The following is a 57,671-nucleotide window of genomic DNA, read 5'->3' on the forward strand; positions in this document are numbered from 1 at the left end:
TGTCTTCGCGTGTCATGATATCGCTCCGATAGTGAAGGAGCCATATCAATATCAGGTCATCGTGGTTATCTGAATGTGGGGAGAAATGGCCGCTTACGATATAAATGTGATAGAGGCGGTAGGAGTGGGTATGAACATCAATAACACCATGAAATTAGTATTTTTTATTATTGGTGCAGGCATTGTGGTGAGTTTTTTTACGATCATTCAGCTTAATGGCTTGATGAATAAAGTCGATGAAATGGCCCAGATCCGATACGAGTCTTATCAAACGGCCGATGAATTAAGACAAAGCTCTGATGACTTAACGCGTCTGGGCAGAACTTACACAGTTACCGGCAATGAAAAGTATGAAAAAATGTATAACGATATTCTAGCCATTCGTAACGGTGAGAAACCTCGGCCTGTTAACTATCATACGATCTACTGGGACTTAGTGTTAGAACATGGTCAAAAACCTAAACCAGATGGCCAAGCTATTTCGTTAAATCAACGGATGAGAGATTTAGGCTTTACCGAGAAAGAGTTTGATTTACTCAAAAAGGCTCAGGCCAATTCTGATGGGCTGGTGAATATGGAAGTCAAAGCCATGAACGCGGTTAAAGGACTATATCCGGACAGCAGCGGTAATTATACTGTTCGAGGAGAGCCCGACAAACAAATGGCGATTGAGCTATTGCATAGCTCGCAGTATCACCAAGAAAAAGCAAAAATCATGAAACCCATCGAAAGCTTTTTTATTGCGTTGGAACAGCGAACGGATGCACAGTTCAACGAGGCAGCATCTAGTGTCAAAAAAACGGTGCTCATCGGCAATATCTCGTTAGCAGTGGTGATCGTAATTGCGATTTTGGGATACATCATCACGAAACGAACGGTTGTTAATCCAATAGATAGGATGGCATCCACGCTAAAAAAAGTAGATGATAATTCAGATCTTACGTTGCGAGTCGACGATAGTAAAAAGAATGAAATTGGAACCATTGGTAATACTGTTAATAAAGTTATCGGAAGTTACTCATCGACGATTAATAAAATTAATGACGTTAATCATATGATCGCTCAGATTACGGATAGTTTGGTCGATATTACCAGTAAAAATGCCAAAATATCTAACCAGCAAAACCAAGAGCTCGAGATGGGTGCCACGGCCATGGAAGAAATGACCTCCGCCCTTGCCACGGTGGCGGAGAACACCTCCATGGCAGAAAAGTACGCAGGTAGTACTGAGAAAGAAACCACCACTAGTAAAGATGTGTTCGATAAAACCATGGTCGAGTTTGGCAGTTTAGAAACTGAATTCAAAAAGACATCAGAGGTGATCCAAGAGCTTGCCGATGAATCCACTAATGTGGGTAATGTGCTTGATGTGATTAAAGGCATTGCAGAGCAAACTAACCTCTTAGCGCTAAACGCAGCCATCGAAGCGGCGCGAGCAGGCGATCAAGGTCGTGGCTTTGCGGTTGTGGCCGACGAGGTGAGATCTTTAGCGCAACGGACACAAAAATCTGCTGGAGAGATTGAAGAAATGATCGGTGGTTTGCAAGGTAAGGCGGAACAATCAACACAGACTATTCGTGTTAACGCAGATAAGATTGCATCGACACGTGACAATATGACCACCGCAAACGAATCGCTTGGCACGATCAAAGAATCTGCGATAGAAATCCATCGACTGAATTCATCGATTGCATCGGCCACGGAAGAACAGCTTTCTGTCAGTGATGAAATCTCGAGCAATTTATCAAACATAAAAACCTTATCAAGCGATATGCATGAAGCGATTGATCAACTGGGCCCGATTGTGTCTGATTTAAAAGATAACGTTAACGCATTGAACGGTGCTATTCAGGATATTCGTACCTAGTTGACAGGCGATGACTGTTAACCGGATTGCTCGAGTGAGCAATCCGGTTTTGTCCAAACGCTCATACGTTCTCTCATTGCAACGAGATCTACCGACAAACACTGACACACTCGTACATTCTCACGACAGCCTTTTTTCTACTTGGTGATTATAGTCAGCCTTCTTTAACGCGTTTTTGCCTGATCAGCAAACCAAAACTGGCCTCAAATGAGGCCAGTTTTGCTCGTATTAAACCTTTGAATGTGCGAGTGTTATACGATACGTCGCCGAAAGATGCGATGGCCAACTGCATTGAATAATGCGCCTGCCACAATTAACCCACCACCGAGATAGGTCCAAATTGAGGGCACTTCATTAAAGATCCATACCCCAAGCAAGGTTGAGAACACAATTTGTATATAGGCATAAGCAGACGCTTCACCGGCTTGTTGGGTTTGCATGGCTTTGGTGAGTCCATACTGGCCAACCTGGGTAAATACACCGACTAAAACCAATAGCAATGTGAGCGATAAACTTGGCATCACGAACTGTGGCCACATCAGCACGGTCGCGACGGGTAGGGCAACCATGGGAAAGTACAAAATAATTACCGAGCTGTCTTCGGTGCGGCTGAGTTTACGCACAATCACATAAGCCATTGAGCTGCCTAATGCCCCCAGAAGCGCAATAATCACGCTAAACGTGGGCAAGGCCTCCGCAATATTACCGTTAAGGTTAGGTTGCACCATCACGTAAAGCCCGATTAAACAAAGCGCAATACACACCAACGTGGCGCCTTGTAATCGCTCTTTGAGTAACACCAACCCAAGTACAGCAGTAAACACCGGGTGAGTGTATTGCAAAACAGTGGCTTCGGCTAAGGGTAAAGTCGTGACCGCATAATACACACACATCAGCGCGGCTGTACCGAGTACACCACGCAGCAACAGGAGTTGCTTATTGTTACCCCATACCGACAGGCCTTTACGTTTCACATCGGTGTAGCTGATGATGAGCGACACCAGTGCTCGGGCGGCGACAATCTCAAATACCGGGATACCATTGACAGCCACGTATTTCACACAGGCGGACATCAAGGCAAAGCCAAGCGCAGACAGAAGCATAAAGCGGATCCCAACTGGAATCGCAGAGAAAGAGAAGGCAGGCATAATCATATAAACTTAAACAACAGGGCGACTATGATAACGCGTCTCGGTGCGCTTTGCTTGATGATTCGATAAATAAACGCGCGTCAGCGGTTGCCGCGCGTTGTCGTTGTTTAAACTGCCGAGGCATGCGGCGACGGAGTAATTTAATCGGTGTTTAAGTAACGTCGCGCTATGGCCAAAGTTGGGTTAGCGAGCTTAGCAATCCATCGCTCGCACCTTGTTGGCCCAAATAGTCGAGCACAACCGGCACAAACTGCTTTAACGTGGCCGCGTCGATACCAAGTTTTTCTGCTGCACGATACACATCACCCATTGAACCGATGCCACCCGCACTCGCATTGTCTCCGAGTAATGACGAAAGCGACGATAAATCAGGGCGTAAACTTGCAAGCTCTTGTTGATCGCTGCCGGTGAGGCCATTCGCTGCCATGGCGAGTAAGGCCCCGGCGCCACCTGTTGCTTGAGCTGGGCTCACATCCACTTGTTCAGTGATCGATTTAACGAGCGGAGATTGGCTCACCTCATCACCGGCAAATTGGGTTGCCATTTGCGTCATCACATCAGTGGTTTTATCGCCCTGGCCGAAAAGGGCATAGCTCGGAGTGGTAAGAAGAAGACTGGAAAGCGTTAACAGTGTGGCCGTGTATTTCATGATCCCTCGCTCGTTATAAAGAATAAGCACGTTACTCTAGGTATAGCGGGACTTGCCGCTGAATGGAAGCCAATCAGCGGCAAATTCAGGCTCAGTCTTATGATCAAGCCACCGCACGCACTTTTTCTAAGTGGGCGAGGTACTCATCGTAACTGCCGTTAAAGTGGATCAATTGTTGGTCTTTGATCTCAATAATGTCAGTGGCCAGTGACGACACAAATTCACGGTCGTGGCTGACAAAAATCAAAGTGCCAGGGAATTGCTCTAGGCCTTTATTGAGTGATTCGATGGCTTCCATATCCATGTGGTTGGTGGGTTCATCCATCACAATCACATTGATATCTTGCATCATCAGCTTGCCGAACATCAGACGGTTTTTCTCGCCCCCTGAGCAGCTTTTGGCTTTTTTGTTCACATCATCTGCTGAGAACAACAAGCGACCCAAAATGCCACGAACAATCAAATCATCATGCTTGGCCGTACGCCATTGCGACATCCACTCAAACACGGTGAGATCGTTATCAAACTCGGCACTGTTATCTTGCGCACAGTAACCAATGGATGCGTTTTCTGACCATTTAATTGTGCCTTCGCTTTGCGCAAGCTCGCCCACTAAACAACGCAACAGGGTGGTTTTACCCACACCATTTTCGCCAATAATCGCCAGGCGCGATCCTGCTTCAAGTAAAAAGTGACCGTTTTTAAATAAAGGTGTCTCGTCAAAGGTATGACCAACCTCGCGTAATTCGACCGCTTGACGGTGGAGCTTTTTGCTTTCGGTAAATTGAATGTAAGGGTGCACGCGACTGGACGCTTTGACTTCATCAAGCTGGATCTTTTCCATGCGTTTGGCGCGTGAACTGGCTTGCTTAGCTTTAGAGGCATTAGCACCAAAGCGATTTACGAAGTCTTGCAGCTCACTGAGCTCCGCTTCTTTTTTCGCGTTGCTCGACAACAGTTGCTCGCGTGCTAAGCTAGATGCGGCGACAAAGTCATCGTAGTTGCCTGGATATACACGTAGCTCGCCAAAGTCGATATCGGCCATGTGGGTGCACGTGGCGTTCAAGAAGTGACGATCGTGAGAAATGATAATCATGGTGCACTGGCGCTGTTGCAGCTCACCGGCCAACCAGTTGATGGTATGAATATCCAAGTTGTTGGTCGGTTCATCCAACAGCAAAATATCAGGATTCGCAAACAAAGCCTGGGCAAGCAGCACCCGTAATTTCCAACCCGGTGCCACTTGCGACATCAGGCCAAAGTGCAGCTCTTCTTCAATCCCCGCTTGCAGCAGAATATCGCCAGCACGGCTCTCGGCGGTATAACCGTCCATTTCCGCGAACTGGCTTTCTAGTTCTGCGACGGCCATGCCATCTTCTTCGCTCATTTCCGGCAAAGAATAAATACGCTCACGCTCTTGTTTGATTTCCCACAGCTTGCGATCGCCCATCATCACCGCATCAATCACTGAGTATTGCTCATAGGCAAATTGATCTTGGCTAAGCTCGCCCAAGGTTTGTCCTGGCGTGATGGACACATTGCCTGCGGTAGGCGTGAGCGCGCCACTCATGATTTTCATCAAGGTGGATTTGCCACAGCCGTTGGCTCCGATCAATCCGTAGCGGTTACCGTTACCAAATTTGGCAGAGATGTTTTCGAATAGCGGCTCGGCACCAAACTGCATGGTGATATTGGCGATTGAAATCAAAAGACGTTCCTAGCGAATGTGCTCAACCAGGGCGTGTAGTCATGCCAACAAAGCATCTGACTCACGGCCAAGCGAGGAGGGTGTAAAGATAAAGATGACTGAGCGCGCATTGTACAGAAATGTGATGGGATTAACAGATTAACCTGAAAAAACCAAGGCCAATATCGCTGGCCTTGGGGGCACGGATTACAAATACCGCCCTTGAATATACTCGCGGAAGTGGGCGGGGTTGAGGGTTTCGCCGGTGGCATCCTTGAGTATGTTGTCGGTTGAGGTGGTGCTGGCGCGTTGCCAGATATGTTGAGACAACCAATCAAAAATCGGTGAGACATTGCCGCTGGCGATAATGCCATCCACATCCATTTGCTGGCGCATTGCTTGCATCAATTGCGCGGCATACAGGGCACCCAAGGTATAGGTGGGGAAGTAGCCAAAGCTGCCATCGGTCCAGTGAATGTCTTGCATGCAGCCGTTTTTATAGTTGCCGGCGGTGCTGAGGCCAAGGTATTGCTGCATGGCGTTGTCCCAACGCTCAGGAATATGATCAACTTCCATGTTGCCACTGATCAGATCGCGCTCGATGTCATAGCGCAGCATGATGTGTGCCGGATAGGTGACCTCGTCGGCATCGACACGAATATAACCGGGCGCGACTTGAGTTAACACGCGGTGGAAATTCTCGACATGAAAGGCGGGATCGTTTTGGCGGTTAAAGGCAGATTTAGCACGCTGACAAATCAAGGTGGCAAATGCTTCACTGCGGGCCAGCTGCATTTCAAAAAACAGGCTTTGGCTTTCGTGCACGCCCATCGAGCGCGCTTGGCCCACTGGTAAGCCTGCCAGGTCCTTAGGCAACCCTTGTTCATAGCGCGCATGGCCGGTTTCGTGGATCACGCCCATTAATGCCGAGGTAAAATCTTGCTCGTCGTAGCGGGTGGTAATGCGCACATCAGTGGGCACGCCGCCACAAAATGGGTGGGTGCTGACATCCAGACGACCCTGTGCAAAGTTAAAGCCCAACTGCTGCATCACCTGCTCACCCAAGGCTTTTTGTTGCGCTTGGGTAAATGGCCCTTTGGGCATAAGGGGTGGCTGTTGCGCTTGCTTGTCGACTACCGCCTGGATGGTCTCCGGTAGCCATGCTTTAAGCGCACCAAATACCTCATCGACACGATCAGCGGTCATTCCTGGCTCGTAGAGATCGAGCAGGGCATCGTAAGGCGCACAACCTTTTTGGTCCGCACGAATATGGGCTTCTTCGCGCGCCAAGGCCACCACTTCTTTTAAATTTTTGGCAAAGCCTGCCCAATCGTTATCTTGACGTTGTTGGCGCCAAGCATGCTCGCATTTGGCACCCGCTAAAGATTTGGCTTTGACCAGGGTGTCAGGCAATACGCTGGCCTGCTGCCACTCGCGCTTCATCTCTGCCACGCTCGCTTTTTGCGTCGGTGTCAGTTGCTCCAATTTATCGTCCAGCTCTGCTAACCAGTCACTAAGCTCAGGTTGGGTGCTTTGTTGATGGCAATAAAGCGCGAGCTCTGCCATCGCGTCGGCACGGGCTTGATTCCCACCATCTGGCATCATGGTGGCTTGATCCCAACCGCAGATTGCGGCAAGGTGCTGAAAATGCGACAGCCGTTTGAAATGGGCTTCGAGCTTATTGAGTGGTTCCATGATGACTTCCTTGTTAACAACATTGCCGGATATTCTGGCAATTTGTATGAAAAAAGCAAGGCAGCCACTACCGTTCTGTCAGGTTATGCAATAAAGGAGTTTGCAACGTCATGTATCTATTTGGATACGGGAGTTTAATGAATCCGGCGTCACGGGCGCTGACCGGTGAATCTGGATGGACGTGCCCGGTTACCGTGACCGGGCTAAGTCGTCATTGGAGCAATGTCAGTGAGGCGTTTATTTCACCTTTGGTGGTGTTACAAGGTGAAGGTCAATGTAATGGGGTGCTGGTCAGCATCGATCCACAGTCATTGCCCGACTTTGATCGCCGAGAGGCAGGCTATCAGCGGTTACAGTTAGCTGAATCAAACATCACTCTGCCCGAAGAGGTGACGCTTGATGGCCCCGTGTACGTGTATGTTGCCGATACGCAGCGTGCCCCAGACGTAGATAAGCCGATTGCCCAATCCTATGTCGATACGGTCATGGCAGGCTGTTTACGCTACTCAACGGATTTTGCCCGCGCGTTTTTAACTACCACTCAGGGGTGGGAAGGCGCTTATCATAACGATCGCGCCGAGCCAAGGTATCCACGGGTGGCAGGAGTGAGCGATCAAGATAGAGTAGACATCGATCGGTTGATGCAGGCGCACTTGACCGCTTTTACAGCGCGCGGTTAATCAGTCATTGATTGTTCATGACAAGAAAAGGCCACCGACAATGCGGTGGCCTTTGCGTATTTATATTTGCATATTTATATGATGCGATCGTCGATGTGATTAATTCACTTCCACATAAACGAACTCTGGCGAAGTGACTTCCACGCGGCGGTTTTTCGCACGACCGTCGGCAGTCTCGTTACTGGCGGTTGGCGCTGACTCGCCTTTGCCCATCACGGTTAAGCGCTCAGCCGCAATGCCCGCGTCTAAGAAGACATCCGCAACGACTTGTGCACGCTCTTCAGAGAGTGTTTGGTTATAAGCGGCAGGCCCTTGGCTGTCGGTATGACCCACAATCGTCGCTGTGGCTTCTTCATGCTTAAGCAAGCGGTCAACTAATGGCTGCAAGGAGGCGACCGCTTGCTCAGATAACGTTGCTTTATCAAAGCCGAACATTTCGGTTTCGCCGGCCTCTGAGAGCACAATTGATTGCGGCTCGGCAACCGGCTCTGGCTCTTGAACGGGCTCTGGCTCTGCCATAACTGGCTCTTCAACCATTGCTTCAGTCATTGGCTCACTGGCGGTGCGGCCAAAGTGATAGGTCATCCCGACGGTGACGAGGTTATTATCAACGCTTGAGAAATAGCCATCATCCATATCATTGATGTGTTGGTATTCTAGGCGAAGGTTGAGTTTATCGGTGGCTTGGTGATCAACACCGATCGCGCCCATCAACGACACATCGTCGCGATCACCGGCATTGCTGTTAAAGTTCCACATCGCGCCGCCCACTTTCCCGTACAGTGCGGTATCGGGCTTAACGTGATACGACAATTTGGGGGCAAGTGTCAGCGCGGTGAGATCGCCCGATGCTTTACCAAAGGTATCGAATTCAGTGTCAAAGCGACCTAAATAATCATAGGTGCCTTCAAGCGCAAACCAGTCATTGAAATCATAACCAGTAATGATACCCGCCCCGAGCTCTTGATCACCACAGTCGGTGTCAGACACACAGCTATCTTCTAAAAACGACGGCCCAATACGACCCCCCATGTAAAGACCACTGTCTTGCTGTGCATAAGCTGCGGGTGCGACGGCCAGTAAGAGGCCGAGACCTGTCACGACTTTTTTCATGCCACTCTCCTAATTAAGGATATGAAGTATCTTATTTTACGCATTGTGAATGCTTGTTATTGAGTCACCTTAGACCATGCGATCGCAACTGCCAGCGAGTTGGGCAGACGGAACATAGATAATGTGACATGGATCCTAGGCTAGACCTGAGAAGCGTGTAACACAATAGGCGACAAGCGATTTGACCATGATTTGACGTGTTTAACACAAGTGTCTTATTGGTGGGAAAATGCTGACAGAGGCCGGACAAATCGCCGGCCGTTTTCACGTGATGAGAGAGTATTAAAGGGGCGTTGGTTATTACAGAATTGTGGTTATGATTTTGTGTTACCTGTTAGGCGCTTTTGTGGGCCTTGACCGCTTACAGGGCGACTAACTGAAATTTCGCGGCCCTTTTTCATGCCACGTTCGTAGTCATCGGTCATTGCCGCCATGGCGTCTTTGAGTTGCTGCTTAAATGTCTCTCGGTCAATGTTGGCGAACTCTTTATCAATATAGCTTTTGATCTTATCGTCGCTGTCTCGGGCATCAAGCTGTGGCAATTTGTCGAGTGCTCCCTCAAGCCAGCCCGTCGTGAAAGACTGAACACGGCGGGTGACTTGTTGGGTGCTGGTGCCTGAGCCTGCGAAGCTGTTACGAAACTGGCCAATATGTTCATTCATATCGCGATACACCACATCAAATGCAAACGCCGCGAAAATAGCCCGGTCGGCATCACCGATAAATTCAGCCTGCTTGAGCCCTTTGTGGTTGACCAATACGCACTCGACGCCAAAACGACTATTGATTCCGCGGATAATTTTTAAGATCGATTGGTTAATAGACGCTGGCAACAGCTTCTCAGAGCGCGTTTTACCCATACTGATGAAGTCAATGTCGTCCTGATCGAGACCATGCTTCCGCATCAGCCGCTCGGCCATTTTAATCGCTTGCGCCGCCTCGTTGACATTGGCGGAATTGCTGAGCTCTAGACATTTAGCAATTTTTTTGAGCGCTTTGCTTTTCGGATCTGACATTCATACTTCCCGATAACGAACAAACGCGCATTGTATCGCGTCCGCAAGCGACAACAAAGGCGAGATTATAATGGGCGTCTCGGCGGAGCACGTTGTTTGGCTGTCATGTGTGTAAAAAGAGGGCCAAAACTGTTTATCTATACAGTAATTAGCCACGTTTGTTACACTGTCCTTATCATTCACACGATCCATATCGATAACGCCTGTGACTTCATCGACTGCGCCCTATATGCAGCAAGGGTTTGTGATCACGCGCCAGCAGCGTGATTGGGGCCATACCTCAACCATTGTTTTATGGCTTTCCACGCCAGAAGGCCCGATCAAACTCTGTATTGACGATCAGCACAGTGTGTTTTTTGTGCCGTTGGAAGAAAAAGCGCGGGTGGAGGCGCTATTACCTGCTATCGATCCCAATGCCTATTGCAAACCGGTACCGCTAACAACTTTCCAACATACGCCTGTTGCAGCCTGTTATTTCACCAGTGTTAAACGTGCCCGAGAAGGCCAGAAGGTGATAACGGGAGCCGCTATTGCGCTTTATGAAGGGGATTTACGCTTGGCCGATCGTTATCTGATGGAGCGCTATATTTGTGGCAGCTTGTTGTTTACCGGTCAGGCCCGTCAACGTCAGGGCTACCTAGAAGTAACGCAAGGCAAAGCGAAGCAAGCAGACTATACGCCCACGCTTCATCATGTCTCGTTGGATATCGAGTGTTCACAAAAAGGTCAGCTTTATTCGGTGGGGTTAGACAGTGAAAAAGACAGTCGCGTGATCATGGTCGGTGCGCCTCAGAACGATGCCCCGGCGTGGATAGAGTGGGTGGATAACGAAGAGGCTTTATTGGTCGCCCTGGAGCGTTGGTTCGCACAATACGATCCAGACGTAGTGGTGGGCTGGAATGTGATTGATTTTGACTTTCGCCTATTGGTTAAACGCGCGCAACGCTACCAGCGTGATTTACGCCTTGGTCGCGGCGGGGAACGCGCTTTTTGGCGTGATGGTGGTAGCAATAAGCCGGGCTTTATCAGTTTAGCCGGGCGGGTGGTGATTGATGGGATTGATGCGCTAAAAACCGCGACGTATGGGTTCCGATCTTGGGCGCTAGAGGCGGTTGCACAAACGTTATTGGGCGAGGGGAAAGCGATTGATGATCCGCATGATCGTATGGCCTCGATTAATCGCATGTTTCATCAGGATAAAATCGCGCTTGCGACTTATAATTTACAAGATTGCCGTTTGGTAAACCGAATCTTTGATCACACTCACTTACTCGACTTTTTAATCGAGCGCTCGCGCTTAACCGGGGTAGAGCTCGATCGCGTGGGCGGCTCGGTAGCGGCATTCACTAACTTATTTTTACCGCGTTTGCATCGTTCCGGTTATGTCGCGCCTAATCTAGCCAGCGAAGGGTGGATCGCGAGCCCTGGTGGTTATGTGATGGACTCCAAACCCGGCTTATATCACTCAGTGCTGGTGTTGGATTTTAAATCGCTGTATCCCTCGATTATTCGTACCTTTCTTATTGATCCGCTTGGACTCATAGAGGGGTTAAAAGCACAAGAGGCCGGTCAGGAAGCCGACACGGTCCCTGGGTTTCGAGGCGGTGTTTTTCATCGAGAAAAGCACTACTTACCGGCATTGATTGATGAGTTGTGGCAAGCGCGTGATCGGGCGAAAAAAGCCGGTGAAAAAGCGTTTTCGCAGGCAATTAAAATTATCATGAATTCCTTCTATGGCGTGTTGGGCTCATCGGGGTGCCGTTTTTTTGATCATCGCTTGGCATCATCGATTACCATGCGCGGCCATGAGATTATGAAGACCACTCGTGAGTTGATTGAAGCACACGGCTTTGAGGTGATCTACGGTGACACAGACTCTACCTTTGTGTCATTGGGGGGAGAAAAAGCAAGCGAGGACGCCGATGCCATCGGGCGAAAGCTTGTTAGCCATGTGAATCAGTGGTGGTCTCAACACTTGCAGGAAACCTATGGTCTCGAATCCTTGCTGGAAATTGAATACGAAACCCATTATCAACGCTTTTTAATGCCCACCATTCGTGGGCAAGAAACCGGGAGTAAAAAGCGTTATGCAGGACGGATCGTCAATCCTGATACCGGCGAGTCTCATTTGGTCTTTAAAGGGTTGGAAACGGTAAGAACGGATTGGACACCATTGGCGCAACAGTTCCAGCAACAGCTTTATCAACGTGTGTTTGATGGTGATGATGTCGATGCTTTTATTCGCGATGTGGTCGCCTGTACGCAACAAGGGGAGCGTGATGCCGAGCTAGTGTATCGTAAACGGTTACGACGCCCGATTGCGGAGTATCAGAAAAATGTGCCACCGCACGTGCGTGCCGCGCGGCTGGCTGACAGTGAAAATCAAAAACGTGGCCGCCCTGAACAGTACCAACGGGGGGGATGGATTGAGTATGTGATCACGGTTAATGGGCCTGAGCCGTGTATGTATCGGCGTAGCCCGATGGATTATCAACATTATATTGATAAACAGCTTAAACCGATTGCGGATGGCATCCTGCCGTTTATTGGTAAAGAGTTCGACACCTTGGCGCTACCGCAATTGGGGTTGTTCTAAGCACGTTTGATCGTTTGTCTTGTTCGGGCAGTTTTTAACGCGCGACTTGCAATTGTGTCTGCCACCCGCTTGAATGAAAGAATCAGCAGAGGGGATGACGTGGAACAGCTCGATTTCTTCGAGGTGCCGAGTCCGTGCAAAGGCATCTGTCAGGTCAATAACAAAGGTTACTGCAAAGGGTGCTTTCGCAGTCGCGATGAGCGCTTTTATTGGTATGACTTTACCAACGAGCAAAAGCGCAATGTGGTTCGCTTATGCCACCAGCGTTATTTGCGCATTATGCGTGCCAAACGCCAACAGACACAGGAAACCGCCTTAGAGCCGGAAACTCTTCCACATCAGCCTTCGCTGTTTGATGACAGCTAACATCCCAGCGAATACTTCGGCCAGAGTGCTTGGTACGCAAAGCGTGCTACTTATAATGTTTAAACACAAAAAAGGCGCCCCTGAGGACGCCTGATCTCATTCCATCTTTATCGACACAGCGATTAGATGCGGATGAAGTCCATGTGTTCAACTTTTGGCTTGAACGGGTGACGTTGGATGTCTTGTGGCTTCACTTTTACTTCTTGGCCATCAATAACCAGGATGATGCCTTCGTAGAATTCAGGCTTATCCATTTGGTTAACCACAACAGGGTGGTTCAGTGCGATAGATACAGGCTCTTGGTTGCCACCGTAAACAATCGCAGGGAATTTTTTCTGATGACGTAGGCGGCGGCTCGCACCTTTACCCTTTTCTGTACGTACTTCAGCTTCGAATTTAAACATAATTAATAACTCTCTTTAGAGTGAAAAAATAGCACTGAGCGTAGCGACCTAACTCAGTACCCAAAAACGAGCGCGGATAGTAGCACTGGTTGCGCACGAAAACAAGCGTCATCGGTGCGCAGAAGGCCTGCTTGCGCGTGTTAGTCGGCTTCTGCAAAGGCTTGCCCACGACTTTGTGCCAACATCGCCTGCAATCTGTCTTGGCTAATAAAACTATCGACATCAAAGATCTTCTGGCGCAGATGCCAAAAACGGCCTTGTTTGCGTGCAATGACAAAATCAGGCGGACGAAATCGATGTTGTGACGCTGTCACTTTAGTGGGCGCGGTATCGGTGAAGGGACGATGGCGATCGACTAAATGTGGGCGAACAAACCGCGCTAAAAAGTCGTGTTTCTGTTTCTTGGTCGCAAGTGGCCAGACTTCGTGTAAATCGTTGCCATCGTTGGTGTGATAGGTCACTTTTAACTGCGGTTTTTGGTAGCGATTTTTGCCCGCTGTGAGGGTCATATCGGCACACGCCACCACAAGCGCATCTTTGAGTTTGAGTGCCTCACGCAGTTTTTTATCTGGATCGATTAACGGCGCGTCGCATTGGTGGCAGCGGCGGGCGGCAATATCGTTATCGGTGCCGCATTCATCGCAAAATTTAGCGCGAAACCGATAGCCGCAGATTTCACGCTCCCCGGTCTCGTCTTCAAAATACCCTTGGCATTGGCGACCGTAATGCTCAAGCAAAAAGCCGTTGTCATCCAGTTTGCCCCAAAAGCTATTGTTAAACCCGCACGCAGGGCAAGGAATGGTGACTAACTCGCTGTCGCTATCGGGTTTAGGCATACCAATTTCGGGCTGATACAGGTCGTAAACATTGCCGGCATAATCAAGGATAAGACAGTCTTTTTTTCCGGGCGCTAATCGCAATCCACGACCGGCTATTTGCTGATAAAGGCTCACTGATTCCGTGGGACGTAATATTGCAATCAAGTCCACATGAGGGGCATCAAAGCCGGTGGTCAACACCGATACGTTCACTAAGTACTTCAGTGCTTTTTGTTTAAACGCCTCTATAAGACGATCTCGTTCAAGACCAGGGGTGTCGCCGATGATCAGCGCGGCGCTGTCTTTAGGAAGATAGGTGATGATTTCTTTGGCATGGTTGACAGTCGCAGCGAAAATCATCACCCCTTGGCGCGGGCGCGCATACTCAAGGATTTGTTCGACAATTTGCGGGGTGGCACGCGGGGCATTGGCGACGACCTTATCGAGATCCGCGTCACGGTAGTAGCCGCTGGCAGTGCGTGAGACTTGTGAAAAATCATAGCTAAGAAGCGGTGCATCCAGAACATGGGCCGGGGTTAAAAACCCTTCATCCAAAAGATGGCTTATGGGCAGTTCGAAAACGCAATCGCGAAAAAAACGGGTGTCAGTGGTGCGGACTTTACCACTGGTGTGGTACTGATAAATCCAACCTTGCCCCAACCGATATGGCGTAGCGGTTAACCCGAGTACTTTTAGGCCGGGATTGACATGTTGTAGGTGCTGAATAACACGACGATAACTGCTGTCTTCGTTGTCAGGAACGCGGTGGCACTCGTCGATCACCAGTAGCGAGAATTGGTCGGCAAAGGCGTCGAGGTTGCGCACGACCGATTGTACCGAGGCGAACACGACCTTTTCATTTGATTCCTTACGTCCTAAACCAGCGGAGAAAATACCGCCGGTGAGCCCATAGCCTTCATACTTGGCGTGGTTCTGCTCGACAAGCTCTTTAACATGCGCTAAGACCAGAACTCGGCCTTTGGCAATACGCGCTAATTCAGCGATTACCAAACTTTTCCCGGCGCCCGTGGGTAGCACGGCAACGGCAGGCGATGTATGACGGCGAAAATAGTGCAGGACGGCTTTAACAGCGTCAGACTGGTACGGACGTAAGGTATACATAATCAAAAAACGGCCTAAGTGAGGCCGTTTAGTTTACTGACTTGTTCGCTCAGGTACAGACTATTTATACCCAACCGATAAATTTATACCTAACCGATAAATCACGGTCCATTATAGCCGTTTCGTGAAAATACAATGCTGACGGCGTGGTTGGTAATCAAACTGCTCGTAAAACAGGCGAGCGCCTTTGTTACCAATGTTCATTTCTAAAATCACGGCCACACATTGCCTTGTTTTGGCTTGCTTTTCTACCTCAGGGATCACTTGCGAACCCACGCCTTGACGGCGCCAGGTTTGTTGAATGAAAAACTGATCGATCACACCGACGCTGCCGCCATTTTCGACACTAAAACTATAGGCTAAGACGATAAACCCGATCGTATCCGTTCTTCCTTCGTGCTCAACATCAATCAGAAATACATCGCCACGCTCGGGTTGTGACAATAGTGTGTTAAAGGTAGAAACCACCGGCTCGCGATCAAACGGCAAGGCCTCATGCTCATGTTGTTCGCGCGAGAGTGTGAATAAGGTTTCCAGGGTATCGACGTCGGGGCGGCGAAGAGAGACAATCATGGTGTTTCCTTTTTATCACTGATTGGTCAAGACGACCGTATCATACTCGCCAAGCCGGTAGGCTCAATCTCGGTGCGTTTTTCGATTAGCACGATGTGACAGACTCGGCGTCTCAACAAAAAGCGTTTGGTAGTGCTTGCATTATGACTAATGCATGTCACCGACAATGAGAGTGAGTGTATCTTATTGCTTTCAGTTTTGCCGCCAAATCTAGTAAAACTTGATCTGTGTCTTCGTGGCGATGTGACGTATAATCGCCGCAAACATAGGTGTAATGAATGGTAATATGCGGATAGATAAATTTTTATGTGAAACCCTAGGGGTAACACGAAAGCAAGCTGGCCGAGTGCTGAAAAGTGAAAGCGTCACCATCGATGGTGAGATCGTAAAATCTGGCGCCATCAAAGTCGGTAAAACCGCGGATGTGCAATTTGAGGGACGATCGTTAACCTTGTCTGGCCCACGCTACTTTATGATGCATAAACCTGCGGGCGTGGTGTGTTCACACGAAGATGCCTTTAATCCCACGATATTTGTTTTGCTCGATGAAGTGAACGCAGAAAAGCTGCATATAGCGGGTCGCCTGGATGCAGACACAACAGGCTTATTGTTACTGACCGACGACGGCCAATGGTCTCACCGTATCACGTCACCCAAGCATCAGTGTACAAAAACGTACCGGGTGTGGTTAGCCGATCCGATCAGTGCAGATACGGCGAGTCAGTTTGAGCAGGGTGTGATGTTACGCAGTGAGCAGCAAGCGACATTGCCCGCTAAGCTCGAGCAGGTGGGTGAGTATGAAGCCTTATTGACGATTCAAGAGGGTAAATATCATCAAGTGAAACGTATGTTTGCCGCAGTCGGTAACAAAGTAGACGCTTTGCATCGCGAATCTGTGGGTGCGCTTGAGCTCGATGACACGCTCGAGCCTGGCGAATATCGCCCTCTCACCGATGAAGAAATTGCCTTGTTGGCATAATCTTGTTGGCATAATTAAGTATGACACCTTAGATCCCACCTAGGGCAACGATCGACCCGAAAGCACAGTTCTCGCTGTGCTTTTTCAATGTGAGCGAGGTAATTTTTTAAGCGGGTTTTGAACATTGATTTTAAAGACTGGTGTTAAAGATTGGTGATGAAAAGAAAGACATTCTTTCCCACTACGCAATAATAAATTGTTACACTTTGACCAATCTCACGTTATTTCCCTTTTTCCTGTCTTTTACGTTAAGGAGTGTTATGTCGCAATCATCGGCTGTTACGTCGTCCCCAGCACAGTTAAGTTGGCTGTTAATCCTGGTGCTTGGGGCCATTGCTGCATTGACCCCATTGGCGATCGATATGTATTTGCCCGCCATGCCGGCCATTGCCGCGGATTTAAACGCGCCCAGTAGCGCGGTAAAGTCGACGCTGGTGGCCTATACCGCTGGCTTTGCGATTGGACAGCTTTTCCACGGCCCAATTTCGGACAGTTATGGTCGTAAACCTGTGATGCTTGGTGGCGTTGCGCTCTTTTTTATCTGTGCTGTGGTCAGTGCGATGGCCCAAGATATTGATGTATTAATGATTGCGCGTACCACACAAGGCTTTGCCGGTGCAGCGGCGGCGGTGATCATTCAAGCCTTGGTGCGCGATATGTTCGAGCGCGAAGAGTTTGCGCGTACCATGTCGTTTATTACGTTGGTGATGACGATTGCACCTTTGGCAGCGCCAATGATTGGCGGTTATCTGCTGACTTGGTTTGACTGGCGTGCGATTTTTTGGGTCCTGGCAGGATGGGCCTGCTTTGTGACCTTGTGCATTATTTTTCGGATCCCCGAAACGTTACCGCGAGAAAACCGTCCGCCCATGCGGATTGGTGCCTCGTTGCGTAACTATGCCCGTATGCTAAAAACCCCCTTTGCGGTAGGAATGATCTTTTGTTCTGGGTTCTCGTTTGCTGGGATGTTCTCGTTTTTAACCGCGGGCTCGTTCGTCTATATCGACTACTATGGCGTCAGCGCCCAGATGTTTGGCTATCTTTTTGCGCTTAATATCGTTTGCTTGATTGTGATGACGTTTATCAATGGGCGCTTGGTCCGCAAAATGGGATCACATTGGATGCTGCGGCTCGGGTTGGGTATCCAGCTGGTGGCGGGCATTGCCATTGCTGTTTTTCAATGGTTAGACATGGGGCTTTGGGGCACGGTGATCCCGGTGATGACGTATGTCGGTGTGATTTCAACCATCGGCAGTAATAGTATGGCGTGCTTGCTGGCGTGCTATCCACAAATGGCAGGTACTGCATCATCATTGGCGGGTACCATGCGTTTTGGTATTGGATCTCTAGTCGGTGCAGGCGTTGCCGTGGTCTCTGATGGAACACCTTGGGGGATGATTGGCGCCATCGCGATTTGTGCGATACTCTCTGCCGTTTTCTACTGGACGCTAGCACGTAAAGAACCATGAGTTATGTCATCACCATCCAAACCGTTATGGCTGCAGCCTTCGATGAGTTAGCTGCCGCCATCGATGCTAAAAAAGTGGCTGATGCGCCAGCCGCTCGCGAGGTGTTTTTAGGTCGTTGGGTGGCGCAAGCGGTTAAGAAACAGCGTTTTCACCACAGCGTAAAAGCGGATTTGCAACGTTGGACGCAGCGTGCCCGTAGTGCCGGCACTCAAGCCGGATTAGAGGCCGAATTTCGACACATTCAGCAACTCTATACGCAGTGGTTTCCGGTCGATGAGCCGGCAAGCCCGGTCCAGCACGCCCAATTACAACAGATGATTGATAGTGCCCGCGAGGCGGGTTGGATGCTGCACAGCCAGACGCCGATTGATCGAAAGATTAAGATTGTCTCTGAAGGACAGCATTCACTGGTGGTATGTCCTGAGGCAACTCAGGCGGCATTCAATGCAGAAGGGCACTTAGCTCATCCTCTTAGCATTTATGTGCGTGGACCAGAAATTGATGTAATGAATTGGGCGCATCAAGCCAAACTGGCACCCACGAAAGTCACGGCCTATAAGTCGATCGTTAAATATCATGCTGAATATCGACTTTGGCCCGACAATCATGCGGATTGCTTAATGGTGATGCCGCGGCAATCTATGGTGAAAGAATACCGCTGATGAGCATTGAGAAACCGTCTGAGGGCGGTTTTTTCTTGTTTGAAAGCCACGTAAACTAGGCGCGTTGCCTTATCGGTTGGAGTCTGTTGTGAGCGCTGTTTCTCGTCCTTTTTTTGATGTGGTGTTTTTAAAACGCTTACTGTTAATTGCCATTCCCATTGCCCTCCAAACCATGATGTTTTCCAGCCGCAGTTTGGTCGACATCCTGATGGTCGGTCAGTTAAGTGAGGCTGATGTCGCTGCGATTGGGATTGCAGGGAAAGCAATGTTTGTTTCCACCCTGTTAATTTTTGGGGCGATGACCGGTGGCTCTATGTTGGTCGCGCAATACTGGGGCGCGGGCGACAGGCAAGGGTTTCGAGAAAAAATTGCGCTGACCGTGACCCTAACTAATGCCACTGCGGCGTTAAGTGCCTTTGTTTTTTGGGTCTATGCGGACGTCATTATTGGCTTTGCCAGTGATAACCCAACGGTGATTGCCTTGGGGCAAGACTACTTGCAGATCGCGGGGTTATCGCTGTTTTGCTTGGCCAGTGTGTCAGGGCTGGCGGCGGGGCTGCGTGCCATGCATAAACCGGGGATCAGCACTTTTTTTAGTGGCGTGGGGATCAGTGTGAATATCCTACTCAACTGGGTGTTTATCTTTGGTCACTTCGGCGCGCCAGAGCTCGGATCAAAAGGGGCCGCAGTGGCAACGGTTCTCAGTGGTATTGTGGAAGTTGTCGCCTTGTATACCTATTTGTACCGTCGCCAACACCTTGTTGCCTTTTCCCTTGCTGAATGGCGCACGTCGCTCTCACTGGTGGCAGTAAAACGCTTTTTGGCGCTTTCTTTGCCGACTGCGTTTAACTTTTTAATGTGGTCGTCCGGCTTGTTCATTTACCACGCCATTATTGGTCATGTGAACGAAGCAGGGCTAGCCGCGATAGCGGTGATCACTCCGGTTGAGTCGTTATCGCTCTCTTTTCTGATTGGCACAGCCAATGCCGCTGCTGTGTTAGTGGGGAACAATCTGGGTGCTAAACAAACCGATACCGCCTATCATCAAGCATGGCAAGTGGCGGTGTTTAATTTGATTGCAGGCGTCTTTATTGCCGCAGTGATGCTGCTGATTAAACCTTGGGTCTTGGGGTTTTTCCCCGCATTGACTGGTGAAACGGCGCAAATTACTGAATATTTCTATTGGGCAATGTGTGCGCTGATTGTGGTTAAAACCATCCCAATGGCGATGATCGTTGGTGTGCTGCGTGCCGGTGGTGATGTGCGCTACTGTTTGGGGCAAGACTTTGTTGCGCAATGGTTGATCGGTATTCCCGTGGTGCTCGCTGCTGCCGTGGTGTTTGAATGGCCGGTTTATTGGGTCTATGCGTTATTGGCGACAGAAGAAGTCGTTAAATGGGTCGGCTCTGTCATTCGAGTTAAATCGGGCGTATGGCTAAACTATCTTGTCGATGATGCCCGTTGATTGAAAAGAAGACGCAATGGGAAGCTGTCTACCTAGTTTTGCCCTTTTCTCAGCCTCTTAATTGGGGTACATTGCCAAATTAGTCAAACAGTGTGACCTAGTTCTCGTTTATTGCTGTTTTAAAACACTATGAGGGTGTGCATTGGCATGTTAGCAATTAAAGCGCTGTGCAAGGGATATCAGGACGGGGGCGATTTTCATCCTGTGCTTCAAGGCGCGGCGATGTCGCTGTCTTCCACCAGCCAGCTTGCGCTGATGGGAGAGAGCGGCTCAGGCAAGAGTACTTTACTGAACTTAATTGCTGGGTTGGATAAACCCGACAGCGGTGAGATCTGGCTGGATGATACCCCTTTACACGCGTTAACCGAACGAGCGCGTACTCAGTTCCGTCGTCAGAACATTGGTCTTATCTTTCAGCAGTTCAACTTGCTTCCTACGCTATCGATTGCCGACAACATCCGCTTTTGTCGCCAGTTAAAAGGGCTCAAAGACGATGCGAATTTGTGGCGGCAAATTGTCTCTCAGCTTGATTTAATGCCGCTATTAAATCGATACCCGGAAGAAGTGTCAGGCGGGCAGCAACAGCGTGCCGCGATCGCCCGTGCTTTATACATGGCCCCCAAATTATTGTTGGCCGACGAACCTACCGGTAGCTTGGACGAGCGCAACGCGGATGCGGTCATGCGTTTGCTAACCACGTTGACACGTCAGCAAGGCTCGAGCCTTTTATTGGTCACGCACAGTGATACGGTTGCCAGCTACTTACAGGGCAGCATTGGGCTGCAAGGAGGCGTGCTCAGTGTTCGGGCCCGTCGCTAATGCACTATGGGGGCACTATCGCCGCCATCCTTTTCAGATTTTGCTGGTATGGCTAGGGCTAACCCTTGGGGTCGCTCTGCTTGTTGGCGTGTTATCGATTAACCAACACGCCCAGCAAAGCTATCGGGAAGGTGCCAAGCTGTTTAGTAATCCTTATCCGTTTAGCATTCATCACACCCAGCGGACCCAACGTGTGCCGCAGGCGTTTTATATTGATTTACGCCGGGCAGGCTTAACGCAGTGTGTTCCTGTTGATCGCTTGCAAGTCGTGACACCGTCACTTGATGATCTCAATCTTATGGGCGTTGATACCATTGCCATGTTGCCGCTGTTAGCTGAACGTGGCGGTGATAAAGGGCGTGCAAACAAGGGGATATCACCGGTCAATGCAATCACGCCGCCTTATCCGGTTTATGTTGGTGAGGCGATGGCGAACCATAAAGGCTGGAAAGATGGGCAAATGATTGATCTGCTTGATTATCCAGCTATTGGCCCCTTGCGAGTACTCGACAACGATGCCCTGAGTATGGGGACGTATTTAGTTGCCGATATGGCGTTGCTACGTACCTTGTCCTCACACGCCGGTATCGCCGACATCCTGTGTGGGTCTTTAACGCAAGCGGAGCGCCAGCAGATTCGCAATGTGTTACCACCTGCACTGACATTGACCAAAACACAGGCCACACAGTTAGGGCCGCTCACCCGTGCTTTCCATCTTAATTTACTTGCCATGGGATTACTGGCTTTTGTGGTGGGCCTGTTTATTTTCTATCAAGCGATTTCGCTTTCAATGACACAACGGCAACCGCTGGTGGGGGCGCTACGCCAACTCGGTGTTGATGGACGTCAACTCTCTGGGGTTATGCTTGCTGAGATTCTCGTATGGGTTGTGCTTGGCGTGATGAGTGGCAATGTGTTGGGCTTGATGCTAGCCAATCAATTACTCCCTGCCGTCGCTACCACCTTGTCTGACTTGTATGGCGCTGATATTGACTTGGTGATGCATTGGCAATGGCAATGGGGATTGGCGAGTCTGTTGCTCGCGATCTTAGGGGCGATGATGGCATCAGCCTGGCCGCTGGTGCGCTTACTTAACACATCGCCGGGGCGCTTATCCCAAAGAATGACACTAATTCGAGGGACACACCAAGAGTATGCGGTGCAAGCGATCATCGCGATACTATTGGGCGTAACAGCTTGGGGCGTGTCTTACTGGGAAAGTAGCCAATGGCAAGGCTTTACGCTGATCGCATTAACCATGTTAAGTGCCGCCCTAGCGTTGCCCTATGCCTGTGGCTGGTTGTTTCATACCTTGGCGCGCGGCTATGCGGGCGCACGTTGGCGTTGGTTCTTTACCGATGCGGCGGCCAGTTTAAGCTACCGAGGTGTCGCCGCGATGGCCTTTATGCTTGCTGTTTCTGCGCATATAGGTATGGAAACCATGGTGGGGAGCTTTCGCACCAGCACCGAAACTTGGCTGCAGCAACGGTTAGCCGCGGATGTGTATGTTCGACCCGGCAATGCTTTGCTACCCAGAATCGAATCCTGGCTTGAACAACAAGAAGACGTGTCGCAATTTTGGGCCACTTATCGACGTGAGTTGGTCGCGCCCCAAGGACGCCTTGAGGTGTTATCGGTTGGTGATCGAGCACTAGAAAAGCAATCGTTAGCCGTCAAATCGGCCCAACCCCAATATTGGTCGCAATTACACCAGCAACGTGCGGTGCTTTTAAGTGAATCACTCGCCGCTAAATTTGACGTAAGTGTCGGTGAAATGGTTAATCTGCCCGCACCGATGGGCGAACGCTGGCACGTGGCAGGGATCTATTACGATTACGGTAATCCTTACGGACAGTTGGTGGTTTCAACGCATAGTGAGGCGGGCGAATGGCTAGCACAAGGACGTCCATCGTTGGCGGTGGTACTCGATAAAGAAGCTCCAAGTGATCATTTTGTTGTTCAAATGAATACACGGTTTAGCCTGAGCAATGGTCAGGTGCAAAATCAAGCCGACATTATGCGTTATGCCATGCGCATTTTTGATCGAACGTTTACTGTCACCGAAAGCTTGTGTGTGTTGATGTTGATCGTGGCGATTAGCGGCTTGTTTTTCGCAACGTTAGCCACGGAGCTATCGCGGCAACGCCAGTACAGCTTGTTGCGTTATTTGGGCCTATCAGGGCGAGAGCTCATTGCTCTGGGGGGCGGGCAATTGGTGATCCTTGGGTTAGTCAGTGCCCTTATCGCGATCCCGCTTGGCTTGGTGTTAGCGAGCATGTTAATTCATGTTGTTCTCAAAGCGTCCTTTGGTTGGACAATGACTATGAATTTTTTCCCAATGACGTATGCAACGACCATTAGCCTTTCAATGCTCGCCTTGATGGTGGCCGGGGCGTGGCCGGTTTACCGTATGCTTAAGCGGACAGCCGCCGCGTCGTTACGTGATGCGCAGTAGGAGAGTCGCCGTGAGATCAAGTCAGCGAAAGTTAAGCCCTATTGGCCGTGTAGTGTTTGGCTTAATCGGAGTGATGGTGTTGGGGGTCTTGATTGGGTTGGGAAAACAGTCTTCATCGTCGACCGACTTAGCGGATGGCTTTGATGTGTTTGGCCAACAAGATGGCTTTGCCGCTGTTACGCCTGATTATACACCTCTTTATCCGCAGGATATGGCCTCTCATCCTGCATTTGCCACAGAATGGTGGTATTTGACAGCCACACTGACGGATAATGCGGGACAAGAATACGGTGTGCAATGGACCCTATTTCGCCGTGCGCTGAGTCCTCGCCACCAAACAGGATGGGCAAACCAGCAGCTTTATATGGCGCATGTTGCTATTACGCGTGCCGATCAACAGTGGGAAGCCGAGCGTTTTGCCCGTGGTGGTATTGGTCAGACTGGCGTGACACTGTCACCATTTCAGGCTTGGCTGGATGATTGGCAATGGCAGGGGGGCGATCAACCTTTACCGGCGCAAGTCCGTGCATCATGGTCCGATAAGGATGCAACATTGGGGTTCGCACTCCAGGTCGCTGACGGTGGCTTGCGCGTGAAACAGGGCGAGCAAGGATACAGTATTCGCCATGCCAATGAGCCGTCAGCGTCTTATTACTTTTCTCTGCCACAATTGACCATTGAAGGTCAGCTTATCATCGACGGTGAGACAATACCCGTTTCGGGAAAAGGGTGGTTCGATAAAGAATGGTCTAGCGGTGCGATGGCATCGGATCAAAGCGGATGGGATTGGTTCGGGCTTAATTTAGACGATGGTCGCGCGTTAATGGTCACCCAAACCCGAGGCAGTCAGCCCTTTATGTTTGGCTCATTAACGTATCCAAATGGGCGCATTGTGGTCTTAGCGCAATCGGATATTCGGATGTTACCTATTAGCCATGCCAAAATGCGCGAGGGGATCAGTTTGCCGATAGCCTGGCAGATACAAGTACCAGACGAAGGGATTAACATCACTACGCAGCCACTCAATGCGCAAAGTTGGATGGCGCTGAGTGTGCCGTATTGGGAAGGGCCAGTGCGCGTGCAAGGAAGCGCAACAGGCCGCGGGTTTATGGAAGCGACGGGCTATTAATTGAGGCCAACCCAGGCCTGGGTTTGATGTGGGCGCCATATTGGCTGACGCTCGACGGTAATCACGCCAGGCTGGTTATCGCCTTGAGCGGCAGACACCGCAAGGCTTAAGGCAGCATCACTGATCGCTTCAAATTGCTGCGGCAAAGACTGCACACCAAAAGGCAGAAAGTCTAAAATACGGCTATCACCAAAAGTGGCGAAATACAGGGCTGTGGGGGCGATACCGGTCTGACGAATCGCATCCAGCACACCCTCGCAAAGGGTAAACGATGTCGTTAAAAGCGCATCGGGTAAATCCCCAGCGTCTATCCATTCGGTCATTAATCGCTGTCCTTCTGAACGGCTAAAGGCATTGCCATAGCGTACTTGTCCCTCGACGTGCTGTGCGTGTAATGCCTGAAAAAAACCTTGCTCACGATCTTGAGATATCGCCAAAGCCGGTACTGCACCGATTAACCCAGCTTGATAGACATCGGTTGGGCTGATCAAGCGATCCGTCAGCTGATAAGCCCCTTTCGCATCGTCCGTTAAAACGTTGGCAAATTGTGTGGCATCTAAGCCACGGTCAATCGCGATAATCGGGGTGCCTTGCTGCTGTAGTTTCGGATAAAAGGCATTATCGGCCGGTAAACAAGAGGCCACAATTAAGGCATCAATCTTTCTGGATACTAGCGTCTGTGCAACCGTTTTTTCTCGCTCAGGATCGTCGTCTGATCCCGTAATAATCACCTGATAACCCTGATCATGCGCTTTGCGTTCAAAGAGTTTGGCTAACGTTGCATAGCTGGTATTAGCAAGATCCGGAACCACTAAGCCCAGTGTATGGGTCGTGCCTGCTCGTAATGCCGTCGCTGCGCGGTTAGGTTGATAATTATGTTGCTCGACCACCGCCATCACGCGTTGACGTGTTTGCTCGCTGATCCGGTAACGGTCGGCTTTACCATTAATCACATAACTGGCTGTTGTGCGTGACACCCCAGCAAGGCGGGCTATTTCATCTAGCTTCATAAACGAATCCTTAGTGCGCCGATCGTTATTGATGGCTTTGTGAATGCGATCAAAGTTTGCACATACCCGATCAATAATAGGCTTGCATTATAAGCTAAAACGATTCAGCCTTAAAGCTGAAAGGTTTCAGCTTTTGGATGTAAATCGCGTCACCATCACACGAATGTTATTTATTGCGTCGTGTTTCGATAATCGTGGCTAGAATGAATCGACAGTAACGATGAGATTCATTTCATCGATAACGCGGGTAATTGCCGCCAAAAGCTGAAACGATTCAGCCAAATGGTATAGCGAAAGACTGTACACAAAAAAACATTATTAGGGTCTGAAGTAACGTGAATGAAGACCAATCCCTGATCCCGATATACCGTCATGACAGCGTGGTCTGGCGTGACAAAAACGATTAACCCGTGCACTTGGCACTGACCCTTTGCACTTGGCATTGACCCTTTGCACTTGGCATTGCCCCTTTGCACTTGGCATTGACCCTTTGCACTTGGCATTAAAATAAGAGGAAAGCCCTCATGCTGGCACTTAACGCACAAGATATTCATATGCAGCAACATGCTGCCTCCAAGCAAGACGCGATTAAAGCCATTGCCGGTTTGCTGACGCAAAAAGGACTGGTAGAGGCCGGCTATCAAGACGGCATGTTAGCGCGAGAAGCACAAACCAGTACCTATTTGGGCAGTGGGATTGCCATTCCACACGGCACAACCGATACCCGTGATCAGGTTAAACAAACGGGGGTGCAGGTTTTTCATTTCCCTGATGGTGTGGATTGGGGAGACGGAAATCTTGCTTATGTGGCCATTGGTATTGCCGCTAAGTCTGATGAGCACCTTAGTATTCTACGCCAGTTAACCCGTGTGCTATCTCAAGAGGGCGTTGAGGAAGCATTGCAAAAGGTTGAGCGTGCTGAAGAGGTCGTTGCGATCCTCAATGGTGAAACAACCGGCGCACAAAGCCTAACCTTTAAACCAGAGATGATACTGAGCGGCTTTCCAGCTTCAGACATGACTACCCTCCAAGCAGTGGGAGCCGGCCTGCTCAAAAACCATCATTGTATCAATCACGAGGGCGTGAGCCAGTTAGTGGCAGGCAATCCTATTCATTTGGGTCAAGGGCATTGGCTGCTTGGGGTTAATCAAGGCGTTGAACAAACAGGCGTATCCGTTGTGATGCCAGCAACGTCATTGACGCATCACGCGCAGTCTGTCAATGCACTTTGGTGCATAGCAGCGAATAATGCGGCCCATCTTCCTGTTTTGAAAACCTTAACGCAGTGGAAAGCCGACGATCAATTGGCGACCTGTATTGACCTCTCGCCACAGGCGCTGGTTAACGCATGCAGTCCCCAGACGTCAACAGGGGCATCGCCAGCGGCGGCGTCGACCGATGAACGTCAAAAAGCGACCGTTAAAGCCATTCAAGAAGGTGAAAACGGTACATTTACCATCACCAATACGCATGGTTTGCATGCACGTCCAGGGGCAATGTTGGTCAACACCGCGAAAAAATTTGATGCGGATATTCAAGTTGCCAATGCGTCGACTCAATCAGACTCGGTCAATGCGAAGAGCTTGATGAAAGTGATTGCCTTAGGGGTAAAACATGGTCATCAATTGCACTTTACCGCGCAAGGTTCGGATGCAGCGCAGGCGATTTCTGCACTCGGGAATGCCATTAAAGACGGATTAGGAGAACACGCATGAGTGCCATCTTAACCGTCACCTTTAATCCAGCTCTTGACATGACAGGAAGTGTCGGGGCATTGCAACCGGGTGATGTCAACTTGGTGCAAAACTACACCCTGCATCCTGCAGGAAAAGGCGTCAATGTTGCACGTGTGTTAAGCGATTTAGGGGCCACTGTGTCGGTCTCTGGCTTTCTCGGTGCAGACAATCAAGACCCATTTTCCCAGCTTTTTGCTGAACACGGCGTTGCCGATCACTTTTTGCGCGTGCCAGGGGTAAGCCGTACCAATGTCAAGCTGGTAGAAAATACAGGCCGGGTAACGGATTTAAATTTTCCCGGCATGGCGGTAGACCCGACCCATATTGATGCGTTGACCGAGACCTTGCACGCACTGGCAGCAAGCCATGAATGGATCGTATTGGCGGGCAGTTTACCGCCAGGTGTCACCACTGAACAGCTGGTGATGTGGATTAGCACCTTGCGAGAAGCGGGCAAAAAAGTGGTCGTCGACACCAGTCAACACGCGCTTCGTGCTGCCATTGATGCAACGCCTTGGTTGGTTAAGCCCAATGAAGCGGAGTTAGCACAGTGTCTTAATGAATCTATCAGTAATGAGCAATCTGTTTTATTAGCGCGTGGTGAACAGCTCTTTAACCAAGGGATCGCTAACGTGGTCATTTCGCGTGGGGTCGATGGGGTATTGTGGCGCGATCATCAAGGCTGGTTAAAAGCCGTAGCGCCGGCCCAGCAGGTGGTGAGTACCGTTGGTGCGGGGGACTCCTTGGTCGCGGGTCTGGTCTCTGGCTGTCAAGCTGGGCTGAGTAAAGAAACGGCACTTCGCCAAGCCGTTGCCATATCGGCGCTTGCCGTCACTCAAGTGGGAGTGGGGGTAAGCAATCATGAAAACGTGAATCAATTATCCGAACAAATCAGCGTGTCGCCTGTTGAGTTGTCAGTGCATGCGCAATAAAAACCAATCCATAAGTGGGGTAGAAGGTATGAATCTGGTCATTGTTACGGCATGCCCTAGTGGTGTCGCCAATACCGTTATTGCGGCGGGGCTTCTCGAGCAAGCCGTCGATGCAAAAGGATGGACGGCACAAATAGAGTGTCAGTCGAGTGTCCAATCGACAAAAGTATTGTCAGCCGCAGAGATAGAACACGCCGATCGCGTGCTGCTCGTTGGCGATCCGAAAGAGACAGCGCGCTTTAATGGTAAACCTGTTTACCAGGCAAGCCTTGATGAAGTCATGGTGGACGCACAGGCCGTGTTGACGGAGGTATCGAATCAGGCCCAGCCTTATGAGGCTTCCGTATCCAGTGAAAGTGGTGACAAACAGCCGGTTCGTATTGTCGGGATCACGGCTTGTCCGACGGGCGTTGCCCATACCTTCATGGCCGCTGAAGCGATTGAAGAAGCCGCGAAGGCGAAAGGGTATCAGGTTAAGATCGAGACACGTGGCTCGGTGGGGGCGAAAAATAACTTAACTGATCAAGACATTGAACAAGCGGATCTTGTCTTTATCGCGGCGGATATTGAGGTCGATCTCAGTCGCTTTGCCGGTAAACGTTTATATAAAACCAGTACTGGGAGCGCGTTGAAAAAAGCGGCACAAAGTTTGGATGATGCTTTGGCGAACGCCCATGTTCACCAAGCCGGACAAACCAATACCGCGAATAGCACTGCAAACCAAGCTGAACGGAGTGGCGTTTATAAACACCTTATGACCGGGGTGTCACACATGTTGCCTTTGGTTGTGGCCGGGGGGCTAGCCATTGCGCTCTCGTTTGTGTTTGGTATTGAGGCGTTTAAAGAAGAAGGGACGCTTGCAGCGGCCTTAATGGAAATTGGCGGTGGTAGCGCGTTTGCGCTGATGGTCCCGGTACTGGCGGGCTTTATTGCCTTTTCTATCGCGGATCGTCCGGGCCTGGCACCCGGGCTTATCGGTGGTATGCTTGCAGCCTCAACAGGCGCGGGCTTCTTAGGGGGTATTCTGGCTGGTTTTATTGCCGGTTACAGCGCTAAATTCGTTGCGGACAAAGTCAGCTTACCGGCTTCAATGGAGGCGCTCAAACCCATATTGGTGATCCCGTTATTGGCCAGTTTATTTACCGGTTTGGTGATGATCTATGTGGTAGGTGGCCCCGTTTCGGTGGCGATGGAAAGTTTAACAACCTTCTTACAAAGCATGAATTCAACCAATGCCGTCATCTTAGGCGTGTTACTCGGCGCCATGATGTGCTTTGATCTCGGTGGCCCGGTGAATAAAGCCGCGTATACGTTTGGCGTTGGATTGATTGAAAGTGGTACCTACATGCCAATGGCTGCCATTATGGCTGCAGGCATGGTGCCGGCATTAGGAATGGGTTTATCGACTTTCCTTGCCAAACGCAAGTTTAACGATGCCGAACAAGAAGCAGGTAAAGCGTCATTCGTTTTAGGACTGTGCTTTATTTCAGAAGGCGCGATTCCGTTTGCAGCGAAAGACCCGATGCGTGTTATTCCATCGTGTATTGCCGGTGGCGCATTAACGGGGGCGATCTCAATGTTGATTGGCGCGAAATTAATGGCGCCGCACGGTGGCTTGTTTGTCTTGCTCATCCCAAATGCGATTAGCCCTGTCTTGCTTTATCTCGCCGCCATTACGGCCGGTACCTTGGTGACAGGTTTAGTCTATGCGTTGATTAAGCCGGTGAGCCAAGCATCACCATTGACGGCAACCCAGTCGTCTTAGTCAGACCTAAAACGCGCACGTAAAAAAGGCCCTTGATGGGCCTTTTGTTGTTTATGATAACGCTGTGTTGCTTATGATAACGATTCCGGCTGAGGGACCACAGGATAGCGAACCCCCATCATTTTCTCCATACAATGGATGACCTGACAGCTGTATCCAAACTCGTTGTCATACCAAATGTACAGTACGCAGCGATTACCCTCGGCAATCGTCGCCTGGCTATCTACCACGCCAGCAAAGCGAGATCCAATCAAATCACTCGAGACGAGTTCGGTGGATTGGGTATAATCGATTTGGCCTGAAAGCGGCGAGTAGAGCGCGACGTCTTGCAGGTACGCATTGATTTCATCTTTGTTGGTGGCGTGATTGAGGTTGAGGTTTGCAATCGCCATCGAGACATTCGGGGTTGGGACACGCACTGAGTTGCCAGTGAGTTTTCCTTTTAGTTCCGGCAATGCTTTTGCTACCGCGCTTGCTGCGCCCGTCGACGTCAGTACCATGTTGAGTGATGCTGAACGACCACGTCGATCGCCTTTGTGGTAGTTGTCTATTAAGTTTTGATCATTGGTAAACGAATGGACGGTTTCAATATGACCACTATCAATGCCAAATTTATCCTGCATGGCTTTGAGCACTGGGGTAATCGCATTGGTGGTGCAACTGGCGGCGGAGATAATTTTGTCATCGTGACCAATGACATCATGATTGACACCGAACACCACATTTTTAAGCGCGCCCTTACCTGGGGCGGTTAGCAAGACTTTGTCTGTCCCTTTGCTATCAAGATGCTGACCGAGTCCTTCTTCATCACGCCACATCCCCGTATTATCGACCACTAAGGCATGGTGAATGCCATACTGGGTATAGTCGACCTCAGTTGGGTTATTGGCATAAATGACTTGAATGAAATTACCATTGGCGATCAGAGCATTACGGGTCTCATCCACAGTAATGCTGCCATTAAATGGACCGTGCACCGAATCACGACGCAATAAGCTGGCGCGTTTTTCCAAATCGCCTTCTTTGCCACCACGGACCACTATCGCACGTAAACGTAATGGATAGCCTGGCCCACTTTTCTCAACCAGTAGACGTGCGAGTAACCGGCCAATACGGCCAAAACCATAAAGCACCACATCTTTGGGCTCGACGCTGTTGCCAGTGCCGATTAAGTGATTCAATTGGCTATGAAGAAAATCAGTAATCCCATGCTCACTGTCATGTGATTGCCAGTACGTCCACGCCAGCTGGCCAATATCAATTTTACTCGGGGCCAGGTCGAGTTCGGCCATCGCTTCGATTAAAGGGAGGGTTTGGCTCGGGGCTAATGTGTCGCCAGTGTAACGACGTGCGACGCGGTGAGCTTTAATAATATCAATGGTACTAGCGTTGATAAGCTGACGGCCAAAGAGTTGAATCTCTACGCCTTTTTGGCGATAGAGCTGGCTCAACAGCGGATACATGGTTTCAGAGTGAGTTTGACTGGTTTGCCAGTCGAGTAGGTAGTGTTCTGGACTCATGAATCGACCTTTTCACGAATGATTGTGGGTGGGCAGGGTGCCCAGTAGGGTAATGGACTGATCATTGCCAGCCTTATTATTTTGTTGCGCAGTCTAAATGACCCAGAATTATTCACCTACTAAAAATAAGTCCTAAAATTCAACCACTCATAGACGATTATGAGCGATAAGAACGAGTAATAGAGCGGGAGGGTTGTGATCAAGATGGTAACTTATATGAAACAAAAGCGATAAATTCAATATTATTGTGAGCGGGAAAAGATGAAATATTGTTTTGTTTTTTGTCGAAAATTAAGTGGGTAAAACACAAAAAAGTCGCGAACAAGCAACAATAATGGCTACTTGTTCACGAATTGAGGCGTAACTCGCTGATTTTTAAGTTCGATGTTAATTTATATGGGCGTTCGTGCTCAGATCCCGAGTTCATCTAACAAGTCGTTACTGCCATTGTCTTTCTTTTCATTTTTATCGTTAGGTTTTCCTTCCAGCTGACGCACGGTTTCTGCCTCTAAAATAGAATCCGGGTCGACTTCTTCGCCTTCTTCAAAATCTTGCAGCTGAATGAATTCAGTGCGTTCCATCGCGAGTTCTAGATAAAAAATATGATTATTTTCGGTGGTAAAGCTGACCCGGCGCGCTTGAGGTTTATCAATATTGCTGTCGACAGACACGGAAATATTTTTGTTCACCGCCATCATCTTCGGCTGGTTTTGCGTGATAGACGTCTGAATTGAGCGCTTAATCTTGCCTGTGAAGTCACCGATGATTTGGTTCATCAGTTCGCCAAGTACATCACCGACTTCATCCGCTGTATGTTGAGTGGCAAGCTCTTCTTCGGGGATCCCCATATGCTGCATATAGTTGCGATAAATCTCTAACGCCGCTTGTGAGGAGAAGTTAATCACGACGAGTCCCGAAAAGCCGCCATCAAATAATACAAAGCACCCGATATCCGGCTTAAGACTGGTTTTGACTATTTTTTGCACCATTGCGGCATGATGCACGGGAGAGTCCGTGGCTTTGGTTAACACTGCTGTGGCAGATTGACACAGTTTGAGCAGGATGTCCTCGGAGGTGACAACTTTGGTTTTTCTCATTATTCACTACCGTTTTGGTTGCTAATACTTACCTTGAGTGTGGCACCGGAACGCGAGGTTTGTACACCGATTTTCTAGATATTCGGATAAGGGATCACACCGATTCATTATTTTTGATGTTGGACACATTAAGCCTCAAGCGTGTCGAGCGCACGAGTCAGACGTATGATAGCCGTTTGCATTTGCGCTAACGCTTTGACAAGTGCTTGTGTGTCCTGTGTGTTGGCAGCATGTTCGGCGTCAAGGCACGCTTGATGCAATTCTGTTGCGCCAATACTGCCTGTCGCGGACTTCTGTTTATGTGCTGTGTCTTTGATATCTTGCCAATCTGTAAACGGCGGCGCTAACTGGCTCAGCGTGTTGATGCTCGGTAAACTGCGCCGGCGAAATATCGCAATGATATCAAGATAAGCGTGTTTCTGGCCGGCATAGAGTCGTTCGATAACACTTAAATCTAAAACGGTTGGCGAGCTCTCGTGTTGCACAGAGAGGGTAGACGTTTCCTCTTGCGCCTTGTCGGTGGTTGAATGGGAACCTTGGTGAAGCCAGTGACTTAAGCGGCTTTCGAGCTGCTCTAACTCAATGGGCTTGGTGATATAATCATCCATACCCGCTGCAAAACAACGTGCGTCTTCACCACTGAGTGCATTGGCAGTAATAGCGATAATAGGGACGTATCCCGTGGATGACTGCTGCTCTCTCAATGCGGCTGCGAGTGCATAACCATCTTTATTGGGCATATGGCAGTCTGTTAAGACCAGATCAAAGCGCGTGCTTTGGTAAGCCTGCAATGCTTGTTCACCATCATCAACCATCACAACGTGATAACCGAGATAATGGAGTTGTTGTGTCAAAACGCGTTGATTAGTGGGGTTGTCTTCGGCAACCAGTATATGTCCACGTATCGATTTGCCATGGCGCTCTCTTGCTTGCATATCGGGGATAATATTTAGCTCGAGAGATTCCCCCAACATGCTAACCTCTGGGCTGTCTAAGCCTAAACACACACGGATCCCATGCACTAAGCGGCGATAAGTGAGCGGTGAGGCAAAAAGCTCGACCAGGTATTTGTTAGGATGGGTATTCAGTGACAGCTTCTCTCGTAGTGCAATGATGTGTTTCACCCCAAGCGCATCAAAACGCGTCTCGTCACTTGTATCTTGAGTGATCAAGAGAACATGTCTGGCAGCGACAAGCGCAGGCGTGCTTGACGCCTCCTTTTGTAGGATAAGCGTCTCGTTTGGATTAGCTGTCGCATGTGCAATACCTAAATGATTGAGATAGAGGTTGATGGCGTGTTTTAGCTCGCCGTCGGGTAAATCAAGGTAAATAAACAGTGTGTCGATATCGTCACGACTAAGTGGCGCAGGATGAGGTGCACCCAATCTGTCAGTGGTGTAACTTAAGCGAACTTGAAATTCGGTTCCTTTATCCTGTTCACTCTCAACCGTTATCTCACCATCGAGTAAATCGATAATATTTTTACAAATCGCTAAGCCGAGTCCGGACCCACCATACTCACGCGTAGTGGATGATTCTGCTTGGTTAAAGGGTTGAAATATGGTGTCTAATTTGTCGGGGCTGATGCCTATACCATTATCCGCTATTGTGACGTTCAATCCTGTTTTTTCCGGTGTGCCTGTGTCGAACGGTGTGATTTTGACATCGACTTTTCCCAGCTTGTCACGGTGACTGCCAGAAAACTTAATTGCATTGCCCACAAGGTTATAAAGGACCTGTTTAAGCCGGTTAGGATCGCCAATCAGTGAGTCAGGCAGTTCAGGATCAATAAATAGTGACAATGTCACATTTTGTTTTTTGGCATTGTGGCTCACCGTGTCCATTACTTGATCAACCGTTTCAGAGAGAGAAAAGGTAACCTGCTCCAGCTGCAGTTTTCCTGATTCGGTGCGGGAGAAATCAAGAATATCGTTAATAATCGAAAGCAATGAAAGGGCTGATTCTCTTACTGTGCTCAGCAACCCGTGTTGGGATTGGGTTAGCGAAGAGCGACGCAGTAGATCCAACATCCCGATGACCCCGTTCATGGGGGTGCGTATTTCATGGCTCATGGTAGCAAGAAACTGCGCTTTAACCCGAGATGCACTTTCAGCTCGTTCCTTTTCTGCTATCAACTGCTCACGTGCTTGGTTGCGCGAGATAATGTGGGCTCGGAATATCACTAAGCTCTGCGCAATCTTTCCGACTTCATCGGTTCTATCTTGAAAATGACTAGACGGTGGTGTCATGTCACCCGCGACCAGTCGCTGCATCGAATCTGCCAGCGCGGCGATTGGCTGAGTAAAAGACTGATAAATATAAAAATACATGCCGCTACTGACAAACAAAATAAATAACAATAAATAGCCAAGATTCAATTGATTCGAATGAAGAATAGATTGTAAGTCGGTCATTGAGCGGGTAACTTCATTACCTGTGCCTTGTGCAAAACGGGAAAGTGCATTCTCTAGCGCATGATACTCATGATCGCTGAGCGTGCGAACTGCCTTCATGGCAGCGACTTTGGCGTTCGGTTGGTAATTGTTAAAAATGGCAATACCGCTGCGCTTAAAGCTAGTAAAGTGATTGTTTAATCGCGCAATTTTTTTGAGTGAGGCAGGGTCATTAAGCTCGAACTGTGTTAATGACAAATATTGCTCAAAGGTAACCATATCTTCCATAAAGTATTGACGGCTACTCGTGCGACCTTCTAAATACTGATTTAGCTCGGTAAGCATATCGCCGTTTTCATCGACGAGCTCGTCAAGGTATTGTAATACCGCTAAGTTGTCAGGTTGCTTTAACTCCTGGGTGGCTTTGAGTTCGGCAACGAGGTTATCAATTGGGCGAGCGACATCAATGGATAATCGCATCAATTGCTTGCGTGCCCATTGCTCAGCCACAGGATCAAACTCGGTTAATACTTTTTGATGTGCGATGCGTTGAAAGCGTTCGTAGAGTTGACTGACTTTTTCGAGTTGTTGTTTTTCATCGGGTTTGATGGTTTTTAGTTTTTTTAGCGCGTTTTCAAAGTCTTGTTGATTCTCTAGAAACACTGATAGCGATTCGTGCCGTCCCATGACATATTTAAGCATGCTAGCATTCATGTCGCTCACCGAACGTAGCATCTGCATCGTAATAATGGCGCTAGGAATTTCGTGATGGGTAGCGCGCTCTACATCACGATTGACACGCTCTTGCATGATATAGCTTGAAACCGATAATCCGAGCACCATCAGCGTGATAAACGTCATGATTAATCCGATTTTGCTGACAATGCTCTTACTAAATGGGCGCGGACGGTTTACCTTCATGGTTTTTTCCTACATCCTTGTGAGCGATTGATTCGGGCGTATCCGTGAAAACAGCTCAGTGTGTGGTTTATTTTCATCACTGCAAACCAAAGCTATACTGCAAAGAAGAGTGGGTCAGCAGTTTGCATGAGTAAAGTGTGGCATGGATAAGCAAGAAAGGCTTACCGTTCACAGTTTTGCCACTGTATGTACACGAGCAATAAGCCAGTACGTGTTATTGCGCATGCTATCTTATACTATAAGGCGTGTGGAATCGTATGTAAGGTGCATCGAATAGTACAAGATGCATCGAATCGTATAAGGTGCATGGAAACAGTATAAAGCACGTGATGTGCTGTGAAGCGTGACTCGCTTTCTAATTTCGTCCTCTGGGGGCGCACATCGCGGATGTTCGCGATACAATAGCGATATATGAACAGTCTAAGGACAAGTAACCATGGTAGTAGATTCAGACGGGTATCAGGCACTGATCGAGCACTTTGCGTTCAATCTCACCGTCTTTGAGCAACCCGGTGAAGCCATTGGCGATGAAACCATTGCAGATATCGTGCACGATCTCGTCGCCTCTAACATCATGACCATTTGTGAGCAGAACCCTGGGCTCTCATCCGCGTTAAGGTTTACCATACTCCGTGAAGCCGATCGTGTGGTTGAAGATATGGAAGAAGTCTTAGCCGGGCGATGGGAGCAACCTGTCACGGCGGAGCAAGTGGGCTTTTTAGAAGAGTATGTGGCGCTAGTCAAAAATTTATTTGATGGCGCCATGGTTGAATTTCGTTAGTACTCAGCCACTAATAACCTAGATACTTTGATGTCAAAAATAGCGATGTCAAAAATAGAGCAGAATCACGCGATTCAGCGCCTTTATAAAGCACGCCTCTCGCGTGCTACCCGCCCTTATCTAGCCCGTGGTGCCGGGGTTGATCGTTGTCAGCAGTGCATGCTAGTTCGTCATTATTGTATCTGCGCCCACCGAACGGCTCACAAGACACACGCCGCTTTTATGCTGCTGATGTATGACGATGAGGTCTTGAAGCCAAGCAATACCGGCCGGCTGATTGCTGACTGTATCGCCGATACCTATGCGTTTATTTGGTCACGAACAGAGCCGGACCCTGAGATGTTAGCGCTTCTGTCCCATCCCGATTATCAACCTTTTGTGGTTTTCCCGTCTCAATACACGACGCCTGAGCGTGTCGTGAGTGTCCCGACTGTGGGCGTGTCAGGTAAACGTCCGCTGTTGATTATTATCGATGGGACCTGGCGAGAAGCGAAAAAGATTTTCAGAAAGAGCCCTTGGCTTGATCGTTTTCCGGTTTTAAGTATTCAACCTCAGGCATTATCACGCTATCAAGTGCGTGATGCTCACGGCGAGAATCAGCTTGCAACAGCAGAAGTGGCTGCAGAGGCACTGATCGCAAATCAAGAGCAAATGGCAGCCGCATATTTGAATCAATGGTTTGATGTATTTAGCGAGCGCTATATGGCAGGTAAACGACAAAAGGCGTTGCCAGAGCGAGACGCGTTGTCCCTGCTGCTTCATCGCCAGGATCAATGTGATACACACGAAAATGCCGATGGCTAACGTTTGGTTAAAAAACTACGAAACTTGGCCAGAATCACGGACTTGAGGCTATTTTTGGTGGATAATCTGGTTATATAACGACAAACAAACACGAAGGTGACTTAGCCATGTATTACGGCTTTGATGTGGGCGGCACAAAAATTGAGTTCGGCGCGTTTGACAAACAACTTAATCGTATTGCGACCGAACGTCATCCAACCCCCACGCAGGATTATGCGGCGTTGGTTGAAACCATCGTCCAATTGGTAGAAAAACACGATGTTAAATGGGGAGGGCAGGGAACCATTGGTATTGGTATTCCTGGCTCACAAGCAGAAGATGGAACGGTTCTAACCGTTAATGTGCCTGCAGCCAATGGACAATCGCTACGTGCAGATTTAGAAGCACGCCTTGGTAGAGAAGTCCGTATCAGTAATGATGCTAACTGTTTCGCGTTATCGGAAGCCTGGGATGAGCAAGCGCAGTCGGCGAAAACAGTCTTGGGTTTAATTCTTGGCACTGGCTTTGGTGGTGGTTTAGTCATTAACGGTAAGGTGATTAATGGTAAAAACCAGATGGCTGGCGAGGTTGGTCATATGCGGATGCCGATTGATGCTTGGTTGCGTCTTGGTGATCACCCACCGATGTTTGATTGTGGATGTGGCAACAAAGGATGCTTAGATAATTACCTATCAGGGCGCGGATTCGAACAATTGTATGGCCACTTTTATCAGCCTCTATCAGCGATTGAGATTATCGAAAACTACCGAGCGGGTGAATCCGATGCAGTGGCATTTGTCGCGTGCTTTTTTGATGTGTTGGCAATGTCTTTAGGCGGTATTTTAACTGCTTTCGATCCTGACATGGTTGTGCTTGGCGGCGGCTTATCTAATTTTGATGAGCTTTATGACGCCATTTCCGAGCGCTTACCTCAGCATTTACTGTCAGCGGCAAATGCGCCTGATATAGTTAAAGCACAGCATGGCGATGCGGGTGGAGTGCGTGGCGCGGCATTCTTGCATTTAACCTAATGCCTCAATGAAACCTTGCTAAGAAAAAGCCGACATCTTGATTGTCGGCTTTTTGGATCTTAGCTTTCTCGCGTTGCTACTTGTTCGACTTTTGACAGTGATTAATTGCGTCGTCTAATAGCTCGAGTGCCGTTTTATCGGTGGGTGGTAGGTCTGCATTTGATTGCGCGATAGGTGTGGTTCGCTCACCCCAGCGAATCAGTCCTGCGCCCCAGGTAAGCCCAGCGCCAAATGCCGCGGTGAGCAATTGACTGTGCGGCTTGACGACGCCTTGTTCTACCGCTTCGCACAAGGCGATAGGAATTGTTGCGGCAGACGTATTACCGTAATGCTGGATATTGATAAATGCTTTATCCAGTTCAATACCGGCATGCTCACACAAGGTTTCAATAATCCGTTTATTCGCCTGATGAGGAACAACAAGATCGATGTCGTCGGCGTTGAGTTGATTGCGGGCAAGCACTTGATTTGCCGCAGAGCCCATACCTTTCACCGCGCGTTTAAAAATATCGCGACCGATAAAGTCAAACGAAAAATGCCCATTGTCGGGATCAAAACGATCCATAGCGGTGCCAAATGCCGGGATGGCTAATACGTCTCTTCCTGCTGAATCACATCCGAGTTGCGCATCCAACAAGCCTACTTCTTGATCGCTTTTGCTCACCACGACTGCACCCGCTCCGTCACCGAATAACACGGCGGTATCGCGTTTGCTCCAATCCAAGTACCAAGTAAGGTGTTCTGCACCAATAATCAGTGCGTGCTGGTAATGGCCGGCTTGCAACATTTTGGTGGCCGTTTCTAATCCATAAAGGAATCCAGTACAGGCGGCATTCATATCGAAAGCGGCTGCACGTAGGGCGCCAATATTTCCTTGAACCTTTGAAGCGATGTTAGGAATTAAGGTATCTGGCGAGCATGTCGCGACAATCAATAAGTCTAACTGGCTCGCGTCGATACCTGCAGCCGCCAGGGCTCGATGGGCAGCAACGGTTGCTAAGTCCGAGGTTTCTACATGACTCACTCGACGCGCCTCAATGCCAGTGCGCGAGCGGATCCATTCATCATTGGTTTCTAAGATGGTGCTGAGGTCATCATTACTCAACACAGCAGGCGGGAGACATTTACCCCAGCCAGTAATTTCTGCAAATGCCATAGTCGTTTACGGGTTATTAAGCGTTGCGCTAGTGTAAACCTGAAACTCAATTGAAACAATTTTGATAGACGAGAAGACGCGAAAAACACTACCTGGCGCAAATGCCAGGTAGTGAGCGAGATTACCAGAATAAACGGGTAAAAATGGCAAGAACCACAATACAAACAAGGTTTAAGTACATACCAACCCGCATCATATCACGTTGTTCAATATGCCCAGATCCAAACACAATGGCGTTAGGAGGGGTGGCAACGGGAAGCATAAAGGCACAGGATGCTGCAATGGCAATTAACGCCGATAGTGCCACGGGGGACACGCCTAAGGCTTCTGCAATGGTCGCGAAGACGGGAACTAACAGTGCGGCGCTGGCGGTGTTACTGGCAAACTCTGTGAGGAATATAACAAACGCGACGACACCAAGCATGGTAAAGAACAACCCGGAGCCGGTCAGCGCGCTACTGAGGTGATTCGCCAAGAATACACTGGTGCCTGTTTCTTTGAGTACGTTGCTTAAGCAAATACCGCCACCGAACAATAATAGAACGCCCCAATCTGCGGTCTTTTCCACTTCCTTCCACTTTACCACTCGGGCAGCACCCAGTAATACGATCGCAGACAGCGCGACGATCGAGTCAAATTTACTGAGACCACCGAGCATGGCATTTAAGGGTTTACTGAAGATCCACGCCGATACCGTAAGCGCAAAGATAGCAATGGTGATTAAACGTGGCGTGGTCCACTCAAAACCGCGTTTGTCGGCATCAAAGCTGTAGTTAAGATTCGGTTTGGTTAAAAAATACAACACAACAACAGCCACTGGCAGTAGGATAAGCGTGACAGGCAGTCCGAGCTTCATCCAGTCTGCGAAACTCAACCCAGCTTCTGCAGCGGCGATGGCATTTGGTGGGCTACCGACAATGGTCGCGATGCCACCGATACTGGCACAGTAAGCAATCCCCAACAGAACGAAAACATAGGTGCCATGATCTTTTTGATTATTCACCTTATGTAAGATACCGAGTACCAAAGGAAGCATCATTGCTGTCGTGGCTGTATTACTGATCCACATCGATAGACCGGCGGTAACACCAAAGAGCATCATGACTGCCACTGACATTTTTCCTTGGGCGATGGTTAATACTTTATTGGCAATCGCTTGATCGAGCCCTTGAGCTTGCAATGCCGCCGCTAATGCAAACCCACCTAGAAACAGAAAGATAATAGGATTAGCAAAGTTTGACAACGCCGCCGGTGTTTCAAACACACCGAGACCCACTGCCATGATCGGCACCAATATCGCTGTCATGCTGACATGGATGGCTTCGGTGAGCCAAAGCACGGCGATAAAGACCAGTAAGCTGAGGCCAGTTGTTACGTCGGCGGCAAAAGGTAAGCTGTGATATAAAACGAAAAACAACGCAATATCAGCCAATAAAATCCAGGCTTTTCGATCGAGCTTCCAGGAGTGTAAAGAAAGGGATTGCAGGTTCATAGGGCGTCCTTTTACAAACGTTATCAGATATTGTACTTATTTATAATATTTGTGTGATTCGCTTGATAACGGGGATTTATAAGCAAAAACAAGCCATAACAGATTACCAAGCGATGGCTAATATACGCTTTATTGGTCAGGGTGTTAATCGATTGCAGGCAGGTTTTTAAACAAATGATTAAAACAATGTAAAAATTGTGATTCGGGCAGCATCGATGGCAGAACGCCTAGTCATAACGTCAGAAGGGGGTTATCGGTTTGAGAGGCCATCTATCGGTGCTTTAGGTCCGGTAAATTTTGGTTTCACATTAAGAATAAAACTGTCTAGTACTGCTTTAGTGCGTGCCAGTATTTCTCTGGCGCGGATCTTGGTACCGGCCCAGCCTCTGGGGCTTGGTACCGCGTAACAGATGGCATCAATATCGTTTACATCCGCAAGAAACAGCGCACGTTCACAATGAAATTGCTGCGTGATGACGGTAAAACGTGCAAGACTAAAAACCGTTTTGGCGCGAACAACGGAATCGAGTGTCCGAAAGCCCGCATAATCAAGATGAATCGCTTCTTCCGCGATGCCCGCCTTGCGTAAATCTCGTTTCATCGTCCAGGGTTCGTTATACGACCGATGAGCGTTGTCGCCGCTAAGGAGCAGGTGGTTAATCTTTCCTGCGTGATAAAGCGCCTCAGCCGCTTCAATGCGATAGGTGTAATAAGGATTTGAGGTTTTGCCGATATATTTACTGGTGCCGAGTACGAGCCCCACTTGTCGTTTGGGCAATACATCGACATCTTTATAGACACGCCCTTTGGCGTTAAGCGTGATTGCGATATCGCTAGCCGCCATGAGAATAACAGTAAGGGCTGTGAGTATAGCCAATGTGATTATCGCCTGACGAACGAGGCGCCGGAGAGCCATGGTGCGTTGTATCCTTTTTTTGACGGACAGCACTCGATAATAGCGGGTGCGGCAAGTAGGTGGAATGGTAGCAAAAAAAGCGCCTGAGTAGGCGCTTTTTCTGTCAGTCTTTGGTTAAAATGAGGTGCGTTTGTAAGCGCGGTATTCAGGCGACCAAAAACTCTCCTCGATGCGCTTTTTCAGTGCCTCATCAGAGAGCTCGGCGGCGACGCCTTCAACAATCGCTTCTTTAGCCACCTCAAACGCAATACGTTTTGATACTTGGGTAATATCCTCCAACGGTGGGAGCAGGGCGCCGATCCCTCGCTTCGCCAGAGGAGAGCATTCGGACAGTGCTCGCGATGAGGCCATTAGCATGCCATCGGTAACACGAGAAGCCCCGACGGCTAATACGCCAAGCCCGATGCCTGGAAAAATATAGCTGTTGTTACACTGTGCGATGGGGAAGGTTTTGCCATTATCTAAACGGACGGGCTCAAATGGACTTCCTGTGGCAACTAGCGCTTGACCATCGGTCCAACGCAAAATATCAAATGGCGTCGCCTCGACCCGGCTCGTGGGGTTAGATAAAGGAAAAATAATAGGGCGTGGACAGGTGGCATGCATTTGTTTAATGACATCTTCAGTGAATAACCCTGGTGCCCCCGATACGCCGACGAGCACGGTGGGTTTCGCGTTTCGAACCACGTCTAATAGTGAGATGTTGCTATCTTCTAGCTGCCACTCCGCTAGTGCCTCGCTTTTTTGTACCAGCTTTTGTTGGAAGTCGAGCAAGTTTGGCATTGCATCGACTAATAGACCCCAGCGATCGACCATATACACGCGTGAGCGAGCTTGTGCATCTGAAATGCCCTCCGCGACCATTTGTGCAATGATAGCTTCTGCAATACCACAACCGGCAGAGCCCGCGCCTAAAAAGGTGATCCGCTGTTCAGACAACTTGGTGCCAGCCGCTTTACACGCGGAAATTAATGAGCCCACGGTGACTGCTGCCGTCCCTTGGATATCATCATTAAAGCAGCACACCTTGTCTTTATAGCGTTCTAGGATTGGCATGGCATTTTTTTGCGCGAAATCTTCAAATTGGATCAATGCTTCAGGCCAGCGGCGCTGTACTGCTTGGATGAACTCTTCAATAAATGCATCGTACTCTTGGCCGCTAATCCGAGTGTGGCGCCATCCCATATACATGGGATCGGAGAGCCGTTGTGGGTTATTAGTTCCTACATCCAGAACAATGGGAAGCGTATAAGCCGGACTGATCCCACCGCACGCGGTATAGAGCGATAGCTTTCCGATAGGGATGCCCATGCCACCGATCCCTTGGTCGCCTAATCCCAGAATCCGTTCTCCATCGGTGACCACTATCACTTTGACATTGTGACGAGACGCATTGTTTAAAACATCATCAATACGATCGCGGTTTGGATAAGAAATAAATAACCCGCGTCCGCGGCGATAAATATTGGAAAAGTTCTCACACGCCGCCCCAACCGTGGGGGTATAGATGATAGGCATCATTTCGGTGATGTGGTTCGATACCAGTCGGTAAAACAGCGTTTCGTTGGTATCTTGAATATTTCTAAGATAGATATGCTTATCGATATCGTTTTCGAAGCGTTGGTATTGCTGATAGGCGCGCTCGGTTTGTTCTTCAATGCTTTCTATCGCGTCTGGCAATAATCCTTCAAGGTTAAAGAACTTACGCTCTTCAACACTGAATGCGCTGCCTTTATTTAACAGTGGCGTTTCGAGCAAGGCTGGCCCCGCGTAGGGGATATAAAGAGGACGTTTTTGATTATTCATGAATGATCAGACTCGATGGTTCTTTTCGTTGGGTCGATGGCGAATGTTGGGCGTTATCATGTGCCTTCGTGGCGTTTTTATGTCCTTTGCCGAACGCTTTTTGTGCGTTAGGTAGCGATAGCCCCAGGCGATTTGCAATAAAGGGTAAAGTTTAGGCATGAATGGTGACCTAATTCAACTTTTTTACCTCAATGTGCGGTGTGGGTATTAGCAAAGTTGCGCAAGAGAAGAGCGAGGGGTCTACACTTTGCCTGTAGGCCACAACGCAGTGCGGTTTAAACTTGTTACTCGGTGACCGACAGCAATTGATTGAAAGCTAATAATAAAGATGTTGGCTGTACACATTTAATGGAAGGTAAAAAGAGGTAGTCCAATGAAGTCACTTATTGCCGCCAGCTTGCTGGTTTTTTCGACCACGACTCTCGCTGCTAATTTAAGCGATTTAGATTATATTACAGAGGTGTATCCCCCGTTCAATTATGAAGAGCGTGGTGAGTTAAAAGGGATTGCCGTTGATTTTCTAGAGGCTGCGACTAAGGCGGCGGGTGAGCCAATTAGCCGTGATCAAGTGAAATTGCAACCGTGGGCGCGTGGTTATGCGACCGCGTTGTCTGAACCCAATACGGTCCTTTTTTCAACCACACGCACCGCAGAGCGTGAAGATAAGTTTAAATGGGTTGGGCCCATTACCGATACCAAAGTGGTGGTTTGGGCGCCAAAAAGCAAAGAGATAACAATCAATAACGCGAGTGACTTTGCTGACTACAAAGTTGGCGTGGTACGAGATGATGTGGGTCAACACCTATTAGAAACGATGGGCGTTGGCAAGAAATCAATTCGTTTATCCCCGAAACCGGACTTGTTGGCAAAACAATTAGCCGCTGGGCGGATAGATATGTGGGCTTATGAAGAAAATGTGAGTGCGTATATCATGAGCCAGAGTAATATCGATACCAGCCAGTTTGAGGTGGTGCATGTGTTAAATGAATCACAGCTTTATTACAGTCTAAGTAACAATACACCAGACAGCTATGTTGAAAAACTGCAAGCAGGCGTTGACCAGGCGATCATGGACGGCACGCTCGATGAGATAAAAAATAACTACAAGTAGCGCGGGGCATCACAAAGAATAAAAACGGGCGCTTCAGGCGCCCGCTTTTAGATAGTTCGAGGCTTAAACCGTTAGTCGCGGAAGTTCTCAAACTGAAAAGGTTGCTCAAAATCACTGTCTTTGATCAATTGAATTACAGCCTGTAAATCGTCGCGTTTCTTACCGGTAACACGGACTTGCTCACCTTGAATTTGCGTCTGGACCTTCATCTTGGCATCTTTGATCGCTTTGGTGATCTTTTTCGCTACTGGCGTCTCAATGCCATTTTTGAACTTCACCTGTTGTGAAAAGCTCTTGCCGGAATGGACCATTTCCTGAATATCCATCGCGCGTGCATCAACGCCACGCTTGGCCAAGTTGCTGCGAAGCATATCCATCATTTGATTCACTTGAAAGTCAGCCTCAGCAATCACTTTTACCGCTTCTTTATCCAAGTCAAAATTGGCTTCCACACCACGAAAATCAAACCGTGTTGCCAGTTCACGATTGGCATTATCAACGGCATTTTTGAGTTCCACTTTGTCAATTTCAGACACAATATCAAATGAAGGCATAGTCTCATCCTAGTTAGGGGCATGCTCTGGACATGCCCATGTTCAATCAATGGTTATGTATTTTTTCGCGCCATGACAGCGTTGGCAAGTTGAGCCAAAACCTTTTCGGTATCTTCCCAGCCGAGACAAGGATCGGTAATCGACTGACCATAGGTGCGTGAATCGGCACTCCCCATTGCTTGATTACCTTCTTGTAAAAAACTCTCAGCCATAATGCCAGCGATCGCTTGCTCGCCACCATGGATTTGCGCGGCAATGTCTGCACACACCTCCAATTGACGACGGTGCTGCTTTTGGCAATTACCATGGCTAAAATCAACCACAAGCTTGGTAGGTAAGCCAAAACCTGCCAGCGTGTTCGCGGCTGCCTGTACATTATGCGCGTGATAATTCGGCTGGTGTCCGCCGCGCAAAATAACATGGCCGTCAGGGTTGCCGGCAGTGCGATAGATTGTCATGGCGCCATGTTTGTCCGGCGAGCAGAACAAATGCGATTCACGGCTCGCACGAATCGCGTCGACGGCAATAGTAATATTACCGTCGGTGCCATTTTTAAACCCAACAGGGCTTGAGAGCGCTGACGCCATCTCGCGATGAATTTGGGATTCAGTAGTTCGAGCGCCGATCGCGCCCCAGCTAATTAGGTCAGCAATATACTGACCGGTAATCATATCGAGAAACTCGGTCGCCGTCGGTAAACCCATTTTATTGATATCGAGCAGTAACTCACGCGCGGTGAATAGCCCCGCACGAATGTCGCCGCTACCGTCGAGGTGGGGATCGTTGATCAAGCCTTTCCAACCGACAACGGTGCGCGGCTTTTCAAAATAGGTGCGCATCACCACCAATAATTGATCTGTGTATTGATCGGCTAGGGTTTTGAGCTTTGCTGCGTAATCACGGGCCGCGGCTGGATCGTGAATCGAGCAAGGGCCGACGATCACGAGTAGTCTAGGGTCTCGGCCATTGAGAATATCGCTAATCGCACGTCGTGCGGTGGTTATGTGGTGAGCAACACTGTCAGTAACGGGGTGGGCAGCTTCCACCTCTGCAGGCGTAGGCATGGTATCGACCACACGGGTTCGAAGCTCGTCGGTTTTCAGTGGCATAGAGGACAGCCTTCCTCACATTTTTATCTGTTGCGAAGCTAGTAAGATAGCAAAAAAAGCGGCCTGTGAAAGCATCAATGTGATATCTGTTGGATTTTTTCTTCCAGAGCGGCAAGGTGTCACGCCTACCAACAGGTTACGCGTGACGATAATTGACGGATTGAATGAAGGTTATTATGTTACCCTGTCACTCAAGCCCTGATCAATCTGTGTGTTTAATACTCAGCACTAGGATGAACAACTCAAGGTGAGATCTTTGTCTTCTTCCGCGGGCCGTTGTGCGAGATGGGCCAATGCCGGATGTGCATCAAAGGGATCGGCTAATACAGTGATCAGATCGTGCGTAGGTTGCATGTTACCTTGCTCTGCGGCATCAATGGCTTGCTGAGCCAGAGAGTTACGCAAAATAAATCCAGGGTTTGTTGCTCGCATACGGTTTAGTCGTTCAAGCGAATCAAGATGATGGATACGTTGATGGTAATCGCTTAGCCATTCACTCAAGCTGTCGGTATCGGCAATCATGTCTGAAAACTGACTGAGGCTTGGTGCGGTGAGTAGGGCGTCGTTTTCAATCTCGCTGAGCCGGCGAAAGAAAAGGGTATAATCGACACCTTCGCTCTCAAGCAATGAAAAGAGCGCATTAAATAAATGGCTATCACCCTGCTGTGCGTCCGATAAGCCCAATTTATCACGCATTGCTTTGCTATATGCCACTTGCAAATGATGTTCATAGCCGCCAAGAATGTCGTTGATCACCGCGCTGTCTAGCAATGGCGTGAATGCGTAACCCAATGCGGAGAGGTTCCAAAGTCCAATGGCGGGTTGTTGGTTGAAGGCGTAGCGTCCGGTGTGATCCGTGTGATTGCAAATATTGCTGGGATTGAAATCATCTAAAAATGCGTAGGGGCCATAGTCAAAGGTTTGGCCCAGGATCGACATATTGTCGGTATTCATCACGCCATGGTTAAAACCAACGGCTTGCCATTGAGCGATCATTCCAGCGGTGCGCTCGACAATTTCTTGCAGCAATGCCGCATACGGTTGCTCGGCTTTGGCAAGTTCAGGGAAATGACGCGCAATCACATAGTCGGCCAGTGTACGCAGCGCGTCATGTTGTTGGCTAAAAAATAAATACTCAAAATGACCAAAACGGACATGGCTTTCTGTCACCCGCAATAACGTTGCTGCGGTTTCCATTCGCTCACGCATGACGGGCGTGTCGCTCGTGGCCATGGCGAGGGCGTGCGTGGTTGGGATGCCAAGTCCGCGCATTGCTGTACTGGCTAAGTATTCACGGAGCGTTGATCGTAGCACGGCCCGACCATCACCATGGCGACTATAAGGTGTTTTACCGGCCCCTTTTAGATGCCAATCCCACAGTGTGCCGCTGTTATCACGCCACTCGCCCAGCAATACGCCACGCCCATCACCGAGCGCTGGATTGTATTGACCAAACTGGTGCCCCGTGTATTTCATGGCAAAAGGCGTGCGGCCGGCCAAGGGTTGCTCTGCCGATAATAACGCGCGAAAGGTATCGCTTTTGATGTCTGCATCGGTTAAGCCGAGTTTTTCCGCCAAGGTGGCGTCATAGGTTAAAATTCGCCCGTTATCTAGCGGCGTTGGTGTAACGGACTTACCGAATGCGCTGCCCAACTGGCTAAAACTAAACCGAATGTGTTCGCCATTAAATACTGCCATGTTTCCCCCTTATTTGCTTTAGCCAGCCTAACAGGGTTACGACGACTAACAAGAGACAGAAAGTAAGGGTATTTTTTCTGCGACGCGTCGGATCAACAACGCATCTTACGTGCAAATTGCGTATACTTGGGGGCATTATTTTTTATCGTGTTGAGACAATGATTAAACTAGGCCAATTTAATACGCTTACTGTGGTCAAACAGGTAGACTTTGGGGTGTTTCTGGATGGAGATGACTACGGCAATATTCTCCTCCCCAAGCGTTATGTACCGCAGAATACTCAGCTTGGCGACGACCTTGATGTGTTTATTTATTTCGATTCTGAAGATGACATCATAGCGACCACCGAAACGCCTTATGTGCAAGTGGGTGAGTTTGCATCCTTGCGTTGTGTTGGGGTGAACTCAGTGGGCGCGTTTGTTGACTGGGGGTTGAGTAAAGACTTGCTGGTGCCATTTAGTGAGCAACGCACGCGTATGGAAGAGGGCAAACCGTATGTTGTGCGTGTTTATACCGACAATGCATCAGGGCGCATTGTGGCGAGTCGTAAATTTAATAAGTTTATTAGCGACGCACAGCCCAAAATGCAACAGGGAGATAAAGTCACGGTACTGATCACGGATAACACCGATCTGGGCTATAAGTGTGTGGTCGACAATCAACACTGGGGACTGATTTATCGCGCTGAAGCGTTTGGTAAGTTGTTTATTGGCAAAAAACTCAGCGCCTACGTCAAACATGTACGCGACGATGGCAAAATGGATTTATCGCTACAAAAACCAGGTAAAGCCCGGGTCGATGAGTTAGGCGATAAAATCTTACGTACGCTGGAAAACAAAGACGGCTTCTTACCGCTGAATGATAAAAGTTCGCCTGATGCTATTTTTGCTTTGTTTCGTACGAGCAAGGCAACCTTTAAAAAGACACTGGGTGGCTTGTATAAGCAGCGACAAATCCGGATCGAACACGATGGCATTTACTTAACTAAGTTCGATTAACATGACAAAAAAATGCCCGGTACGTCCTGTTCCGGGCTTAGGGAAAAGGCTCATTGGAGCCCGATGCCAATTTAACTTTGTTTCTTATAGTGTAGTTTGTCATTAGTGATTTTCCAGCGCATGAAGAAAATAATGCGGGCGTGGAAATGAAGATAAAAGGGTATCGCGACAGACGCGCGATACCCTGGGGATCATGGCTTGGGAATCGTTGTCCGCCACGCTTTCCATGCGGTTTTTCCTTCATCATGGAGTAAAAAATGCTGTTGATCCTGAGCGATAGGCTGAAGCGGCTTTTCCTCAGGGGTTGAGAAAGCAATCCCGCCTTTTAGCAAACTATCAATGGTTCCGCTTTTTAAATCGGCACCGGTTAATCCTATCGAGACATCCACGCCTGATTGATTCCAAAATACAGAGTTCTCGCGTACTAAATAGGCATAGTCGGGAGCAATGTGTAACTCGAATAAAACGCGATCAGCGAGTTCACCCAGTGTTATTTTAGCGACAGTGCCTACTTCTATTTCTCGATACAACACAGGCGTACCTCGGGTCACTGAATGGCGCGCATCGCTTTCTAATATCAAAGTGAGTCCTTGCGGATACTTTGGCGTCTCATGCAGGACAAACTGCTGGGAAAACTCACCTTGGCCGGGCTCGACGGAGATATAAGTTCCAAATAAAGAGTCTAAGTTTTCGGTCTTGGTCAGACTTAGTACAGGTTGCGTCAACCAAAAGTAACTCCCTTGACGCGCCAATGCGCGTTTATATTTCGGGTAGACCCTTGCCTGTATACGCACCTTCTCCTGGCTGAAATCTGGCGACATGTCGATCACTTCACCCACATCGACGCCTTGATAGCGAATCGCACTGCCTACTTTTACCCCATTGGCTTGGTCGACTGTCAGCATAATATCAACACCATATTGGGCTGCGTCTTGTTTGGAAGGGTAGAGCTTCCACTCTCCGTTGCGTTGATTACTGATCCCCGGCATGTCGCCAAACGCGATGCCACCATTGAGTAGCGAACGGACCGAGCCTGTATTAATTTCAACGCCACGTAAATTGGCTTTGATATCCAGTCCGGATTGGTTCCAAAACACTGTATTGCGATGAATTAAGTGCTTGTAGCGGTTATTGACAGCGATGGCGATGGTGACGCTCTGACCGTTTAATTGGTAACCCTCCACTTGACCGACAATAAAGTTACGATACATCACGGGGCTACCTTCACTGATACTGGGTAAGCGGTCAGCGACAAGCGTAAAGCGCGTTTGGCCTTGTGCGCTTTGGTTGGCATGTTTTGCTTGAATGGATGACGTGTAAAGCGGATAGGTATCGTTGGCGCCTTTCGCCCCCTCGCTGGTGAAGCTAAGCGCCGGATCGGCAATTTGTTCCATTGCAGGCACAACCACGTCGAGCCCTTTACCCGTTAGCTCACCAGTAATGCCGCCAAGGATGAAAAATTGCGATGCTTGTTTTACGAGGTGACGATATTGCGGGTCGATCACCACATCTATCGTAACATTGTCACTTTCATTGAAGCCGATATGGTCAATAAAGCCGACCTCTATGCCGCGGTGTAACACTTTTGTATGTTGAGAGAGCCCATAGGCATCGTCTGCGGTCAGGGTGACGGTTAAGGCATTGTCTTGTTGTTTACGTTGTTGATGGCGGTTGGCAGCGGTGAATAGATGGTCCGATGTAACGGAATCTGCGTCCGCAGAACCTGGCTCAATCGATAAATAATTGCCAAGTACGAGGTTACCGATGTTTTTCAAGCCATCAAAGCCAATTTGTGGTTGCTCGATTTTTATACGCGTGTCTTTGTTCAGTAGCCAGGTCATACTGGGATCGAGTTTGGCGGTGGCGATAGGACCAGGATAATTGTCTGTGATCTCAATACGCGTAATTTCACCCACTTCTAATCCTTGGTAGGTGATCCGTGTGCCTCGGCCCGGCAGACCGTGATCAGCGGGTAAAGAGATGTTTAATGTTTGCCCCCGCGCGGCATGCGCGAGACTCGAATACAATTGAAATGGCTGATTCGCATCCGAACGAGGGCTGTTATCGGGAGAGTCGAACGCAATGCCTCCCGCAATTAAACTTGCCACGCTATCTAATTCGAGTTCAACGCCAGAAGCATCGATTCGTGTTTTAAGCCCACTGACCGACCAGAAACGTGTCTGCTCTTTTAGTAAGTGTGCGAATTGGGGTTCAATCAACGCCGAGAGCGTCACGCCTTGCGCGTCACTGTCGAGCCGATAGCTATAAACCTCGCCGACTTGAATTTTACGGTAATAAAGGGGAGAGCCGACATTAAGAGAACCCAGGGTCGGTGCTCGCAGTTTCACCGTCGTCCCCGCCTTTTCGGCCATATCTGTCGGTGGCTCGTCGCGTGCGGTAAATGTCAGGCGAGGCTCACCTTTTCCTGGCTGCAAAGCAATGTAGTTACCGGATACTAAGGTTTCTAAGCCACTGATCCCAGTGATGGAGGCTCGAGGCTTGACCAGCCAAAATTCTGTCCCGGAAGTTAAAAGCTGTGTGGCTTCTGGATAGATATTGGCATCGACATAAATACCATCAAGATCGTCAGCCAAGGTAATATTGCGCACCTTGCCGACCTCCAGCCCTTGATAGCGGATAATGGTCCGCCCAGCCTCTAATCCTTGTGCATCACTAAAAAGAATCTGGATCCGTTGCCCGGCTTCATTGATTGACTGAAACACCAACCATGCGGCTAAACCTAGCGCCAGTATAGGGAGTATCCATAGTGGAGACAGGCCATAGGTGGTTTTAATTATCGGTGAGGGTAGGTCTTGTTTGTCGCTCATGATGATCCCATATCAAACGCGTATCAAGAAATTCGGTGGCGAGCATGGTTAATACCACGACAATGCCAAACGCGATGGCGCCCGGCCCGGGGGTAAAGTCCATAATGCGACCACGATCAATTAATGCCACCATAAATGCAATGACGAATAAGTCCATCATTGACCATTTTCCGATCCACTTAACCCCACGATATAGCCACATATGCTGACGAGGTGTAATGGCAGTGCGGCGCCGAAAACTGATTAGTATTAATCCTAGCCCCAAGATCTTGGCCACTGGAACGATGATGCTGGCGGTGAAAATGATCACGGCAATACCAGGCATGCCATTATTGATTAAGCTCGCCACCCCAGAGAAGATGGTGTCTTCAAGCCGAATACCGTTAGAAAATAAAATTGAGATCGGATACACGTTGGCTGGAAACAAAAAAATACTGGCTGTGATCAAACATGCCCATGTCTTTTGCTCACTGCGAATGACACGCCGATAAAGAGGCTGGTGGCAGCGCTGGCACGCGCCTTGGTCTGCGGTCTGTGTTAAGCCACAGTGACCACAACGAATGAGTGTGGACGTGTTATCCGATGGTGTCGCAGCTAAAGAAAATGTATCCCAATATCTTTGTGTATTCACTCTGACCAGCAGCACAGAGAGCAAGATCTGGATAACCGCGTAACAGGCGAGGCCGATGGAGAAATGCAGGGAGGCATAGTCTTGAATTTTAAAACAAGCGATGGCCAAACTGACCATCAAAACATCCGCCATGACCCAATGACGACTATGGTCAACTACCTTGACCGCAAGACGAAAGCACCGAATCGCTTGACGTCGTCGTGCAAGGTGTAAAGTGAGTAAAGCGCTGGTAAAGATAAGTGGCCCTAGAGAGGCACAAATCACCACGAGCGCAGCCACAAAAGGAAAGTCGGACCAAAGGCGTACAGCACCAGTCAATACGGAGGCGTTGATCGTTGAGCCTAATAAATCTATCGATAGCAAAGGTTGGAGATGGGCTGGCAAGAAAAGGATAAGTATCGTCAAGGTTAACGCGATTTCACTATTAAATGATAAGCGTCGACCCTGTGCGAGTTTGGTCGCGCAGCGTGGGCAAATGGCAAGATGGTCATAACCCGTTTGACAGCCTTGTAGCACCCGATCACAACCCGGGCACCTTATCTGACTTGGATAAGATGCCGACAGGGTGTTGTCTGGTGGTTGCGTTCTCACGATTATTTCCCTGCTACCTGTTGGAGTTGTCCATATAAGGTTTGATAAACACCGGGTGCATTCACCAGTTCGGTGTGTGTCCCTTGTTGACTGACCTGACCTTCATCGAGCACATAAATCAGATCGGCTTCTTTAACCGCTGACAGCCGATGTGCAACAATCAGTGTCGTACGACCAGCTAAAAAGGTTTGCATTGCTTGATGCAGTGCGCGTTCAGTGGCGGTATCGAGTGCCGACGTGGCTTCATCTAAAATCACCAGTTTAGGGTCGCCGAGCAGCATACGCGCAATTGCAACACGCTGGCGCTGACCGCCTGATAAGCGCACCCCTTGGCGTCCCAGTGGGGTCTCTAAGCCTTGAGTCAGCTGATTCACGACATCGCCCAGCTGTGCGCGCTCCAACGCTTGCCAGAGCGTCGCATCATCAAACTTACGCCCCAGACTTAAATTATTTCTTAAAGTATCATTAAACAGTATGGGCTGTTGCAATACCACGGCAATTTGATGACGAAGCGCATCCATATTGATGTCATGAATGGAATGGCCATTAAAGCGAATATCACCCTGTTCTACAGGGTAGAGCCCTAACAACAGCTGAATGAGGGTTGATTTACCGCCCCCACTTGCGCCGACGAGGGCCACGCGTTGTCCGGCTGGGATCTGCATGGTGAGACCATCGAGAACCGCTTTGTCATCATCATACGCAAAGTGAAGATTATCTATCTCAACATCGATTGCTTGCGGGTTCTCCCTCCCTGAAACGAGCTCGCCTGGATCGATCCCCTCTGGACGCCGAGTTTCTTCGGGTAATTGCAAGACCTCGTTAATCCGAGTCATCGCTGCTTTGGCGCTATACCACGCAAACTGGATCCCGAGTAGCTCTTGAACTGGCCCGAGCATAAACCATAGATAGCCAAACACGGCAAACATCAAGCCGATAGAAAGATCACTAAAAAAGACCATGCCCATCGCGACCGCGCGAAAGAGTTCAAAGCCGACTAAAAACATTAAGAACGAAAGACGACCCGCCGCCTCAGATTGCCACGCGTATTTATCGGCGCTCACTTTAATATCATTTGCACTGTCATCAAGTTGCTTTAAATAGGTCCGCTCTCGGTTAGCGGCGCGAAGTTGATATAATCCGTCTAGGGTATCGACCAGTCGCTGTTGGAACTGTTCAAAGGCTCGGTTTTCGCGCGTTTTAAGGTGTTTTACGCGTTGGCCGAGGGCACGACTCAGCGCCACCACAATGGGATTAATCAATAAGATAAACAAGCCTAATCGCCAGTCAATCCAAAGCAAAACCACCGCTGTCCCGGTGACAGTGAGGATCCCGATAATAAATTTACTCAGCGTGGTCCCGATAAACTTATCGATGGTTTCCACATCGGTGACAAGGTGAGAAGTCAGCCCGCCACTGCCACGAAGTTCGTACTCTCGCATGCTGATACGGCCGAGTTTTGCAATCAGGTGCTGACGGATTTTATAGGTGATGGCTTTACCCACCAGCGTAAATTGGCGACCTTGTAAGATGTTCAACCCTTGGCTGATAGTGCGCATCAATACCACGATCACTAAGACGGCAGCGATATAGTACGCAGCCTGTTGCCAGCTTTGTGGCAGTATTGTGTTAAGTACCGACAGCCCCCAATCGGGTTTGTCGAGTAGCACCTCGTCGACCAATAATGGCATCAATAGCGGAATTGGCACACTGATGAGCGTGGCAGCAATGGCGACCACGTTTGCCCAGATTAGCCGCGTTCGATGAGGTCGTGCTTGGTCAAGAAGCCAGCGCCAAGTGATCATAAATCAAGATACTCAATTGAAATGTCTTTAGATTCTTTCTATTGTAATGGTCTTGTTGATTGAGATGCAGTGATTTATGGAAAACAAAGCGGATTTTTATCGTTTGTTAACGCAACAAGCGGTGGCTTTATGTGAAGGTGAGCCTAACCTTATCGCTAAGCTTGCTAATGTGAGCGCCTTGCTAAATAGCCAACTTGACGATATCAACTGGGTGGGATTTTATCTTGATGACGGTGACGAGTTAGTGCTTGGACCATTTCAAGGCCAACCCGCGTGTGTTCGTATTCCTTTTGATAAAGGTGTATGCGGTGCGGCTTATCGACAAGATATTGTCATGCGAGTTAAAGATGTCCATGCTTTTGAAGGACATATCGCCTGTGATGCCGCCAGTAACGCTGAAATTGTTCTGCCAGTGCACGTCAACGGACAACGGCATGCGGTACTCGATATTGATAGTCCAAGTATCGGTCGATTTGACCAAGAAGATGAGCATGGACTGGCTACCTTGGTCAAAGAAATGCAAAAACACTTATGATTTCGCCAATCTTGGTAGTTTTTTAATATCAGGTATCTATAATACGCACCACTTTCATACTTAAATACACGTAGATACGCTGCTGCAGTTTTGCTGCAGCAGGCCAGGAAAAAACATGGAAAATACTGAAAAGCTCGCGAACAGCAAAGAAGTCATTGCCTATATTGCTGAACGTTTCCCTAAATGTTTTACTGTTGAAGGCGAAGCCAAGCCATTAAAAATTGGTATTTTTCAAGATCTTGCGACTCGTCTTGACGGCGATCCCAAGGTAAGCAAAACCCAATTGCGCGCCGCGCTTCGTCAGTACACGTCTTCCTGGCGTTATCTGCACAGCGTGAAACCCGGTGCGTCACGCGTCGATTTAGATGGCAATGCGTGCGGCGAGTTAGAGCAAGAGCATATTGATCATGCGGCTCAGGCTCTAGCAGAAAGTAAAGCACGGGCCGCTGAGCGTCGTAAGCAACAACAGGCGAAAAAAGCGGAGTCTCAGGCGAAAAACGGTGAAAAAGCGCCAGCCAAAGGCAAAAAAGCGGCAGCGCAATCGGCAAAAGGCCGTACAAGTAAACCAAAGCCCGCTAAAATGACTAAGAAAGAGAGTGAGCCACGTCGCGAACTCAGCGCCAACGACGTTGTCGTAGGCAAAGACGTAAATGTGAACATGGGCAATGGTAATTTACCTGCGACCATTGTTGAAATTAATAAGGATGAGGTGCGGGTTCGCCTAACTAACGGATTAACCATGTTAGTAAAAGCGGAGCACCTCAGCGCCTAAAGGAGACTCCTCGACGCATGTTTTGTCGACGCCGCGTTTCGGCGATTGCTGCCAGCCTCATGCTGGCAGCATCTGCCCAGGCCATAGAGGCCGATTTTCAACTCAGTGAGTTACCTTCACTCTCTGCTGAACCTCAACACGAAACCGCTTCTAAGCGGGTAACCTCTCGTTTTACCCGATCGCACTACAAGCAGTTTACGCTCGATGACGCGTTCTCAGCGGCTATTTTTAAACGCTACCTTGAAACGCTGGACTATAACCGTGTCTTTTTGACTCAGGATGATGTCGACACGCTATCGCGTTGGGAAGATCGTTTAGATGACCAATTAAAGGCGGGTGAAACAGAAGCCGCGTATGCGATTTATAACCGGGTTCTCAAAAAGCGCTTTGAACGCTATCAGTACGCTTTAAAAGTACTCGATAAACCGTTTGATTTTTCCGCAGATGAGAGCATGGTACTGGATCGTACTGAGCGACCATGGGCGGCAAATCAAGCGGAGCTTGATGCGATTTGGGACAAGCGAGTCAAAAATGACGCATTGAACTTACGCCTCACGGGGAAAGAGGATGATGCGATCCGCGACACCCTAGGGAAACGGTATAACAGTGCGTTAAAACGCCTCACACAAAGCCATAGTGAAGATGTGTTTCAAGTCTACATGAACGCCTTCGCCCGTGAGGTTGATCCGCATACGAGCTACTTATCTCCCCGTAATGCCGAACAATTTCAATCGGAAATGAACCTGTCTCTTGAAGGGATTGGTGCCGTTTTACAGGTCAAAAACGAATATACCGTCATTCGTTCTCTGGTTGCTGGAGGCCCTGCGTCCAAGTCAAAACAGTTGTCACCAGGTGACCGCATTATTGGTGTCGGCCAGGAAGACGAATCGGTTGTCGACGTTATTGGCTGGCGTCTGGATGACGTGGTGGAACTGATCAAAGGCCCGAAAGGGAGCGAGGTTCAACTCAAAATTCTTCCTGAAGG

45 protein-coding genes (1 of these 45 running past the window's edge) are annotated in these 57,671 nt (G+C 49.0%); 22 read left to right on the forward strand and 23 right to left on the reverse strand.

Features of this window, described 5'->3' with window-relative positions; genetic code table 11:
- Positions 1–130: 130 nt before the first annotated feature.
- Entirely contained in the window at positions 131–1,867 is a 1,737-nt protein-coding gene (locus tag BZJ21_RS02595) for a methyl-accepting chemotaxis protein (protein WP_077669100.1), read from the forward strand.
- Between the two features lie 251 nt (positions 1,868–2,118).
- Here BZJ21_RS02595 and BZJ21_RS02600 read toward each other — a convergent pair whose 3' ends face one another.
- The 4 genes from BZJ21_RS02600 to BZJ21_RS02615 form a co-directional block, all read right to left on the reverse strand.
- Positions 2,119–3,015, reverse strand: coding sequence for a DMT family transporter (locus BZJ21_RS02600; RefSeq protein ID WP_025744670.1), 897 nt, complete (start codon positions 3,013–3,015; stop codon positions 2,119–2,121).
- 169 nt (positions 3,016–3,184) lie between these two features.
- A complete protein-coding gene (locus BZJ21_RS02605; protein WP_077669058.1) occupies positions 3,185–3,667 on the reverse strand; it encodes a DUF2780 domain-containing protein in 483 nt (160 codons plus the stop codon).
- 103 nt (positions 3,668–3,770) lie between these two features.
- Complete coding sequence (locus tag BZJ21_RS02610) at positions 3,771–5,375, reverse strand: ABC-F family ATPase (RefSeq protein WP_077669059.1); 1,605 nt, start codon at positions 5,373–5,375, stop codon at positions 3,771–3,773.
- 186 nt (positions 5,376–5,561) lie between these two features.
- The gene (locus BZJ21_RS02615; protein WP_077669060.1) at positions 5,562–7,049 is read right to left on the reverse strand and encodes a carboxypeptidase M32; all 1,488 of its coding nucleotides are present in this window, start codon (positions 7,047–7,049) and stop codon (positions 5,562–5,564) included.
- 110 nt (positions 7,050–7,159) lie between these two features.
- Between BZJ21_RS02615 and BZJ21_RS02620 the strand changes: the two genes are divergently transcribed.
- Positions 7,160–7,729, forward strand: coding sequence for a gamma-glutamylcyclotransferase family protein (locus BZJ21_RS02620; RefSeq protein ID WP_077669061.1), 570 nt, complete (start codon positions 7,160–7,162; stop codon positions 7,727–7,729).
- A gap of 99 nt (positions 7,730–7,828) precedes the next feature.
- On the opposite strand, the gene BZJ21_RS02625 is transcribed toward BZJ21_RS02620, so the two are convergent.
- The gene (locus tag BZJ21_RS02625; protein WP_077577205.1) at positions 7,829–8,842 is read right to left on the reverse strand and encodes an outer membrane beta-barrel protein; all 1,014 of its coding nucleotides are present in this window, start codon (positions 8,840–8,842) and stop codon (positions 7,829–7,831) included.
- A 314-nt stretch (positions 8,843–9,156) separates the two neighbouring features.
- A complete protein-coding gene (locus BZJ21_RS02630) occupies positions 9,157–9,858 on the reverse strand; it encodes a DUF2786 domain-containing protein (protein ID WP_021023265.1) in 702 nt (233 codons plus the stop codon).
- Positions 9,859–10,087: 229 nt separating this feature from the next.
- On the opposite strand from BZJ21_RS02630, the gene BZJ21_RS02635 reads away from it, so the two are divergent.
- Together BZJ21_RS02635 and BZJ21_RS02640 are read left to right on the forward strand one after the other, a co-directional pair.
- Complete coding sequence (locus BZJ21_RS02635) at positions 10,088–12,454, forward strand: DNA polymerase II (protein ID WP_077669062.1); 2,367 nt, start codon at positions 10,088–10,090, stop codon at positions 12,452–12,454.
- A gap of 99 nt (positions 12,455–12,553) precedes the next feature.
- Positions 12,554–12,820: a DUF1289 domain-containing protein gene (locus tag BZJ21_RS02640; protein WP_021023263.1), complete on the forward strand. Its 267-nt coding sequence runs from the start codon at positions 12,554–12,556 to the stop codon at positions 12,818–12,820.
- Between the two features lie 122 nt (positions 12,821–12,942).
- On the opposite strand, the gene rplY is transcribed toward BZJ21_RS02640, so the two are convergent.
- The 3 genes from rplY to BZJ21_RS02655 form a co-directional block, all read right to left on the reverse strand.
- Positions 12,943–13,224, reverse strand: a complete 282-nt coding sequence (gene rplY, locus BZJ21_RS02645; RefSeq protein WP_021023262.1) for a 50S ribosomal protein L25 — start codon at positions 13,222–13,224, stop codon at positions 12,943–12,945.
- 140 nt (positions 13,225–13,364) lie between these two features.
- Positions 13,365–15,164: a DEAD/DEAH box helicase gene (locus BZJ21_RS02650; RefSeq protein WP_077669063.1), complete on the reverse strand. Its 1,800-nt coding sequence runs from the start codon at positions 15,162–15,164 to the stop codon at positions 13,365–13,367.
- A gap of 111 nt (positions 15,165–15,275) precedes the next feature.
- Positions 15,276–15,737, reverse strand: coding sequence for a GNAT family N-acetyltransferase (locus BZJ21_RS02655; RefSeq protein ID WP_077460586.1), 462 nt, complete (start codon positions 15,735–15,737; stop codon positions 15,276–15,278).
- 286 nt (positions 15,738–16,023) lie between these two features.
- On the opposite strand from BZJ21_RS02655, the gene rsuA reads away from it, so the two are divergent.
- From rsuA to BZJ21_RS02690, 7 genes are all read left to right on the forward strand, one after another.
- The gene (gene rsuA, locus BZJ21_RS02660) at positions 16,024–16,716 is read left to right on the forward strand and encodes a 16S rRNA pseudouridine(516) synthase RsuA (protein ID WP_021023259.1); all 693 of its coding nucleotides are present in this window, start codon (positions 16,024–16,026) and stop codon (positions 16,714–16,716) included.
- A 260-nt stretch (positions 16,717–16,976) separates the two neighbouring features.
- Positions 16,977–18,185 carry a Bcr/CflA family multidrug efflux MFS transporter gene (locus tag BZJ21_RS02665; RefSeq protein WP_077460584.1) on the forward strand — a complete coding sequence of 403 codons (1,209 nt, stop codon included), beginning with the start codon at positions 16,977–16,979 and terminating at the stop codon, positions 18,183–18,185.
- Positions 18,182–18,847 (forward strand): DUF2913 family protein, encoded by a 666-nt coding sequence (locus tag BZJ21_RS02670; protein ID WP_077669064.1) that lies wholly within the window; start codon positions 18,182–18,184, stop codon positions 18,845–18,847. The genes BZJ21_RS02665 and BZJ21_RS02670 overlap by 4 nt, the downstream gene beginning before the upstream one ends.
- Positions 18,848–18,935: 88 nt before the next feature.
- Entirely contained in the window at positions 18,936–20,312 is a 1,377-nt protein-coding gene (locus BZJ21_RS02675; RefSeq protein WP_021023256.1) for an MATE family efflux transporter, read from the forward strand.
- 147 nt (positions 20,313–20,459) lie between these two features.
- Complete coding sequence (locus BZJ21_RS02680) at positions 20,460–21,131, forward strand: ABC transporter ATP-binding protein (RefSeq protein WP_021023255.1); 672 nt, start codon at positions 20,460–20,462, stop codon at positions 21,129–21,131.
- Entirely contained in the window at positions 21,112–23,586 is a 2,475-nt protein-coding gene (locus tag BZJ21_RS02685) for an FtsX-like permease family protein (RefSeq protein WP_077669065.1), read from the forward strand. The genes BZJ21_RS02680 and BZJ21_RS02685 overlap by 20 nt, the downstream gene beginning before the upstream one ends.
- A 10-nt stretch (positions 23,587–23,596) precedes the next feature.
- Complete coding sequence (locus tag BZJ21_RS02690; RefSeq protein WP_158075495.1) at positions 23,597–24,715, forward strand: lipocalin-like domain-containing protein; 1,119 nt, start codon at positions 23,597–23,599, stop codon at positions 24,713–24,715.
- Here BZJ21_RS02690 and cra read toward each other — a convergent pair.
- Positions 24,712–25,725 carry a catabolite repressor/activator gene (gene cra, locus BZJ21_RS02695; protein ID WP_077460580.1) on the reverse strand — a complete coding sequence of 338 codons (1,014 nt, stop codon included), beginning with the start codon at positions 25,723–25,725 and terminating at the stop codon, positions 24,712–24,714. The two genes, BZJ21_RS02690 and cra, sit on opposite strands and share 4 nt — an antisense overlap.
- Positions 25,726–26,249: 524 nt before the next feature.
- Between cra and fruB the strand changes: the two genes are divergently transcribed.
- The 3 genes from fruB to fruA are packed head-to-tail and all read left to right on the forward strand — an operon-like array spanning position 26,250 to position 30,158.
- Positions 26,250–27,440 carry a fused PTS fructose transporter subunit IIA/HPr protein gene (gene fruB, locus BZJ21_RS02700; protein ID WP_077669067.1) on the forward strand — a complete coding sequence of 397 codons (1,191 nt, stop codon included), beginning with the start codon at positions 26,250–26,252 and terminating at the stop codon, positions 27,438–27,440.
- The gene (gene pfkB, locus BZJ21_RS02705; protein WP_077669068.1) at positions 27,437–28,393 is read left to right on the forward strand and encodes a 1-phosphofructokinase; all 957 of its coding nucleotides are present in this window, start codon (positions 27,437–27,439) and stop codon (positions 28,391–28,393) included. The genes fruB and pfkB overlap by 4 nt, the downstream gene beginning before the upstream one ends.
- A 28-nt stretch (positions 28,394–28,421) precedes the next feature.
- The gene (gene fruA / locus BZJ21_RS02710; protein WP_077669101.1) at positions 28,422–30,158 is read left to right on the forward strand and encodes a PTS fructose transporter subunit IIBC; all 1,737 of its coding nucleotides are present in this window, start codon (positions 28,422–28,424) and stop codon (positions 30,156–30,158) included.
- Positions 30,159–30,229: 71 nt separating this feature from the next.
- On the opposite strand, the gene BZJ21_RS02715 is transcribed toward fruA, so the two are convergent.
- From BZJ21_RS02715 to BZJ21_RS02725, 3 genes are all read right to left on the reverse strand, one after another.
- Entirely contained in the window at positions 30,230–31,678 is a 1,449-nt protein-coding gene (locus tag BZJ21_RS02715; protein ID WP_077669069.1) for a glyceraldehyde-3-phosphate dehydrogenase, read from the reverse strand.
- 410 nt (positions 31,679–32,088) lie between these two features.
- Positions 32,089–32,775: a DUF3334 family protein gene (locus tag BZJ21_RS02720; protein WP_077460575.1), complete on the reverse strand. Its 687-nt coding sequence runs from the start codon at positions 32,773–32,775 to the stop codon at positions 32,089–32,091.
- A 128-nt stretch (positions 32,776–32,903) separates the two neighbouring features.
- A complete protein-coding gene (locus BZJ21_RS02725; RefSeq protein ID WP_077669070.1) occupies positions 32,904–36,089 on the reverse strand; it encodes an ATP-binding protein in 3,186 nt (1,061 codons plus the stop codon).
- A gap of 436 nt (positions 36,090–36,525) precedes the next feature.
- On the opposite strand from BZJ21_RS02725, the gene BZJ21_RS02730 reads away from it, so the two are divergent.
- The 3 genes from BZJ21_RS02730 (at position 36,526) to nagK (ending at position 38,684) form a co-directional block, all read left to right on the forward strand.
- Positions 36,526–36,870 (forward strand): DUF3802 family protein, encoded by a 345-nt coding sequence (locus BZJ21_RS02730; protein ID WP_021023245.1) that lies wholly within the window; start codon positions 36,526–36,528, stop codon positions 36,868–36,870.
- Between the two features lie 30 nt (positions 36,871–36,900).
- Positions 36,901–37,674 carry a tRNA-uridine aminocarboxypropyltransferase gene (locus BZJ21_RS02735; RefSeq protein ID WP_236719504.1) on the forward strand — a complete coding sequence of 258 codons (774 nt, stop codon included), beginning with the start codon at positions 36,901–36,903 and terminating at the stop codon, positions 37,672–37,674.
- 107 nt (positions 37,675–37,781) lie between these two features.
- Positions 37,782–38,684, forward strand: a complete 903-nt coding sequence (gene nagK / locus BZJ21_RS02740) for an N-acetylglucosamine kinase (RefSeq protein WP_077575981.1) — start codon at positions 37,782–37,784, stop codon at positions 38,682–38,684.
- A gap of 76 nt (positions 38,685–38,760) precedes the next feature.
- On the opposite strand, the gene BZJ21_RS02745 is transcribed toward nagK, so the two are convergent.
- The 4 genes from BZJ21_RS02745 to BZJ21_RS02760 form a co-directional block, all read right to left on the reverse strand.
- Positions 38,761–39,840 (reverse strand): ketoacyl-ACP synthase III, encoded by a 1,080-nt coding sequence (locus BZJ21_RS02745; protein ID WP_077669071.1) that lies wholly within the window; start codon positions 39,838–39,840, stop codon positions 38,761–38,763.
- A gap of 121 nt (positions 39,841–39,961) precedes the next feature.
- The gene (locus BZJ21_RS02750) at positions 39,962–41,332 is read right to left on the reverse strand and encodes an SLC13 family permease (RefSeq protein ID WP_077669072.1); all 1,371 of its coding nucleotides are present in this window, start codon (positions 41,330–41,332) and stop codon (positions 39,962–39,964) included.
- 250 nt (positions 41,333–41,582) lie between these two features.
- Entirely contained in the window at positions 41,583–42,248 is a 666-nt protein-coding gene (locus tag BZJ21_RS02755) for a SanA/YdcF family protein (protein WP_077669073.1), read from the reverse strand.
- Positions 42,249–42,362: 114 nt separating this feature from the next.
- Entirely contained in the window at positions 42,363–44,054 is a 1,692-nt protein-coding gene (locus BZJ21_RS02760; RefSeq protein WP_021023240.1) for an NAD-dependent malic enzyme, read from the reverse strand.
- 373 nt (positions 44,055–44,427) lie between these two features.
- Between BZJ21_RS02760 and BZJ21_RS02765 the strand changes: the two genes are divergently transcribed.
- Complete coding sequence (locus BZJ21_RS02765) at positions 44,428–45,165, forward strand: substrate-binding periplasmic protein (RefSeq protein WP_021023239.1); 738 nt, start codon at positions 44,428–44,430, stop codon at positions 45,163–45,165.
- A gap of 71 nt (positions 45,166–45,236) precedes the next feature.
- Here the strand turns inward: BZJ21_RS02765 and BZJ21_RS02770 are convergent, their stop codons facing one another.
- From BZJ21_RS02770 to BZJ21_RS02780, 3 genes are all read right to left on the reverse strand, one after another.
- Positions 45,237–45,719, reverse strand: a complete 483-nt coding sequence (locus tag BZJ21_RS02770) for a YajQ family cyclic di-GMP-binding protein (protein WP_021023238.1) — start codon at positions 45,717–45,719, stop codon at positions 45,237–45,239.
- Between the two features lie 53 nt (positions 45,720–45,772).
- A complete protein-coding gene (locus BZJ21_RS02775) occupies positions 45,773–46,828 on the reverse strand; it encodes a 3-deoxy-7-phosphoheptulonate synthase (RefSeq protein ID WP_077669074.1) in 1,056 nt (351 codons plus the stop codon).
- 228 nt (positions 46,829–47,056) lie between these two features.
- Positions 47,057–48,526, reverse strand: a complete 1,470-nt coding sequence (locus BZJ21_RS02780) for a protein adenylyltransferase SelO (protein ID WP_077669075.1) — start codon at positions 48,524–48,526, stop codon at positions 47,057–47,059.
- 158 nt (positions 48,527–48,684) lie between these two features.
- Between BZJ21_RS02780 and BZJ21_RS02785 the strand changes: the two genes are divergently transcribed.
- Positions 48,685–49,524 (forward strand): CvfB family protein, encoded by an 840-nt coding sequence (locus BZJ21_RS02785; protein ID WP_077669076.1) that lies wholly within the window; start codon positions 48,685–48,687, stop codon positions 49,522–49,524.
- 191 nt (positions 49,525–49,715) lie between these two features.
- On the opposite strand, the gene BZJ21_RS02790 is transcribed toward BZJ21_RS02785, so the two are convergent.
- The 3 genes from BZJ21_RS02790 to BZJ21_RS02800 are packed head-to-tail and all read right to left on the reverse strand — an operon-like array spanning position 49,716 to position 55,379.
- Entirely contained in the window at positions 49,716–52,352 is a 2,637-nt protein-coding gene (locus BZJ21_RS02790; RefSeq protein ID WP_077669077.1) for a PqiB family protein, read from the reverse strand.
- Positions 52,315–53,574, reverse strand: coding sequence for a paraquat-inducible protein A (locus BZJ21_RS02795; protein WP_158075496.1), 1,260 nt, complete (start codon positions 53,572–53,574; stop codon positions 52,315–52,317). Before BZJ21_RS02795 ends, BZJ21_RS02790 begins: the two co-directional genes overlap by 38 nt.
- A 2-nt stretch (positions 53,575–53,576) precedes the next feature.
- Positions 53,577–55,379, reverse strand: coding sequence for an ABC transporter ATP-binding protein (locus BZJ21_RS02800; protein WP_077669078.1), 1,803 nt, complete (start codon positions 55,377–55,379; stop codon positions 53,577–53,579).
- A gap of 76 nt (positions 55,380–55,455) precedes the next feature.
- Here BZJ21_RS02800 and BZJ21_RS02805 point away from each other — a divergent pair, with 76 nt between their 5' ends.
- From BZJ21_RS02805 to prc, 3 genes are all read left to right on the forward strand, one after another.
- Positions 55,456–55,914 (forward strand): GAF domain-containing protein, encoded by a 459-nt coding sequence (locus tag BZJ21_RS02805; RefSeq protein ID WP_077669079.1) that lies wholly within the window; start codon positions 55,456–55,458, stop codon positions 55,912–55,914.
- Positions 55,915–56,029: 115 nt separating this feature from the next.
- The gene (gene proQ / locus BZJ21_RS02810) at positions 56,030–56,686 is read left to right on the forward strand and encodes an RNA chaperone ProQ (RefSeq protein ID WP_021023230.1); all 657 of its coding nucleotides are present in this window, start codon (positions 56,030–56,032) and stop codon (positions 56,684–56,686) included.
- A 17-nt stretch (positions 56,687–56,703) separates the two neighbouring features.
- On the forward strand, positions 56,704–57,671 hold the 5' portion of the coding sequence (prc, locus tag BZJ21_RS02815; protein WP_077669080.1) for a carboxy terminal-processing peptidase. 1,075 nt of this gene lie beyond the right edge of the window; the window shows 968 of its 2,043 coding nt (coding positions 1–968); the start codon lies at positions 56,704–56,706; its stop codon lies beyond the right edge, outside the window.

The organism is Salinivibrio costicola subsp. alcaliphilus (assembly GCF_001996185.1).
GTDB classification, from domain to species: domain Bacteria; phylum Pseudomonadota; class Gammaproteobacteria; order Enterobacterales; family Vibrionaceae; genus Salinivibrio; species Salinivibrio costicola.

Coding starts and splice junctions, on each gene's coding strand:
- BZJ21_RS02760 (WP_021023240.1), bottom strand. CDS start 44,054: ATGAATAATCAAAAACGTCCTCTTTATATCCCCTACGCGGGGCCAGCC.
- BZJ21_RS02790 (WP_077669077.1), bottom strand. CDS start 52,352: ATGAGCGACAAACAAGACCTACCCTCACCGATAATTAAAACCACCTAT.
- BZJ21_RS02765 (WP_021023239.1), top strand. CDS start 44,428: ATGAAGTCACTTATTGCCGCCAGCTTGCTGGTTTTTTCGACCACGACT.
- BZJ21_RS02725 (WP_077669070.1), bottom strand. CDS start 36,089: ATGAAGGTAAACCGTCCGCGCCCATTTAGTAAGAGCATTGTCAGCAAA.
- BZJ21_RS02770 (WP_021023238.1), bottom strand. CDS start 45,719: ATGCCTTCATTTGATATTGTGTCTGAAATTGACAAAGTGGAACTCAAA.
- BZJ21_RS02755 (WP_077669073.1), bottom strand. CDS start 42,248: ATGGCTCTCCGGCGCCTCGTTCGTCAGGCGATAATCACATTGGCTATA.
- rsuA (WP_021023259.1), top strand. CDS start 16,024: ATGCGGATAGATAAATTTTTATGTGAAACCCTAGGGGTAACACGAAAG.
- rplY (WP_021023262.1), bottom strand. CDS start 13,224: ATGTTTAAATTCGAAGCTGAAGTACGTACAGAAAAGGGTAAAGGTGCG.
- BZJ21_RS02600 (WP_025744670.1), bottom strand. CDS start 3,015: ATGCCTGCCTTCTCTTTCTCTGCGATTCCAGTTGGGATCCGCTTTATG.
- BZJ21_RS02775 (WP_077669074.1), bottom strand. CDS start 46,828: ATGCCACTGAAAACCGACGAGCTTCGAACCCGTGTGGTCGATACCATG.
- BZJ21_RS02745 (WP_077669071.1), bottom strand. CDS start 39,840: ATGGCATTTGCAGAAATTACTGGCTGGGGTAAATGTCTCCCGCCTGCT.
- pfkB (WP_077669068.1), top strand. CDS start 27,437: ATGAGTGCCATCTTAACCGTCACCTTTAATCCAGCTCTTGACATGACA.
- BZJ21_RS02630 (WP_021023265.1), bottom strand. CDS start 9,858: ATGTCAGATCCGAAAAGCAAAGCGCTCAAAAAAATTGCTAAATGTCTA.
- proQ (WP_021023230.1), top strand. CDS start 56,030: ATGGAAAATACTGAAAAGCTCGCGAACAGCAAAGAAGTCATTGCCTAT.
- BZJ21_RS02720 (WP_077460575.1), bottom strand. CDS start 32,775: ATGAGAAAAACCAAAGTTGTCACCTCCGAGGACATCCTGCTCAAACTG.
- BZJ21_RS02780 (WP_077669075.1), bottom strand. CDS start 48,526: ATGGCAGTATTTAATGGCGAACACATTCGGTTTAGTTTTAGCCAGTTG.
- BZJ21_RS02735 (WP_236719504.1), top strand. CDS start 36,901: ATGTCAAAAATAGCGATGTCAAAAATAGAGCAGAATCACGCGATTCAG.
- BZJ21_RS02620 (WP_077669061.1), top strand. CDS start 7,160: ATGTATCTATTTGGATACGGGAGTTTAATGAATCCGGCGTCACGGGCG.
- BZJ21_RS02655 (WP_077460586.1), bottom strand. CDS start 15,737: ATGATTGTCTCTCTTCGCCGCCCCGACGTCGATACCCTGGAAACCTTA.
- BZJ21_RS02715 (WP_077669069.1), bottom strand. CDS start 31,678: ATGAGTCCAGAACACTACCTACTCGACTGGCAAACCAGTCAAACTCAC.
- cra (WP_077460580.1), bottom strand. CDS start 25,725: ATGAAGCTAGATGAAATAGCCCGCCTTGCTGGGGTGTCACGCACAACA.
- BZJ21_RS02730 (WP_021023245.1), top strand. CDS start 36,526: ATGGTAGTAGATTCAGACGGGTATCAGGCACTGATCGAGCACTTTGCG.
- fruB (WP_077669067.1), top strand. CDS start 26,250: ATGCTGGCACTTAACGCACAAGATATTCATATGCAGCAACATGCTGCC.
- BZJ21_RS02805 (WP_077669079.1), top strand. CDS start 55,456: ATGGAAAACAAAGCGGATTTTTATCGTTTGTTAACGCAACAAGCGGTG.
- BZJ21_RS02680 (WP_021023255.1), top strand. CDS start 20,460: ATGTTAGCAATTAAAGCGCTGTGCAAGGGATATCAGGACGGGGGCGAT.
- BZJ21_RS02625 (WP_077577205.1), bottom strand. CDS start 8,842: ATGAAAAAAGTCGTGACAGGTCTCGGCCTCTTACTGGCCGTCGCACCC.
- BZJ21_RS02650 (WP_077669063.1), bottom strand. CDS start 15,164: ATGTATACCTTACGTCCGTACCAGTCTGACGCTGTTAAAGCCGTCCTG.
- fruA (WP_077669101.1), top strand. CDS start 28,422: ATGAATCTGGTCATTGTTACGGCATGCCCTAGTGGTGTCGCCAATACC.
- BZJ21_RS02605 (WP_077669058.1), bottom strand. CDS start 3,667: ATGAAATACACGGCCACACTGTTAACGCTTTCCAGTCTTCTTCTTACC.
- nagK (WP_077575981.1), top strand. CDS start 37,782: ATGTATTACGGCTTTGATGTGGGCGGCACAAAAATTGAGTTCGGCGCG.
- BZJ21_RS02670 (WP_077669064.1), top strand. CDS start 18,182: ATGAGTTATGTCATCACCATCCAAACCGTTATGGCTGCAGCCTTCGAT.
- BZJ21_RS02615 (WP_077669060.1), bottom strand. CDS start 7,049: ATGGAACCACTCAATAAGCTCGAAGCCCATTTCAAACGGCTGTCGCAT.
- BZJ21_RS02665 (WP_077460584.1), top strand. CDS start 16,977: ATGTCGCAATCATCGGCTGTTACGTCGTCCCCAGCACAGTTAAGTTGG.
- BZJ21_RS02785 (WP_077669076.1), top strand. CDS start 48,685: ATGATTAAACTAGGCCAATTTAATACGCTTACTGTGGTCAAACAGGTA.
- BZJ21_RS02595 (WP_077669100.1), top strand. CDS start 131: ATGAACATCAATAACACCATGAAATTAGTATTTTTTATTATTGGTGCA.
- BZJ21_RS02635 (WP_077669062.1), top strand. CDS start 10,088: ATGCAGCAAGGGTTTGTGATCACGCGCCAGCAGCGTGATTGGGGCCAT.
- BZJ21_RS02800 (WP_077669078.1), bottom strand. CDS start 55,379: ATGATCACTTGGCGCTGGCTTCTTGACCAAGCACGACCTCATCGAACG.
- BZJ21_RS02750 (WP_077669072.1), bottom strand. CDS start 41,332: ATGAACCTGCAATCCCTTTCTTTACACTCCTGGAAGCTCGATCGAAAA.